The organism is Jiella sp. M17.18, from assembly GCF_041027365.1.
Classification (GTDB): domain Bacteria; phylum Pseudomonadota; class Alphaproteobacteria; order Rhizobiales; family Rhizobiaceae; genus VKMB-3413.
The window spans coordinates 112,257-167,557 of the sequence record NZ_JBFTEH010000011.1 but is presented as its reverse complement, the minus strand read 5'-3'; the positions used below and the strand labels follow the sequence as shown (position 1 = coordinate 167,557).

General features: G+C 68.0%; 56 protein-coding genes (1 of these 56 only partly in view). 38 read left to right on the top strand and 18 right to left on the bottom strand.

Going from position 1 to position 55,301, the window contains the following annotated elements:
• Positions 1-65 precede the first annotated feature (65 nt).
• The 5 genes from AB5S17_RS19060 to AB5S17_RS19040 are packed head-to-tail and all read left to right on the top strand — an operon-like array spanning position 66 to position 5,814.
• Positions 66-1,121: an ABC transporter substrate-binding protein gene (locus tag AB5S17_RS19060; RefSeq protein WP_369242338.1), complete on the top strand. Its 1,056-nt coding sequence runs from the start codon at positions 66-68 to the stop codon at positions 1,119-1,121.
• Between the two features lie 39 nt (positions 1,122-1,160).
• Positions 1,161-2,204, top strand: coding sequence for an ABC transporter substrate-binding protein (locus tag AB5S17_RS19055; RefSeq protein WP_369242336.1), 1,044 nt, complete (start codon positions 1,161-1,163; stop codon positions 2,202-2,204).
• 48 nt (positions 2,205-2,252) lie between these two features.
• Positions 2,253-4,007 carry an ABC transporter permease gene (locus AB5S17_RS19050; RefSeq protein WP_369242334.1) on the top strand — a complete coding sequence of 585 codons (1,755 nt, stop codon included), beginning with the start codon at positions 2,253-2,255 and terminating at the stop codon, positions 4,005-4,007.
• A 17-nt stretch (positions 4,008-4,024) separates the two neighbouring features.
• Positions 4,025-5,152 (top strand): ABC transporter ATP-binding protein, encoded by a 1,128-nt coding sequence (locus AB5S17_RS19045; protein ID WP_369242332.1) that lies wholly within the window; start codon positions 4,025-4,027, stop codon positions 5,150-5,152.
• Between the two features lie 5 nt (positions 5,153-5,157).
• A complete protein-coding gene (locus tag AB5S17_RS19040; RefSeq protein ID WP_369242330.1) occupies positions 5,158-5,814 on the top strand; it encodes a flavin reductase family protein in 657 nt (218 codons plus the stop codon).
• Between the two features lie 90 nt (positions 5,815-5,904).
• Here AB5S17_RS19040 and AB5S17_RS19035 read toward each other — a convergent pair whose 3' ends face one another.
• Positions 5,905-7,128 carry a CaiB/BaiF CoA transferase family protein gene (locus tag AB5S17_RS19035; RefSeq protein WP_369242328.1) on the bottom strand — a complete coding sequence of 408 codons (1,224 nt, stop codon included), beginning with the start codon at positions 7,126-7,128 and terminating at the stop codon, positions 5,905-5,907.
• A 155-nt stretch (positions 7,129-7,283) separates the two neighbouring features.
• Here AB5S17_RS19035 and AB5S17_RS19030 point away from each other — a divergent pair, with 155 nt between their 5' ends.
• The 9 genes from AB5S17_RS19030 to AB5S17_RS18990 all read left to right on the top strand — a co-directional run bounded on the left by AB5S17_RS19030 (position 7,284) and on the right by AB5S17_RS18990 (position 17,730).
• A complete protein-coding gene (locus AB5S17_RS19030; RefSeq protein WP_369242326.1) occupies positions 7,284-8,033 on the top strand; it encodes a GntR family transcriptional regulator in 750 nt (249 codons plus the stop codon).
• A gap of 79 nt (positions 8,034-8,112) precedes the next feature.
• Positions 8,113-10,170, top strand: a complete 2,058-nt coding sequence (locus tag AB5S17_RS19025) for a 3-hydroxyacyl-CoA dehydrogenase NAD-binding domain-containing protein (protein WP_369242324.1) — start codon at positions 8,113-8,115, stop codon at positions 10,168-10,170.
• 176 nt (positions 10,171-10,346) lie between these two features.
• On the top strand, positions 10,347-11,627 hold the full coding sequence (locus tag AB5S17_RS19020; RefSeq protein WP_369242322.1) for an aconitase family protein: 1,281 nt from the start codon (positions 10,347-10,349) through the stop codon (positions 11,625-11,627).
• Positions 11,624-12,172, top strand: a complete 549-nt coding sequence (locus AB5S17_RS19015) for a hypothetical protein (RefSeq protein WP_369242320.1) — start codon at positions 11,624-11,626, stop codon at positions 12,170-12,172. Before AB5S17_RS19020 ends, AB5S17_RS19015 begins: the two co-directional genes overlap by 4 nt.
• Positions 12,169-13,086, top strand: coding sequence for a 2-hydroxyacid dehydrogenase (locus AB5S17_RS19010; RefSeq protein WP_369242318.1), 918 nt, complete (start codon positions 12,169-12,171; stop codon positions 13,084-13,086). Before AB5S17_RS19015 ends, AB5S17_RS19010 begins: the two co-directional genes overlap by 4 nt.
• A gap of 39 nt (positions 13,087-13,125) precedes the next feature.
• Positions 13,126-13,995 (top strand): fumarate hydratase, encoded by an 870-nt coding sequence (locus AB5S17_RS19005; protein ID WP_369242316.1) that lies wholly within the window; start codon positions 13,126-13,128, stop codon positions 13,993-13,995.
• A 10-nt stretch (positions 13,996-14,005) separates the two neighbouring features.
• The gene (locus AB5S17_RS19000; protein WP_369242314.1) at positions 14,006-14,611 is read left to right on the top strand and encodes a fumarate hydratase C-terminal domain-containing protein; all 606 of its coding nucleotides are present in this window, start codon (positions 14,006-14,008) and stop codon (positions 14,609-14,611) included.
• 468 nt (positions 14,612-15,079) lie between these two features.
• The gene (locus tag AB5S17_RS18995) at positions 15,080-16,780 is read left to right on the top strand and encodes a PAS domain-containing protein (RefSeq protein ID WP_369242372.1); all 1,701 of its coding nucleotides are present in this window, start codon (positions 15,080-15,082) and stop codon (positions 16,778-16,780) included.
• A 134-nt stretch (positions 16,781-16,914) separates the two neighbouring features.
• Complete coding sequence (locus tag AB5S17_RS18990; protein ID WP_369242312.1) at positions 16,915-17,730, top strand: hypothetical protein; 816 nt, start codon at positions 16,915-16,917, stop codon at positions 17,728-17,730.
• On the opposite strand, the gene AB5S17_RS18985 is transcribed toward AB5S17_RS18990, so the two are convergent.
• The 7 genes from AB5S17_RS18985 to AB5S17_RS18955 form a co-directional block, all read right to left on the bottom strand.
• Positions 17,724-18,104, bottom strand: coding sequence for a hypothetical protein (locus tag AB5S17_RS18985; protein ID WP_369242370.1), 381 nt, complete (start codon positions 18,102-18,104; stop codon positions 17,724-17,726). The two genes, AB5S17_RS18990 and AB5S17_RS18985, sit on opposite strands and share 7 nt — an antisense overlap.
• Before the next feature lie 58 nt (positions 18,105-18,162).
• A complete protein-coding gene (locus tag AB5S17_RS18980; RefSeq protein WP_369242310.1) occupies positions 18,163-18,591 on the bottom strand; it encodes a hypothetical protein in 429 nt (142 codons plus the stop codon).
• 63 nt (positions 18,592-18,654) lie between these two features.
• Positions 18,655-19,314, bottom strand: a complete 660-nt coding sequence (locus AB5S17_RS18975; RefSeq protein WP_369242308.1) for a hypothetical protein — start codon at positions 19,312-19,314, stop codon at positions 18,655-18,657.
• Positions 19,315-19,660: 346 nt separating this feature from the next.
• The gene (locus AB5S17_RS18970) at positions 19,661-19,897 is read right to left on the bottom strand and encodes a WGR domain-containing protein (protein ID WP_369242306.1); all 237 of its coding nucleotides are present in this window, start codon (positions 19,895-19,897) and stop codon (positions 19,661-19,663) included.
• Positions 19,894-20,463, bottom strand: coding sequence for a recombinase family protein (locus AB5S17_RS18965; protein ID WP_369242304.1), 570 nt, complete (start codon positions 20,461-20,463; stop codon positions 19,894-19,896). The genes AB5S17_RS18970 and AB5S17_RS18965 overlap by 4 nt, the downstream gene beginning before the upstream one ends.
• Positions 20,464-20,635: 172 nt before the next feature.
• Positions 20,636-21,172: a hypothetical protein gene (locus AB5S17_RS18960; RefSeq protein WP_369242302.1), complete on the bottom strand. Its 537-nt coding sequence runs from the start codon at positions 21,170-21,172 to the stop codon at positions 20,636-20,638.
• Between the two features lie 441 nt (positions 21,173-21,613).
• Complete coding sequence (locus tag AB5S17_RS18955; protein ID WP_369242300.1) at positions 21,614-21,814, bottom strand: hypothetical protein; 201 nt, start codon at positions 21,812-21,814, stop codon at positions 21,614-21,616.
• Between the two features lie 502 nt (positions 21,815-22,316).
• On the opposite strand from AB5S17_RS18955, the gene AB5S17_RS18950 reads away from it, so the two are divergent.
• Positions 22,317-22,814 carry a hypothetical protein gene (locus AB5S17_RS18950; RefSeq protein WP_369242298.1) on the top strand — a complete coding sequence of 166 codons (498 nt, stop codon included), beginning with the start codon at positions 22,317-22,319 and terminating at the stop codon, positions 22,812-22,814.
• Between the two features lie 44 nt (positions 22,815-22,858).
• Positions 22,859-23,827, top strand: a complete 969-nt coding sequence (locus tag AB5S17_RS18945; RefSeq protein ID WP_369242296.1) for a hypothetical protein — start codon at positions 22,859-22,861, stop codon at positions 23,825-23,827.
• Between the two features lie 351 nt (positions 23,828-24,178).
• On the opposite strand, the gene AB5S17_RS18940 is transcribed toward AB5S17_RS18945, so the two are convergent.
• The 6 genes from AB5S17_RS18940 to AB5S17_RS18915 form a co-directional block, all read right to left on the bottom strand.
• Positions 24,179-24,604 carry a DUF6691 family protein gene (locus tag AB5S17_RS18940; RefSeq protein ID WP_369242294.1) on the bottom strand — a complete coding sequence of 142 codons (426 nt, stop codon included), beginning with the start codon at positions 24,602-24,604 and terminating at the stop codon, positions 24,179-24,181.
• 11 nt (positions 24,605-24,615) lie between these two features.
• Complete coding sequence (locus tag AB5S17_RS18935) at positions 24,616-25,050, bottom strand: YeeE/YedE family protein (protein WP_369242292.1); 435 nt, start codon at positions 25,048-25,050, stop codon at positions 24,616-24,618.
• Positions 25,051-25,083: 33 nt separating this feature from the next.
• Entirely contained in the window at positions 25,084-25,869 is a 786-nt protein-coding gene (locus AB5S17_RS18930) for a sulfite exporter TauE/SafE family protein (protein WP_369242290.1), read from the bottom strand.
• Positions 25,870-25,977: 108 nt separating this feature from the next.
• Positions 25,978-27,666, bottom strand: coding sequence for a TIGR01244 family sulfur transferase (locus AB5S17_RS18925; RefSeq protein WP_369242288.1), 1,689 nt, complete (start codon positions 27,664-27,666; stop codon positions 25,978-25,980).
• An 89-nt stretch (positions 27,667-27,755) separates the two neighbouring features.
• Positions 27,756-28,196 (bottom strand): ArsR/SmtB family transcription factor, encoded by a 441-nt coding sequence (locus tag AB5S17_RS18920; RefSeq protein ID WP_369242286.1) that lies wholly within the window; start codon positions 28,194-28,196, stop codon positions 27,756-27,758.
• The gene (locus AB5S17_RS18915) at positions 28,193-28,834 is read right to left on the bottom strand and encodes a peroxiredoxin (RefSeq protein WP_369242284.1); all 642 of its coding nucleotides are present in this window, start codon (positions 28,832-28,834) and stop codon (positions 28,193-28,195) included. Before AB5S17_RS18915 ends, AB5S17_RS18920 begins: the two co-directional genes overlap by 4 nt.
• A 311-nt stretch (positions 28,835-29,145) precedes the next feature.
• Between AB5S17_RS18915 and AB5S17_RS18910 the strand changes: the two genes are divergently transcribed.
• The 6 genes from AB5S17_RS18910 (at position 29,146) to AB5S17_RS18885 (ending at position 37,524) form a co-directional block, all read left to right on the top strand.
• Positions 29,146-29,784 (top strand): peroxiredoxin, encoded by a 639-nt coding sequence (locus AB5S17_RS18910; protein ID WP_369242282.1) that lies wholly within the window; start codon positions 29,146-29,148, stop codon positions 29,782-29,784.
• Between the two features lie 39 nt (positions 29,785-29,823).
• The gene (locus tag AB5S17_RS18905; RefSeq protein ID WP_369242280.1) at positions 29,824-30,708 is read left to right on the top strand and encodes an MBL fold metallo-hydrolase; all 885 of its coding nucleotides are present in this window, start codon (positions 29,824-29,826) and stop codon (positions 30,706-30,708) included.
• Positions 30,709-30,827: 119 nt separating this feature from the next.
• Complete coding sequence (locus AB5S17_RS18900; protein WP_369242278.1) at positions 30,828-31,754, top strand: universal stress protein; 927 nt, start codon at positions 30,828-30,830, stop codon at positions 31,752-31,754.
• 18 nt (positions 31,755-31,772) lie between these two features.
• Positions 31,773-32,681 (top strand): universal stress protein, encoded by a 909-nt coding sequence (locus tag AB5S17_RS18895; protein WP_369242276.1) that lies wholly within the window; start codon positions 31,773-31,775, stop codon positions 32,679-32,681.
• 8 nt (positions 32,682-32,689) lie between these two features.
• A complete protein-coding gene (locus AB5S17_RS18890; protein ID WP_369242274.1) occupies positions 32,690-35,482 on the top strand; it encodes a cation-translocating P-type ATPase in 2,793 nt (930 codons plus the stop codon).
• Between the two features lie 188 nt (positions 35,483-35,670).
• Complete coding sequence (locus AB5S17_RS18885) at positions 35,671-37,524, top strand: heavy metal translocating P-type ATPase (RefSeq protein WP_369242272.1); 1,854 nt, start codon at positions 35,671-35,673, stop codon at positions 37,522-37,524.
• Here the strand turns inward: AB5S17_RS18885 and AB5S17_RS18880 are convergent.
• A complete protein-coding gene (locus AB5S17_RS18880; protein ID WP_369242270.1) occupies positions 37,497-38,480 on the bottom strand; it encodes a zinc-dependent alcohol dehydrogenase family protein in 984 nt (327 codons plus the stop codon). The two genes, AB5S17_RS18885 and AB5S17_RS18880, sit on opposite strands and share 28 nt — an antisense overlap.
• Positions 38,481-38,914: 434 nt before the next feature.
• Here AB5S17_RS18880 and AB5S17_RS18875 point away from each other — a divergent pair, with 434 nt between their 5' ends.
• The 7 genes from AB5S17_RS18875 (at position 38,915) to AB5S17_RS18845 (ending at position 44,108) form a co-directional block, all read left to right on the top strand.
• Positions 38,915-39,460, top strand: coding sequence for an Hsp20/alpha crystallin family protein (locus tag AB5S17_RS18875; protein ID WP_369242268.1), 546 nt, complete (start codon positions 38,915-38,917; stop codon positions 39,458-39,460).
• Positions 39,461-39,574: 114 nt separating this feature from the next.
• A complete protein-coding gene (gene ftsH / locus AB5S17_RS18870; protein ID WP_369242266.1) occupies positions 39,575-41,482 on the top strand; it encodes an ATP-dependent zinc metalloprotease FtsH in 1,908 nt (635 codons plus the stop codon).
• Between the two features lie 102 nt (positions 41,483-41,584).
• Entirely contained in the window at positions 41,585-41,989 is a 405-nt protein-coding gene (locus AB5S17_RS18865) for a hypothetical protein (RefSeq protein WP_369242264.1), read from the top strand.
• 112 nt (positions 41,990-42,101) lie between these two features.
• Positions 42,102-42,749 (top strand): BON domain-containing protein, encoded by a 648-nt coding sequence (locus AB5S17_RS18860; RefSeq protein ID WP_369242262.1) that lies wholly within the window; start codon positions 42,102-42,104, stop codon positions 42,747-42,749.
• A 113-nt stretch (positions 42,750-42,862) separates the two neighbouring features.
• A complete protein-coding gene (locus AB5S17_RS18855) occupies positions 42,863-43,348 on the top strand; it encodes a hypothetical protein (protein ID WP_369242260.1) in 486 nt (161 codons plus the stop codon).
• Positions 43,345-43,752 carry a host attachment family protein gene (locus AB5S17_RS18850; protein WP_369242258.1) on the top strand — a complete coding sequence of 136 codons (408 nt, stop codon included), beginning with the start codon at positions 43,345-43,347 and terminating at the stop codon, positions 43,750-43,752. The genes AB5S17_RS18855 and AB5S17_RS18850 overlap by 4 nt, the downstream gene beginning before the upstream one ends.
• A gap of 44 nt (positions 43,753-43,796) precedes the next feature.
• The gene (locus AB5S17_RS18845) at positions 43,797-44,108 is read left to right on the top strand and encodes a cytochrome c (RefSeq protein WP_369242256.1); all 312 of its coding nucleotides are present in this window, start codon (positions 43,797-43,799) and stop codon (positions 44,106-44,108) included.
• Positions 44,109-44,236: 128 nt separating this feature from the next.
• On the opposite strand, the gene AB5S17_RS18840 is transcribed toward AB5S17_RS18845, so the two are convergent.
• From AB5S17_RS18840 to AB5S17_RS18830, 3 genes are read right to left on the bottom strand one after another with little or no spacing between them, the layout of a single operon-like run.
• The gene (locus tag AB5S17_RS18840) at positions 44,237-45,352 is read right to left on the bottom strand and encodes an ABC transporter permease (protein WP_369242254.1); all 1,116 of its coding nucleotides are present in this window, start codon (positions 45,350-45,352) and stop codon (positions 44,237-44,239) included.
• A 14-nt stretch (positions 45,353-45,366) separates the two neighbouring features.
• Positions 45,367-48,117 carry a ribosome-associated ATPase/putative transporter RbbA gene (gene rbbA, locus AB5S17_RS18835; RefSeq protein ID WP_369242252.1) on the bottom strand — a complete coding sequence of 917 codons (2,751 nt, stop codon included), beginning with the start codon at positions 48,115-48,117 and terminating at the stop codon, positions 45,367-45,369.
• A 16-nt stretch (positions 48,118-48,133) separates the two neighbouring features.
• The gene (locus AB5S17_RS18830) at positions 48,134-49,180 is read right to left on the bottom strand and encodes an HlyD family secretion protein (protein WP_369242250.1); all 1,047 of its coding nucleotides are present in this window, start codon (positions 49,178-49,180) and stop codon (positions 48,134-48,136) included.
• Positions 49,181-49,529: 349 nt separating this feature from the next.
• On the opposite strand from AB5S17_RS18830, the gene atpD reads away from it, so the two are divergent.
• The 9 genes in view from atpD to AB5S17_RS18785 are tightly spaced (at most 7 nt apart) and all read left to right on the top strand, a layout consistent with a single transcriptional unit that may run on beyond the window.
• Positions 49,530-50,951, top strand: a complete 1,422-nt coding sequence (gene atpD / locus AB5S17_RS18825; protein WP_369242248.1) for a F0F1 ATP synthase subunit beta — start codon at positions 49,530-49,532, stop codon at positions 50,949-50,951.
• Positions 50,948-51,370: a F0F1 ATP synthase subunit epsilon gene (locus AB5S17_RS18820; protein WP_369242246.1), complete on the top strand. Its 423-nt coding sequence runs from the start codon at positions 50,948-50,950 to the stop codon at positions 51,368-51,370. Before atpD ends, AB5S17_RS18820 begins: the two co-directional genes overlap by 4 nt.
• The gene (locus AB5S17_RS18815; protein WP_369242244.1) at positions 51,367-51,678 is read left to right on the top strand and encodes an AtpZ/AtpI family protein; all 312 of its coding nucleotides are present in this window, start codon (positions 51,367-51,369) and stop codon (positions 51,676-51,678) included. The genes AB5S17_RS18820 and AB5S17_RS18815 overlap by 4 nt, the downstream gene beginning before the upstream one ends.
• Positions 51,675-51,980, top strand: coding sequence for an ATP synthase subunit I (locus AB5S17_RS18810; RefSeq protein WP_369242242.1), 306 nt, complete (start codon positions 51,675-51,677; stop codon positions 51,978-51,980). The genes AB5S17_RS18815 and AB5S17_RS18810 overlap by 4 nt, the downstream gene beginning before the upstream one ends.
• Positions 51,977-52,675, top strand: coding sequence for a F0F1 ATP synthase subunit A (locus tag AB5S17_RS18805; protein WP_369242240.1), 699 nt, complete (start codon positions 51,977-51,979; stop codon positions 52,673-52,675). The genes AB5S17_RS18810 and AB5S17_RS18805 overlap by 4 nt, the downstream gene beginning before the upstream one ends.
• A complete protein-coding gene (locus AB5S17_RS18800) occupies positions 52,672-52,914 on the top strand; it encodes a F0F1 ATP synthase subunit C (RefSeq protein ID WP_369242238.1) in 243 nt (80 codons plus the stop codon). The genes AB5S17_RS18805 and AB5S17_RS18800 overlap by 4 nt, the downstream gene beginning before the upstream one ends.
• Before the next feature lie 7 nt (positions 52,915-52,921).
• Complete coding sequence (locus AB5S17_RS18795; protein WP_369242236.1) at positions 52,922-53,665, top strand: F0F1 ATP synthase subunit delta; 744 nt, start codon at positions 52,922-52,924, stop codon at positions 53,663-53,665.
• On the top strand, positions 53,649-55,187 hold the full coding sequence (locus tag AB5S17_RS18790; RefSeq protein ID WP_369242234.1) for a F0F1 ATP synthase subunit alpha: 1,539 nt from the start codon (positions 53,649-53,651) through the stop codon (positions 55,185-55,187). The genes AB5S17_RS18795 and AB5S17_RS18790 overlap by 17 nt, the downstream gene beginning before the upstream one ends.
• On the top strand, positions 55,184-55,301 hold the beginning of the coding sequence (locus AB5S17_RS18785; protein ID WP_369242232.1) for a F0F1 ATP synthase subunit gamma. It continues 737 nt past the right edge of the window; the window shows 118 of its 855 coding nt (coding positions 1-118); the start codon lies at positions 55,184-55,186; the stop codon falls past the right edge of the window. The genes AB5S17_RS18790 and AB5S17_RS18785 overlap by 4 nt, the downstream gene beginning before the upstream one ends.

Here is a 55,301-nt window from a genome sequence, read left to right as displayed (position 1 = left end):
AGACTATAAAACGTTCCTGATGGACCCCGGTGTTCCCGGTGCCATCACTGCTCGGGAGGCAAGGCATGGGGAACATAGGGCTGAAGCTTGGATCCACGGTCGTCGCGGCTGCCATCGGATTGACTGCGGCCTTGGCCGCGGCGCCGGCCGATGCGGCGTCGCAGGAGCTGGTTCAGGCGGCGGAGAAGGAGGGGACGGTCGTCTGGTACACCTCGATGATCGTCGACCAGGCGGTCCGTCCGCTGGTCGCGGCCTTCGAGAAGAAATATCCGAAGATCGACGTCCAGTTCTCGCGGGCATCGAGTTCCGACACGGCCTTGAAGATCGTCAACGAGTCGTCCGCCGGACACGTCATGGGCGACGTCTTCGACGGCAACGGCGCCTATATCGTGCTGCGCCCGGCGAACCTCGTGGAACCTTATGTCGCCGATTCCGCCGCCGAAATCCCTGCCGAATACAAGGGCCCTGACGGCTACTGGGCGGCGCCGAACGTCTATTACCTCTCGGCGGCGATCAACACCGACATGGTCTCCAAGGACGATGCGCCGAAGACGTATCAGGATCTGCTCGATCCGAAATGGAAGAACCAGATGGTCTGGTCGGTCGTGCCGCAGGAGTCGGGCGCGCCGGGCTTCATCGGCAACATCCTGATGACGATGGGCCAGGAGAAGGGGATGGACTATCTCCACAAGCTCGCCGCCCAGAAGATCACCAACATGGACACGAGCCAGCGCACCGTGCTCGACCGGGTCATCGTCGGCGACTTTCCGCTCGCCCTGATGACCTACACGCACCATTCGCCGATCAGCGCCGCCAAGGGCGCCCCGGTCGACTGGCTGCGCATGGAGCCGGTGATCGCCAGCCCCAATACGGTCGGCCTCGTGCGCGGCGCTCCGCATCCCAATGCCGGCAAGCTCCTGATCGACTTCATCCTGTCCAAGGAAGGGCAGACTGTGCTCGCCAAGGGCATGTACCTGCCGACCAATCCGAACGTCGCGGCGAAGGTCCCGGATCTGATGGCCAACGGACCGCGGCCCTTCAAGGTCACCATGATGACGCCGGAGGTCGTTTCGGAAGGGCTTCCGAAGTGGATCAAGATCTTCAATCAGCTTTTCCGCTGAAGAAGACGGACGCACGCCGTCGGGCGATGGGAGGAAAGCATGAACAGACGTGAAGTGACCTTCGGCCTCGGCGCACTCGCCGCATCCGGCCTGTTTCCCTGGACGCGGGCGCATGCCGCCGGTCCTGACCTCGTCGCGGCGGCGGAGGCGGAGGGCAAGGTCACCTGGTATACGACGATGATCGTCGACCAGTCCGTGCGCCCGCTGGCCGCCGCGTTCATGAAGAGATACCCCAAGATCGCCGTCGAGTTCACCCGTGCCGGCTCCGGCGACACGGCGCTCAAGATCATCAACGAAGGTCAGGCCGGCCGGATGATGGGCGACGTCTTCGACGGCACGGCGACCTTCTCCTCCGTCATGCCCGCCGGCTTCGTCGAACCCTACAAGCCGGACAGCGCTGCGGCCTATCCGGACAAGTTCAAGGCCGCAGACGGCAGCTGGCATGCGCTGAACTTCTATTACCTGACGGCGGCCTACAACACCGACCTCGTCTCGGCGGACGAGGCGCCGAAGACGTTCAACGACCTCCTCGATCCGAAATGGAAGAACCAGCTCGTCTGGTCGGTCGTGCCCGAGCCCGTCGCCGCACCGGGTTTCCTCGGCAACATGCTGATGGCCAAGGGCGAGGAGCAGGGGATGGCTTATCTCGACAAGCTCGCCGCCCAGAAGGTCACCAACATGAACTCCTCGCAGCGTACGGTCCTCGACCGGGTGATCGTCGGCGACTTCCCGATGGGCCTCATGGTGTTCAACCACCATGTCGCGATCTCCAAGGCCAAGGGGGCCCCCATCGAATGGCTCCATATGGAGCCGCTGGTGTCGAGCGCGAGCCTTCTCGGCCTGATCAAGGGCGCACCGCACCCCAATGCCGGCAAGCTGTTCATCGACTGGCTGCTGTCCGACGAGGGGCAGAGGGTGCTCGCCTCGACCAACTATCTTCCGAGCCGGCCTGGCGTCGACGCGGCCATCCCGACGCTGCTGCCGACCGGGCCGAAGCCCTTCGAGACGACGTTCATGTCTCCGACCATCGTCGCGGACAACCTCAAGACCTGGATCGGGCTGCTCGACAAGAAGTTCATGTGAGACGCGCCTGCGTCTCGCCGAAGCTTCGCGCTGCGGGAAAGAGAGAAGATGACGATCGAACAGGATTGGCCGCGCGTATCCCAGCAGAAGGCCGGTGCGCGCGCCTCGTGGCTGAGGCTGGATCAGACGCGTGTGCTCGTCATCGCTCTTGCGATCATCCTCGGCATCCTCGTCGCCCCGCCGGCGATCATCCTCCTGCTCCGCTCGCTGTCGATCACCAATCCGGACGCGACTGTCGGCGGCTGGACGCTGACGCACTACCTGCGCTTCTTCACCAATCCCGACCTCTACCGGACGCTCGTCAACTCGCTGACATTCGCGCTCTTCTCGACGGTGGTGGCGCTGCTGTTCGGGGGCACGCTGGCCTGGCTGGTCGAGCGCACCAACACGCGCTTCAAGGCGCTCGCCTATCTGACCACCGTCATCTCGATGGGCACGCCCTACATCCTCTATGTCAGCGCCTGGCTGTTCCTGCTCGGCCGCTCCGGCCCGTTCAACGACGCCTGGCGCACGATGACCGGAACGCGGCAGGTGCTGTTCAACCCGTACTCGCTCACCGGAATGATCCTGATCGAGGGCTTCCTGTGGTCGCCGCTGGTCTTTCTCCTCCTGTCCTCGACCTTCCGCTCCGCCAACGCCGATCTTGAGGAAGCGGCGCGGATGAGCGGGGCGGGCGTCCTGCGGACGGTCTGGTCGGTGTCGATCCGGATGGCGACCCCGGCGATCGCGGCGCTGGCGCTCTTCGTCTTCATCCGCGCCATCGAAGCGTTCGAAGTGCCCGCGCTCGTCGGCATGCCGGGCAATGTCGACGTGCTGACCACGGACGTCTACCGCTCGATCAAGGAGTCGATCCCGCCGGATCTCGGCTATGCCAGCGCCTATTCGGTCGTGCTGCTCGTCGCCGTCGCCATCCTCCTGCACTTCTACGGCAAGCTGTCGCGCAATGCCGGCCGCTATTCCACGGTCACCGGCAAGGGCTACCGGCCGCGCCAGTTCGATCTCGGCAAGTGGCGCCCCGTCGGCGACGCGCTGGTGATCTTCAATTTCCTGATCGTCCTCGTCCTGCCGCTGCTGGCGCTGCTGTGGCTGTCACTGCTGCCCTACATGCGGCCGATGCGGCCTTCGGGGGTCGCGCAGTTCAGCCTCGCCAACTTCGCGACCGTGCTCTCCTCCGAATACTACCGCACGCTCGCCATCAACACGCTGATCGTCGGCGTCGTGGCGGCGTCGGTCGGGATGATCCTCGCGCTGTTCACCGGCTGGCTGAGCGCAAGGCGAAAGGCCGGGGCGCAGTTCGTGGATCAGCTGGCGACGATGCCGCTGGTGTTTCCCGGCATCGTCATGGGCGTCGCCTTCCTGATGATCTTCCTGTCGGTGCCGCTGCCGATCTACGGCACCATCTGGGCGCTGGCGATCGCCTACACCGTCCGCTACCTGCCCTATGGACTGCGCTACACCTATGCGGGCGTGCTGCAGATTTCCAACGAGTTGGAGGAAGCGGCCGGGGCTTCGGGGGCGACGCCGCTGCAGAGCCTGCGGCGGGTGATTGCGCCGCTCCTGTCGCCTGCGCTCCTGTCCGGCTGGCTGTTCATCTTCCTCATCGCCACCAAGGAACTGGCGGTCGCCGTGCTTCTGTCCGGTCCGAGCAGCCCGGTCGTCGCGGTCGGCATGTACGACCTGTGGGTGAACGGCCAGGGCGGGGAACTGGCGGCCTTCGGCCTGATCTGGGCGGCCGTCATGACGCTGGTGGCCTCGGTCTTCTACCTCGCCGGCGGCCGGGCCGGCGGTGCCGGTGCGCATTGATCCGGGGAGGGATCGCCATGCTGAAACTCGAGAAACTGACCAAGGTCTATCCCGCCCGGCCCGGCGAGTTCGCCGGCGGCATCCGCGATGCCGACATCGACCTCTCGGCGGGAACGTTCTTCACCCTGCTCGGGCCGTCGGGATGCGGCAAGACGACGACGCTCCGATGCATCGCCGGTCTGGAGACGCCCGATTCCGGCCGCATCATCGTCGGCGGAACGCCGCTCTACGACCGGCAGGCCGGGATCGCCGTTCCGCTGCATCGGCGCAATATCGGCATGGTGTTCCAGTCCTATGCGATCTGGCCGCACATGAGCGTCTTCGAGAACGTCGCCTTTCCCATGCGTGTCTCGAAGGACCGGCGCTATAGCGGGGCGGAGATCAAGACGGCGGTGGGCGAGGCACTCGATATCGTCGGCCTCGGCGGCTATGCGCAGCGCTCGGCGACGCAGCTTTCCGGCGGCCAGCAGCAGCGTGTCGCGCTGGCCCGGGCGATCGTCCACCGGCCGAAGCTTCTGCTTCTCGACGAGCCGCTCTCCAATCTCGACGCCTCGCTGCGCGAGGAAATGCGCCTGGAACTCAAGCGCCTGCAGCGCGAACTCGGCATCACCGCGGTCTACGTCACGCACGACCAATCGGAGGCGCTGGCGATGTCGGACGTCATCGCGGTCATCGAAAAGGGCCGGATGGTTCAGGTCGGTTCGCCGCGCGATATCTATTTCAGCCCCGTCAACGAGTTCGTCGCGGGCTTCGTCGGCCACACGAACATCCTGCGCGGACGCGTGGGGGCGGACGGTGCCGGTGTCGGGCCCTGCCGTTCGGTCCGGCTCGAAGGCGGCGGGGAGATCCGCTGCCGGGCCCGTAACGGCGTCGGGCCCGACGTCGCCATCTCGATCCGGCCGGAGGACATCGTCCTAGACGCCGGTGCCGGTCCTGCGGCCGCCGCGGACGGTACCCAGAACGTCCTGCGCGGCGAGGTCACGGCGGCGAGCTTTCTCGGCAACGTCGTCCATTACGAGATCCGGCCGGAGAACTCCGCGCAGATCTTCCGGGTCGAGGCCGCTCCGGCGACGCCCTTCGATCTCGGCAGTGCGGTTACGATGCGGTTCCCGCCGGAAGCCGCCCTCGCGGTCGCCAGAGGTTGACGCGCATGTTCTACGATCCGCGGACCGACGCCCACGGCCTGCCGCACAATCCCTGGACGGCCCTCGTGACGCCGAGGCCGATCGGCTGGATCTCCAGCCGCGCGCCCGACGGCACGCCGAACCTTGCCCCCTACAGCTTCTTCAATGCCGTCGCCGGTACCCCGCCGATGGTGATGTTCTCTTCCACCCCGCGCAAGCATTCGCTGGAGAACATCGAGGCTGCAGGCGAATTCGCCGTCAATGTCGCAACCTTCGAGCTTCGCGAGGCGATGAACCTGTCTTCGGCAACGGTCGGCGCCGATATCGACGAGTTCCAGCTGACCGGCCTGACGCCCGCCCCCTGCCGGAATATCGCGGCGCCTTGCGTGGCCGAGAGCCCGATCTCGCTGGAATGCATCCTCTACCAGACGATCCCGCTGGTCCCGAAGAGCGGTCTCGCCTGCGCCACGACCGTGGTCATCGGCGAGGTCGTGGGCATCCACATCGCCGATAGCGTCCTGACCGAGGGGCGCGTCGACACGACCCGGGTCCGCCCGCTCGCGCGGCTCGGCTACATGGACTATTCCGTCACCGACAGGGTCTTCGAGATGCTGCGCCCCGATCCGGACCTGGCGCTGGCTGAGGCCCGCGAGAAGGGCTGGATCGACGCCGATCCTGCCTGACCCGTGCCGGCCGGGCCCCCGCTCCGTGCGAGGACGATCCGCGTTCATGCTCCGCGCCCCGTCCTCCTCCTGCGCGCCCGGGGAGGCGGTTCAGCGGGCAGCGCCTGCCGCCTTCAGCGCGGCGATTTCCTCGGACGAATAGCCGATCTCCGCGAGCACGGCATCGGTGTGGGCGGCAAAGACCGGGGGCGGCAGATCGGCGCCCGTCGACGTGGCGGAGAAGCGGACCGGGTTGCGGATCATCCTGATCGGGCCGGCCTTCGCATGCTCGGCTTCGACGATGAGGTCTCGCGCCTTCACCTGATCCATCTCGAAGACGTCGGCGAAGCTGTTGAGCGGACCGGACGGGATGCCGGCTTCTTCCAGGCGGGCAAACCAGGCGTCGGCGACGTCCGCCTTCAGGCGGTCGGCGAGCAGGGGGATCAGGACGTCGGCGTTCTCGACGCGCAGAAGGTTGGTCGCAAAGCGCGGATCGTCGGCAAGCTCGCCCAGGTCGAGCAGGACCGCCAAGCGGCGGAACTGGGCGTCGTTTCCGACCGCGATCATGATCGGCCGGTCGGCGCAGTCGAAACTCTGCCACGGGCAGGTGATCTGCGATGCGGTGCCGTTTCGCCGCGGCAGCGTGCCGGACGACAGCCAGTTCATAGCCATGTGCGAGGCCGCATGGATCTGCGTGTCGAGCAGCGCGATGTCGATCGCCTGGCCGAGGCCGGAGACCGCGTCGCGATGCGCGATCGCCGCGAGAATCGCCGAGACCGCGTATTGCCCGGCCGTGATGTCGGAGATGGAGTAGCCGACGAGGGCGGGGCCGGCGCCCGGATGCCCGTCCGGCTGGCCGGTGATCGAGAGGACGCCGCTCATCGCCTGGAAGATCGGGTCGTAGCCGGGCCGCGCCGCCATCGGTCCGGTCTGCCCGAAGCCGGTGATCGAGCAGTAGACGATGCGCGGGTTGCGCTTGGCGACCGCGACGGCGTCGAGACCGAACCGGGCGAGGTTGCCGACCTTGAAGTTCTCGATCAGGATATCGGCCCCGTCGACCAGCCGCAGCAGGGCTTCCTGGCCGGCCGCGGTCGACAGGTCGAGCGCGACGGAGCGCTTGCCCCGGTTCATCGCGAGGAAGGACGAGGTCTCGCCGGTCGGCCGGCCGTCCGCGCCGAGATGCGGCACGCCCATGCGGCGGACGTCGTCGCCGCCCTTGACGTGCTCGACCTTGATGACGTCGGCGCCGAAATCCGCAAGCATCTGGGCGGCCCACGGCCCCGCGAAGACGCGGCTGAGGTCGAGTACCCTGAGATGCGACAGCGGCCCCGCCATGTCTTCCTCCGAAAAACCTATATGATGCACTTATCACATATCGGTCTTGGCAATCCCGTGTCAAACGCCCATAGTCTGCGTTGCGTTGGCCCTTCCCGAGTTGTTGCGGTAAGGCCTTGGCGCCTGCAATTCGTCCACTCGCACAGGGCAGCCCGATGAGCGACACCGCCGAAGTCTCGACCGCCCAGGCGCTCCGCAAGAGCCCGGTCGCGCGCTACATCCAGCTGGCCAGCCTGTTTCGCCGCCGGATCGACAATGGCGAGTGGGAGGTCGGCACGCGCATGCCGACCGTCGAGGAGCTGGCGGCGCAGTGCGGCGTTTCCAACATGACCATCCGCCAGTCCCTCGACATCCTCGAAGGCGAGGGTCTGATCGAGCGCTACCGGGCCAAGGGAACGTTCGTCACCAGCCGCCCCAAGCGCGACCTGTGGTGTGAGGTCCATACCGACTGGTCCGGCCTCCTTATCGCGCGGGAGAATGCCGAGATCGAGATCCTGTCGGACAAGCGCGACATCGAGCTGCCCTTCGTGGAGGATCAGGTCGGCGAAGCGGCGCCGGCCTACCGGCATCTGCGTCGCCGGCATTCGCGCGACGGCTCCGCCTTCCTCCTGACCGACGTCTATCTCGACGAACGCCTGGCGGGGCAGGTGCCGGAAGAAGCCTATACGACCAAGACGGCGATGCGCCTCGTCGCCGACATCCCGGACGTGAAGATCGTCGACGCCCGGCAGGTGATGACGATCGGCATGGCCGATCTCGAAACCGCCACGCGCCTCAACATTCCGCTGGGCGAGCCCATCGCCAAGGTGAAGCGCCTTGCCGTCGACGAGGCGGGGACGCTGATCCTGGTGGCGAACGGCCTTTATCGCGGGGATCTCGTGAAGATCGCCGTCAAGCTCCGCTGACCGCTGCGCCCTCTTGACGAGGCTGGCGCTTCTCCTGCTTATGCCGTAAAGCTAGCTTAAAGCATATGCGGAGGATCGCGTGGATCAGTTCGGCGCCGGTACGGTTACAGTCAGACGGGACGGCGAGGTCGCGATCGTCGTCATCGACAATCCGCCGGTCAATGCGGGCAGCCACGCCGTGCGCCGCGGCCTGCTCGACGCCTTCGCGGCAGTCCGCGAGATGAGCGGTATCGAGGGTGTGGTGCTGGCCGGCGCGGGCGGGACGTTCGTCGCCGGATCCGACCTGAAGGAGTTCGGTGCGCCGCTGGGTGAGCCGCAGCTGCCGAGCGTGATCGCGGCGATCGAGGAGCTTCCGGTTCCCGTCGTCGCGGCACTCGACGGTGCGGCACTCGGCGGCGGGTTCGAGCTGTCGCTCGGATGCGACGGCAGGGTGGCCGCGCCGGGCACGATGGTGGGCCTGCCGGAAGTCTCGCTCGGCATCGTGCCGGGGGCCGGCGGCACGCAGCGCCTGCCGCGCCTCGCGGGCTTGCCGGAATCGCTGAAGCTCATCTGCTCCGCGCGGCGGCTGCCGGCCGAAGAGGCGCTGAAGCTCGGCCTGATCGACGAAATTGCGGGCGACGACCTGCGCGGGGCCGCGGGCAGACTCGCCCGGCGGCTCGGCGGCAAGCGCAGGGTGCGCGATCGGGCGGTGCCGCCGTCCGACCCGGACGCCGTCGCGGCGGCAAAGCGCGAGGCGCTGAAGACCGGCAAGCATCGTCCGGCCGCGCTCGAGGCGGCCCGGCTCGTGGAACTGTCGGCGACGACGTCGGTCGCGGGCGCCCTGATCGAGGAGCGCCGGGTCTTTCAGGATATCCGCCTGAGTGCCGAGGCCGTGGCGCTTCGCCATATCTTCTTCGCCGAGCGGGAGGCCGGCCGCGTGAGCGGGCTCGCGGCGAAGCCGCGGGACATCCGCCGCATCGCGGTGATCGGTGCCGGCACCATGGGGGTGGGGATCGCCTATGCGCTGCTGCGGGCGGGCTGCGACGTCGCCCTGGTCGAGTTGAACCCGGAAGCGCTGGCAAGGGGTCGCGAGCGTATCGCAGGGCTCGTCTCCGACGATGCGGCGAAGGGCCGGATCGGCGAGGCGGCCGTTGCCGGCATGATGGGGCGGCTCTCGGCCTCTTCGGATCTCGATGCCGCGTCCACGGCCGATCTGGTGATCGAGGCCGTGTTCGAGGACATGGGCGTGAAGGCGAAGCTCCTCTGCGATCTCGACCGGATCGTGCCGCCGCAGACCATCCTCGCCTCCAATACCTCCTATCTCGATCTCGACAGCCTGGCGGGCGCGAGCGGCCGGCCCGATCGGGTCGTCGGCCTGCACTTCTTCAGCCCGGCGCATGTGATGAAGCTGCTCGAGGTGGTGCGGGGCGCGGCGACCTCCGACGAGACACTCGCCACCGGGCTCGCCCTCGGCCGCAAGCTGAAGAAGACGGCGATCGTCGCCGGGGTCGGGGAGGGCTTCGTCGGCAACCGCCTTTATGCCGCCTATCGCGGCCAGGCGGAGATGCTGGTGGAGGACGGAGCGCTGCCCTGGCAGGTGGATGCGGCGCTCGAAGCCTTCGGCATGGCGATGGGCCCGTTCGCCGTTTCGGACCTCTCCGGTCTCGACATCGCCTGGGCGCGGCGCAAGCGGCTTGCCGCGACCCGCGATCCTGCCGAGCGCTATGTCCGACTGCCGGACATGCTTTGCGAGGCCGGGCGGCTGGGGCGCAAGACCGGTGCCGGCTGGTACCGCTACGATGGCGGCGAGCGCCGCCCCGATCCGGACGTCGAACGCCTCATCCTCGACGAGGCAGCGGCTGCCGGCCGGACGCGGCGACCGGTTCCGGACGCCGAGTGCCGCGACCGCCCGCTGGCCGCGCTTGTCAACGAGGCGGCGCTGGCCCTCGACGAGGGCATCGCCCAGCGCCCCGGCGACATCGACGTCGCCTTCGTCAACGGCTACGGCTTTCCCCGTTGGTTCGGCGGCCCGCTCTGGTGGGCGGCGCATGAAGGCCGGAGCGCGGTGCTCGCCGCGTTGCCGCAAGTCAAGGCTGCCGCCGGTGCCGGCTTCAGGCGGGGCAAGGTCGAGGCCTTGCTGACCGACATCGCCGGATGACCGGGCAGTGGCCGGGGACGCGATCGTCCAGTTATAAAAGTCAATGAATTGACATATTAGCTTTTTGGTCGCAAACTCCCGGCGGCAGCGATAGGCGGATGTTCTCCCGCAGTCGCCGCAGGCCGCGACGGACACTTCGCCGCCGTGCATCCCGCAACCGCAATGCAGGGCCCGCCATGGGACAGACCATCGTCCAGAAGATCGTCGCGCGTGCTGCCGGACTGCAGCGGGTGGAACCCGGCGAATATGTCAACGTCACCCCCGACTACACCTGCTGCCAGGACATTTCCTGGCCGGCCCGCAAGAAGATCATGCAGGACGCCGGCGTCGACCGGCTCGCCCGCCCGGACAAGCTCGTCATGGTCGTCGACCACACGACCTCGGCCGGCATGGGCACCGTCTACCACCGCAATCACGGCGAGATGCGGCGCTTTGCCGAGGCGACCGGTGCGAACTTCTACGGCCCGGGCTCCGGGCTGCGGCATCAGGTGCTGATCGAAGAGGGCTATGCGCGCCCCGGCCTCCTGGTCTTCACCGACGAGCCGAACATCGCGAGCATCGGCGTCGTCGGCGCGCTGAACCTTGCCATGTCGACCGAGGTCGTCGTCACGAGCGTTCTGAACGAGAACTGGATGGTGGTGCCGCGTCCGGTGAGGATTACGCTGACCGGGCAGCTTCGGCCGGGAGCCGATATCCGCGACCTTGCCCAGCTCATCATCCGCGACTTCGCCCGGACCGACCATCTGAGCCAGGCCTGCGTGCAGTATGACGGGCCGGGCGTCGCGTCGCTGTCGCTCGACGAGCGGCAGGCCTTGCTCGCCTGCACCTATCACGCCGGCGCCGACACCGCGCTGATGCCGGTGGACGCGCTCGCGCTGCGTTATGCCGAAGTGCGCGCCGGCGGCCGTTTCTTCGAGGTATTCGCGGACGATCCCGACGCCGTCTTCCACCACGAGGCGGTCTACGACCTGTCCGAGGTCGAGCCGATGGTCACGGAGCCGCCCGAACTCTTCGGCGCCGTCAGCGTCGGTGCCGTCTCCGGCCGCCGCATCGATCAGGCGGCCATCGCTTCCTGCGCCAGCGCCCGGATGGACGATCTGCGCGCCGCGGCCGCCGTTCTCAACGGCCGGCGAATCGCGCCGCACGTGACCATGTACATCACCCCGGCGAGCCGGGAGATCTATGCCGAGGCCGGCCGGGAAGGCCTTCTCTCCATCTTCGCCGAAGCGGGCGCCACGGTGCTCGCGCCGGGCTGCACCACCTGCTGGGGCTACGAGGGCTTCCTCAACGACGGCGAGGTTTCCATCACGACGCAGCAGATGAACTACAACGGCCGCAACGGCAGCCGGTCGGCGAGCGTCTACCTCGCTGGGCCGGCGGTGGTCGCCGCCTCCGCGGTCGCCGGTGCGATCGCCGATCCGCGCGATCTCCTTGCGAAGGGGGAGCGGGCGGCATGAGTGCGATCCGAGGACGTGTCTGGAAGTTCGGCGACAATGTCGGCGCGGATGACGGCATCATCCAGTTCTCGAAGGTGACCGATCTCGGCTCTTACGACGTGCCGGCGCTGAAGGCGATGCTGTTCGTCCTCCTCGATCCGGGTTTCCCGACCAAGGTGAGGGCCGGGGACATCGTCGTCGCGGGGAAGAATTTCGGCCACCACAGCCATCCGCATGCGGGCGTCGCCATGCGCGAATCGGGGATCAGGGCCTGCGTGTGCGAGTCCACCGACTCGGCCTTCGTACGCAAGATCCTCAACATCGGCCTTCCCGTCGTTCCGTGCCCCGGCGTCGGCCGTCTGGTGGAGACCGGCGACGAACTGGAGCTCGACCTTGCCGCCGGCACGGTCCGCAATCCGTCGACCGGCGAAAGCCTCGCCTTCAGGGCCTATTGCGAGAGCATGCTGGAGGTCTGGCGGCTCGGTGGCCTCGCCTCGGCGCTGCGCGAGCGCGTTGCGGCCGCCCGGCGTCCCGGAGGCATCCTGGCAGCGCAGGAGATGTCATGAGTTCCGGCCGGATCCTCCTTCTCGCCCCGATCCCGCCCGAGGTGCGCGATCGGCTGGCGGCGGAAAACGAGCTTGTGTCTTATGAGAAGGGCGCGTCGGCGCCGGGCTTCGAGATTGCCGTGACCACCAGCATGGCCGGGGCAAACGCGGCGCTGTTCAACCTCGTGCCGGACCTGAAGCTCCTCCTGTGCAACGGCACCGGGCTTGACGCCATCGATGTCGCCGAGGCCGGGCGGCGCGGCATCGTGGTGCGCAACACGCCCGACGAGGTGGTGTCCGACACGGCCGATTTCGCCATCGGGCTGCTTTATGCCGTCGGCCGGCGGATCGCCGAGGGCGACCGCTTCGTGCGCGCCGGGCGCTGGGGCGCCGAACGGCTGTCGCCGGCCCGCCGGGTCAGCGCCATGACCATCGGCATCGTCGGGCTCGGCAAGATCGGCCAGACGATCGCCGCGCGGGCGTCCGGCCTCGGCATGACCGTGCTCTACACCGGGCCGCGCCGGAAGGACGGCGTGCCCTTCGAATATGTCGGCGATGTCTTGGAACTCGCGGAGCGCGTCGATGCGCTGATCCTCAGCTGTCCGGGTGGCGCCGAGACGCGGCATCTCGTCGATCGGGCCGTTCTCTCGCGCCTCGGGCCTGACGGGATCGTGGTGAACGTGTCGCGCGGCAGCGTCGTCGACGAGGCGGCGCTGATCGCCGCGCTGGAGAGCAAGTCGATCCGCGGCGCGGGCCTCGACGTCTTCGACCGGGAGCCGGCGCTGGACGCGCGGTTTACGGGCCTCGAGAACGTCGTCCTGTCGCCTCACTACGCCGCGGTGACCCTGGAGACGAGAGCCGCCATCGGCGAGGCGCTGGCCGGCGCTGTGCGCGATTTCCGGGCGGGCCGCAAGGGCGCCGGCGCGGCGCAATGATGGCCCCGCGGCAGACGGGGCGAGGCACAGGGAGGCGACATGGCGATCAGCTACGAGGCTATCCGGGATCTGACGGCGAACCTCTACGAGTGGTCCCTGAAGAAGATTCCGGAGGACGCCAAGCGCGCCCTCGAAACGGCCATCGCCTCGGAGCGCAACGAGACCGCGCGCAAGGTGTTGGCGATGATGCGCCAGAGCGCCAGGCGCGCCGAGGAGAGCGACCGCTTCGTCTGTTCCGATTCCGGCGTTCCCGTCTACTTCATCAAGGTCGGGACCCGCGCGGAGTTCTCCGGCGACGTCAAGCGCGCGATCCGCGACGGCTTCGCGCGGCTCGTCGAGACGATCGAGCCGCCGCTTCTGAAGCACGTGACGGACCCTCTGACAAACGAGCGCGGCCACGCCGGCAAGGACATGCCGATCGTCAGCTGGGACATGCTCGACGGGGCCGACTACATCGACGTCACCTGTTCGCCGAAGGCGCTCGGCTCCGGGCGCTGGGCGGAGCTGCAGATCATGAGCTTCCCGACGATCCAGGAGATCGAGAAATACATCCTAGAGGTGGTCGTGCGCTCGGCGGCGCAGCAGTGCCCGCCGGTGACAATCGGCGTCGGCATTGGCGGCACGTTCGACCACTGCGCCAAGCTCGCCAAGACGGCGACGCTGCGGCCGCTTGGCTCGCTCAATCCGGAGCCCAAGCTGGCCGCCATGGAAGAGCGCCTGACGGCGGCGATCAACCAGCTCGGCTACGGCCCGATGGGCACGGGCGGCGACACCACCGCGCTTGCGGTCCACGTCGAATACTCGTCCGGCCACGGCTTCACGCCGGTTGCCGTCTGCTTCAACTGCTGGATCAGCCGGCGCACGCGCGCGCGGCTCTACAATGACGGTCACGTTGAGCGGGTGGAGTAGGGAGACGGCCATGGCGACGACACATCACCTCACGCTGCCGGTCGACGAGGCGAGGGTGCGTTCGCTCGCCCTCGGCGACCTCGTCTTCGTCGACGGCGACATCGTCATGACCGCCGGCCTGCCGACGCACAGGCGCATCCTCGAGGCGATGGACGGCGCACGCGAGCTGCCGTTCCCGCTGGACGGGGCGGCGCTTTTCCATCTCGGCAGCTACAGCGTCGATCGGCCGGAGGGGTTCGAGATCCTCTACATGAACCCGACGACCAGCACCCGCTTCAACCCGGTGATGCCGGCGATCATCCGGCATTTCGGCCTGAGGATCGTCTGCGGCAAGGGCGGGCTGGACGACGCATCGGCGGCCGCGATGGCCGAGGTCGGCTGCGTCTACCTGTCCATCCTCGGCGGCGGCGCGGCGCTCCATTCCGATGCGATCCGGCAGGTGATCGCTGTCGGCTGGACAGATCTCGTCTCCCACTACCGCCTTGTGAAGCTGCGGGTCGAGGGGCTCGGCCCGCTGACAGTCGAAATCGATTCCTCGGGCAATAACGGCTACGCGATCAGGCAGAACACCGCACAGGACCGGCTTGCCTTGCTTCTGAATGATGTGGATACTTGAACATAATCATCTTCACTAAGAGGCGGCTTTAGCACACTCTAAAGTTCCGCTGGGTTGCGCGGCAGTCGGCTTCGAATACGACGGAATTGCGTGAAAATTAGTTCTTAAACTGACTTCCGCCTCGCGCCCAACCTCGCCGTTCAGACCAGAAACTGGATTTTCCAAGAGCTGCCTTTCGCGTCTCCGCTGAACAAATTTCTTCACGGGGTGTGGAGAGGCAGCGTCCTGCTGTCTGATCTCAGTTTGACAAATACCGCCGCTGAACAGCGCTGGAGTGCTTTTCCCTGCCGCTCATAGGATTGCGGATCGGCGACAGCTCAACGGCTGGGACTGCCGTCGGACGGTCTGACCAGCAGGAGTGGGCGTTGCGAGTCAGTTGCGGCTTGTCACGCTCCGCCTTGCGACCACTCCGGCAACGGCCTCCTGAGCAATCTGTGGTTAGGCGCAACGTTATGACCCCGGTTTGGAATCCGCGCCGCTGCTTTTCCAGATACTTACCGGTGTGACCCCGCGCCGATCGGCGTCGGACCCCGGAGCCGATTCACAATCCTAGGCTATCCGGAGGACGCAGCCCCCTCGGCCGAGCAGATCCGCCAGAATTTCTACCCCGGCGAACGGGAGCGGCTGCAGGCTCTGTCGGTTGATCTGCCCCCAGACGAAGCTCGCTTCATCGAAGTCGAATTCCGGTACATCCGGCCGGACACCCGCCAGGTCCGTTGGCTGTGGCTGCGGGCGGAAATCCAGCAGTCGGGGGCGCAGCAGCGTTACCTCGGTGTTCTTTTTGATATTTCCGATCGTAAGTTCGCCGAGCAGGCTCGGCAGGAGAGCCAGACTCGTCTCAAAATGGCAATGGAAGCCGGCCGGATGGCGGTCTGGGATTACGACGTTGCAACGGAGACCGTGACGGGCTCGGCCGAGCTGAACCGACTGCTGGGAGTCAGCCTGGATCACAACCTTTCCATCGAAGAAATTCGAGCCAACTACTACGACGGTGACCTGGAGAGGGTCCGCCAGGAAGCGCAGGCCCGCTTGGCGCGAGGCGAGCGCTTTATCCAATCTGAATACCGCTACCAATGGCCTGACGGATCTATTCGCTGGCACCTTCTGCGCGCCGAAGTGCTGTTCTTCGAGGGAACCCCCGTCAAGCTCGTAGGCATCGTGATCGACGTCACCGATTGGCGACAGGCGGAAGAGGACCTGCGCCAGCGCGAAAAGGACCTCCAGGCGGCGCTGGCTGCCGGATCGCTCGCTCTTTACACCTTCAACAACGTCACCCGCGAACTAAAGGGGTCACCGCGGCTGAACGAGATCTTCGGCTACCCGCCGCAGCATCGGCTGACGCTTGAGGACATGGCGGCGCGACACCATCCGGAGGATCTGGATCGCATCGCCCAACAGTTCAGCACCGTGCTGGACCCCAACCTGCACAAGTTCGAGATGGAGTTCCGGCTGCTCATGCCGGACGGCGCGGTCCGCTGGATCAACGCCCGGGGGGATTATCTACGGGATGAACATGGTCGTGCCCTGCAGTCGCGCGGCATCATCATGGATGCGACCGATCGCAGGCAATGGGAGGAGCAGCAGCGCCTACTGGTCGGCGAGCTGAATCATCGGGTCAAGAACACCCTGGCTATCGTGCAAGCCGTGGCGCAGCAAACGCTGCGCTTCCATGATGATCCTGCCGAGGTTCAGGCCGTGCTGATTTCGCGCATCAGCGCCCTGGCCAAGGCTCATGAAGTCCTGACGCAGGAGCACTGGCGTGGCGGCGAACTATCAGAAGTCGTTGCTCGTGCTTTGCAGCCGTTCCAGAATGATGACGTCCAGCAGATTACAGTCGGCGGCCCCTCAATCCGTCTGCCGCCTCAGACGGTGCTCTCGCTTTCGCTGGCGCTGCACGAACTGGCAACGAACGCCGTAAAATACGGCGCATTATCTGTGCCAGACGGGCGAGTATCGGTCACTTGGGAGCTGTCTGATCCGAGAACGGCTCAAGTCGTTCTCGTGTGGCGGGAATCCTCGGGCCCGCCGGTCATTCCACCCACCCGCAAAGGGTTCGGGTCACGACTGCTGATGACCGGCCTCAGCGCCGAAGTCAGCGCAGAGGTAGAACTATCCTACCCGGATTCCGGTGTCGTCTGCCTGATCCGGTTTACCCTGTCCCCCCTTTGAAATCACACGTCATTGACGGATGTGAACAAATTTTAACAAGTATATTCATAAACTGTCCTTCAAATCACATTATAATTCTGAAAATTATGTAGAAGTCGCCGGAATTTTATTTGTATTCGTCCTAAAGGGATGTCATGAGAAATCAGCGCAAGAGTCCGATCCCCTTGAACGCTAAATATAGGCGCCTGATTGGCGTGTACCTTATCGCGCTTCTCCACAGCCAAGCGCCAGCTTTGGCGAATGATATCGAAACATCCCCGATAGCCCGCTCGTCTGAGCTGGCCACCGACTGCAATTTCGGAGCCGTGACAATTGCGCGACGCGGGTGCCCTGCTCCAGACGACGTCAATACGAAAGAAGATTATGCCGAGATCTGCGACCGGGAAAATCCCTATCTTGAGAGAAAAATTCGAAATGTCGGATGCCAGATGGCCCGACACGTCCAGGACCCCTTTGCTGAGAAACTGTTCTTTAGCACTGACGCCAGCGAAGCATCTCTCAGCTTTTTTCCTGACCGGACCCACCGAAACGACACGCGAAACACTCCTCGCGTTCCAGTTGAAATGGGCCAAATTGTCTGCCGAAATGATGGCGGTGCTGAAATAGTCTTACTACTCGATGATAAAAAAGTGAATCCGGCAAAAGGGCAGGCCGAAACATTTTCCTCGGCAGATCCCCATCATAGTCTCACTGCGCCCCTGTCATTTTCTAGACAGGAAATGGGGGGAAAGATGGCGACGATCATCGATGCCGGCGCCGACATTTTGCCGATAATCGATCCTTTGTCCGAAGGTGGAACCGTTTCATTCGTTATCACTTCTGATACGTCACATGAAAAGCCAATAGATTTAAGTTTCTCCCAGGCGTTTCTAAACGGCCGCAGCGGTAGACTTGCCGCGGCTCGTATGGCTGAAGCATGTCGGACGTATGTTTCTCAACCCGCTCACTGATTGAGGCTGGCGTCCGACTGGGTGCGATTCATCACCGGCTTCTGGCCAGGAACATGAGACATGGTCTTGGTGCGGCTCGAAAGATCGCCGCCCTTCACCTTCGTCTTGGTCTTCGACTTTGAAAACGTGCCCTTGTCATGGGCCATGGCCCGCGAGCGGGCGTTCAGCTTGTATGGGTTGGCGTTGACCTTAGTCTGGCTCTTGGTCTTACCGCCCCCGGACGCAGCACTGCCCCCAGATCCGATTGAGGCTGCATAGTCGCCGTTGTCGTCGGTCGTGGCGCCTGCGGTTCCCAGGGTGGAGGCAGACGTATCCCCCGCTGAAGCCGATCCTCCCGAACCTACCGTTGCCGCATCGTCGGCATAAGCTGACATCGGCAGGAGAAAGGCCGAGAGGAGCACGAGGACAGAGACGGATTTCATGGATTTCACCTTAGTGAGTAACGATCACGCAGTCGCCGTTTGACGAGGTCGCCGCGGCGACACCGTTGCCGCTTGTTGATGATGAAGAGGTCGAGGCAGACGAGCCGTTACCGTTGCCCTGGTTTGTCACGGTCACGCTTGAACCGTTGCCGCTGCCGGATGTCGTCACCTGCCCGCCACCCGCGGTGACAGACGTTTTGGGTTGCCCAGGCATCGTGGTCGATCCTGAGACGGATCCGTTTCCCGCGGTAACACTGCTGCCGAATGTGGAGCCTGACATTGCACTCCCACCTTTGTCATCACGGTCGCCTTGGTGGATCACGCGGCATCCATCCTGCATTTCGACGCCGTTCGATTCGTCAGCCAAAGCCTGCCCGGCAAAAGCAAAAGCGCCGCCGGCGATAACGCAGGCACTAGCCCACCGTGTCATCTGACCCATGAGAAAGCTCCCTGGTCATGAGGGACGGGCCGACCCGTTTGGGTCGACCCGGATTATGCTGGATCAGCACTTGTTCTTCTTGGCCTGACCCGGAGGGCAGCTCTTGTTGGACGTGTCATCCTGAGCCGCGCCTGCGGCCGAGCCGCCTGTGCCCACTGACGACGACGACATGCCGGCGCCAGCCGACGTACCGCCCGTGCCAAGCGTCGAGGCAGATCCGGAGCCGGAGCCCGATCCTGCGGCAGAGCCGCCCGTGCCGACCGAGGAAGAGCTCGAGCCATCACCGGCCGACGTGCCACCGGTGCCGAGAGTCGAAGCGGAGCCGGAACCGGAGTCACTGCCGGAACCTGCCGCCGAACCCCCGGTGCCAACCGACGAGGAGCTGGTGCCGTCACCAGCCGACGTGCCGCCAGTGCCAAGGGTGGACGCCGATCCGGAACCGTCACCCGACCCCGCGGCCGAGCCGCCGGTGCCGACCGACGACGATGACATGCCGTCACCAGCCGACGTACCGCCCGTGCCAAGCGTCGAAGCCGAACCGGAGCCCAAGTCGCTCCCCGATCCCGAAGCCGAACCGCCCGTGCCGATCGTGCTGGAAGATGTGCCGTTTTGGATCGTCGTCCCGCCAGTGCCCATCGTCGAGGTGGACGACTGAGCGTAGGCGCCAGCCGCGGTCCCTGCCAAAAGCAGCGTAGCGACGGCGGTGGTCTTCAGAATTTTCATCAGGTGCACTCCCTAGTGGATCTCTTGGCGTGTATCCAAGATGGACCCCAACAACTAGCGAGAAGCCGATGTGGTTGCCGCTTCACAAGATTTGACACCAAAATGCCCTATTCTTACTCGGCGCACATATGAAAAATGATCCAGCTTTGCATTGCAGCATTTGCTTCAGCTGCTGAACTGGTGGGGTTTGACTTAGTTTCAAACGTTACTTCTAGCGGAATACAATCAAGTGATGCCCCCAACCAGAATGCCACCTCTCGGCGACTTGTTGATTGTCGGTATGATGGCCGGAGCCATTGTGATCGTGGGGCTTATCGCCGTGGCCTATCTGCTGACGTAGCTACTGTCAGAGAGGTGGCTGTAGATGGCCCCGCCGCACCTTGGCCCGCCACTGGCGCTCGAGCGCCGCTTCGGCCGCCTCGGCGGTAGGGAAGGGGGTTTCCTGCACCGTCCCCGCCCGGCCAATCCTCCCCCACTCACGAAACAGGGTGTATTGTCCGAACAGGTCTGGCTGGATCTCCATGACGTAAAACCGGCGCATGTTCTTCGCCGGATCTTCCCGCCGCAGCTGCACCCGCATCATGGCTGAAGCCTCCGGATGGTCTGGTTGCTGACGTTGTAGGAGCGGGCGATCGAGGTGTGCGCCTCGCCATTGGCCTTGCGTTCGAGCGCTTCGCGCCGCTGCGCGGCGGTGAGCTTCGGCTTACGGCCCATCTTCACCCCGCGCGCCTTGGCGCGGGCGCGGCCTTCGGCCGTGCGGGTCTTGATGAGGTCGCGCTCGACGTCAGCCAACCCGCCAAGCACGGCGAGCATCAGCCGCCCGGTGCTGTCGTTGGTATTGGCCCACGGCTGAGCGAGGGAACGGAACCGCGCCCCGGCATCGACGATGCGCTTCACGATCGCGAACATGTCGAAGGTGGAGCGGGCGAGGCGGTCGATGCGCGTCACCACCAGCTCGTCGCCGGGCTCCAGCTTGGCGAGGAGCTTCATCAGCTCCTTACGGTCGCTCTGGGCGCCCAAGACCTTCTCGCGGAAGATGGTGGTGCATCCGGCGGCGTGCAGCTCCTCGAGCTGAGCCTCAAGCGTCTGCCCGACGGTGCTGACGCGGGCATAGCCGAAGGAGCGGGGAGGGGCGTTCGTTGTGTCCATGATTTATGTCCATTCTAACCCCTTGAGGCAGAACGGGCAAACGAAGTGGACAAAATTCGTGATTTTTGTGATTGTGCCGATGAGGTGATCACCTCGAGGGTCGCTTCCTCAAGGGGCATCGCTGTTCCAGTGATTGCCGGTCATTCACCTGTTCACGCGAGCTGCTGGCAATTTAAGGGGCAGTCCTTTCCATCGCTGCAACAATCGTTTCACGATGGGCGTCGAAGAGACGCGCAATGTCCTCGAAGTTCTCGAGCGTCCTCCTCGCCAGAGACGTGTCCTTGCCATCTCCCGCCAGCCGCTTGATCAGCTCCCTCTGAGCTTCGAGGCGGCGTGCCGCCTTTTGCCTATTGTCCTCCAACATTTGCAGCTGCTCCGTCAGCTGGCCGAACCTGTTCTCTTCCTCAACCAGCATCCGCCGGAGTTGGGAGCGCCGGTTCGGCGCGTCTTCGATTTCAAGTCGCCGCACGAATAGCTCGATGTTCTGCTGGATTATGAAGGGATGACTGTCGTCCACGACATGTCCCTCCTCGGCCCGCTGAGGGGCTGCGCACGAGAGATTTTCGAGCAGCAATCGCGCTCTCTCCAGCTCAGTCCGTGTCCGGGGCTGGAGGTTTTCATCGTCGAGCGCTGCCGCGACCAAACCGGCGAGCATGAGGATTTCAGTCGCCGTGAAGACAAGGGCGTCGACGGTCTCTTCGTCGTCCAATTCGCGCGACTTCGAACCGCCCGTCCGGCTCATGCGCAAGCTCCTAATCGTGCGACAGAATGTCACTTCCGGTAGAAAGAAACCAATAATTCTTTCTACCGGCATCCGCCGATTTCAGTACGCTCGACCTCCCCCAAGTCCTTGTGATTGCTACACCAAGAGGCCGCCCCACTCATCGAAGGGGGAATGGTGACACGTGCTTACAGGTTATAGATTGGTACGTCTCAGCCTGCACAATGCGTGAGATCTTAGCTGAGCATGAAGCGCCTGCAGCAAGATGGGGCGATCCCACTGCAGGCGCCTTCCCAGCCAACCCTCAGTCAGATCGGCAGCATCGGTCTACCACCCGGTGCATGTGCTACATTGATTGAGCTCAATGCACGCCATCTGGAACCGAGCTCATCGACATGCCTCTGCGGGCGAGACCCCGTAAGCGCGAAGTTAGGCGCGAAAGCTTTCGACCCTGTCGGCGAGATTATCGCGCGCCTTCGTAATTAACGCGCGCGCCTCGGCAGACATGCCAGCGTCTTCGATCGCTGTGTTCAGCATCCCAAGAATGCGCAATGCCAAGCTGAGCGGAACGGGAACATTCGGCTCGTGATCACCATCCGGCAGAGGTGGAACGCTTTGTCCTTCATCCATCGAGCCAGCCCCGTCTCGGTTGAGCCGACAGGCATCTATCCTCGCATCATCGACATAGTCACGGCCAGCCCCCTAGAGGGGGTGTTCAAAAATCTTCGGAAGCGTCCACCTTCCTCCAAAAGCTTGCTGGCGGAAGCGTTCTGTTTAGTGGTATCCGACCCTGCACGGTTCTCATGGCGCTCATCGCCGACAACTGAGCGCCCGTGCTGGCGCAGCGCCAAGGACAGGATAGTTAGCTGATGGTGTGGCGCCACAGGTAGGCTTGCGTAAGGACCCGTAGCCAACTTGTCGGGCTTCACCCGGCGCGCTAACTTCTCCGTCACACCCTGCTGTCACGGGATGGTTGGGATCAACACGCTGTTCGGCTGATAGAACAATCGATCATCGGGGAAATCGGTAGTATCCCTCTTTCGACCCTGGCCGGGTCGAAACACGCGATCTCGGGGTCAATAACCGGATCCATTAACCAAACCTCCGACAGACGACGCTGGGAGATTGCAGGTTGCGCGGGGATCCGGACAATCCATTGATGTCGCGATTCCAATTCATCGTCGGGACGGTGACCCTCCCGAATTTTCAGGACGTCGAGGATCTCGAAGAGGCGGGCCCGGACGAGCCGATCAAGCTCGCGCTCGCACCGTACCTTCCCGAGATCGGCCTGTCCTGGTCCGAAAAGGTTCTGCGAGGCGCCATCAACAGGGGCGACCTGCCGGCCGAGAAAATCGGCCGTGCGATCTTCGTCACTCGGCGCGGCATTCGAGAGTGGAGAGAACGTTGTCAGCTAAGAAGGGCGCACGCCTCTGGCTCCAGCCGGCCCGCACCGACGACAAAGGACACGAACGCGCAGCCGTCTGGGTCGTCCGAGACGGATCGCGCAAAATTAGCACAGGTTGCGGCGCGGATGACATTTCAGGCGCTGAGGAATTCCTTGAAGTCTACCTCGCGCAGCGCCACGCCGACGCCGAACCGGTCCTCGCGAAGAGCGCTGACAACTCCCTGATCGCGGACGTTCTTCGGCATTACGCGTCGGAACACCTGGAGAAGGTGAAGCGGCCGACTGAATTCATGGGCCGGATGGACCGCCTCTTGGAATGGTGGGGCCAGAAGAATCTCGGCGACATTAACCGCATCACGTGCAAGCGCTACGTCACCGAGCGAGGGTCGAAGTCGGCCGCGAGGCGCGAGCTTGAGGATCTTAGGGCGGCGGTGAATCTCTACATCGCGGACGGCCTCTGCCGGGATGCGGTGAAGATCACGCTGCCGGAGAAGCACGACGCGAGGGTGACGTATTTCACCCGCGAGCAGGTGGCGGCCCTGTTGTGGCACTGCTGGACGACCCGTGAGACGCAGACGATCCACCGCGGCCCGAGGAAGGGCGAGACAGTCGAGACCGGGCGCCGGCCGCTCCGGCATCTCTGCCGCTACATCCTGACCGCCGTCTACACGGGAACGAGGTCCGCGAGGATCTACGAAGCCGCCTTCGTCCAGGAGGACGGCCGGCCCTGGCTCGACCTCGACGGCGAGATCTACTACCGGCGCGGCGAAGACGAGCAGGTCGCCGCGAACAAGCGGGCCGGGTCGATCCGCCTCCCGCGCCGGCTCCTGGCGCACATGCGACGCTGGCGGCAGGGCGTCTGGAAGCGCGACGCGAAGTCGGGGCGGTGGTTCAGGGACGCGCCGTCGACTTACCTGGTCGAGTATCGCGGCGGCCCCGCGAACCCGAAGAAGGCCTTGGCGAGGGCGATGGACGACGTCTTCGGCGAGGATCACCAGTTCGTCGCCCACACCTTCCGTCACACCGCCGTCACCTGGCTCATGTGGTCCGGAGAAGATCTCAACGACATCGCCGCCTACGCGAGCATGACGCGGGAGGTTCTCGAGGATGTCTACGGGCACCATCACCCGAGCGCGCACCAAGCTATCGGCGACGCTTTCAGCCAGGGCCGCGCCGGCCGGCGGAAGGGAACGTCGGGAGAACGGAATCGCCCGCGGCGACAGGTGGCGACAGGTTGACCGTGAACAAAGGGCGATTTGCGGGCAGCTCCGCCGTCCTGTGGCCCCTGCAATTGCGGGGTTTCATCATGTGATGCTATTGTTCGGGACGAGGGGGTCGCAGGTTCAAATCCTGCCACTCCGACCAGCGCTTTGAGGGCACGCCGGGTGGCGGCGTGTAAAGCGGCAGGCACGGCCTCCGCCGGTGCCCCGATCTCCTCCACGATCGATGATCGCAGCGACATCTCGCTCCTGGCGATCAGGACTTCTTCGCCGAAATAGCGAAGTTGACGTTTGACCCCGCGGACGCTCTCGCGTCAGGACTTGCGGCGGCCCTCCTTCAAAATTCGTGAGTGCGTGTCCCCGCGCGGCTCAGGCCGTGACCGGCTTTCGCTCTTTCAAGACTGTGGCAAGAGCCATGCCGAGCAGCATCGCCGGCAGGAAGATCAGCGTGCCGGGGGCGGCCAGCGGCAGGGCGGTCCAGGCCGGGCCGGGGCAGAAGCCGCCGATGCCCCAGCCGATGCCGAAGATCGCCGCGCCGAGAAGGAGGTCGCGGTCGATGTCGGACCGCCGCGGCACCTGGAAGTCTGCCAGCAGCAGCGGCTTCTCGCGCCGCCAGACCAAGCGGTAGCCGAGGAAGGTGGTGATCGCCGCGCCGCCCATGACGAAGGCGAGGCTCGGGTCCCACGTTCCGAAGATGTCGAGGAAGTTCAGGACCTTGGCCGGGTCCGACATGCCGGCCACGACAAGACCGACACCGAACAGGAGGCCCGAGAGGAAACCGAGGATGATGCGCATGGGGAGCGGTCTCAGAAAAGGTGACGCAGGACGAGGACGGTGAGGATGGCCGTCGCCATGAAGGTGAGGACGGCAACGAGCGAGCGCTGCGACAGCCGAGCGAGGCCGCAGACGCCATGCCCCGACGTGCAGCCGGAGCCGGTGACGGTGCCGAAGCCGACGAGGAGGCCGGCGACGGCCATGGCGGCGAGATTGCCGGAAACCGTCTGATGCACCGGCGCGCCGGTGACGGCGAGGACGAGCAGCGGTGCCGCGATCAGCCCGGCGACGAAGGCGAGGCGCCAGGGCCAGTCGTCGCGGCGTGCCGGCACGGCACCGGTGGTGATGCCGGAAATGCCGGCGATGCGGCCGAACAGCGCCATGACGAGAACCGCCGAGAGGCCGATGAGGACGCCGCCCAGCGTCGAGGCGAGCGGCGTAAAGGGGGTGATGGTGTCGAGAGGCATGGAATTGTCCTGAGGCGGCGGCGGCCCGATCGGTCAGACGAAGGCGGCGGCGCTCTTGTAGAGCATGTAGATCGCGACGACGAAGATCAGTCCGGCGAACGCGGTGTTGAGGGCGCCTTTCTTGCCCGCGAGAAACTTCGCGAGGAAGGCGCCGAGCATCCCGCCGGCGATCCCGCCGGCGACGAAGATGAAGGCGAGCGGCCAGTCGACGAGGCCCGAGAAGGCATAGTTGAACGCCGTGGTCAGGCCGAAGGCGGCGACGGCGACGAGCGACGAGCCGATCGCGTTGAGGATCGGCATGCCGGTCGAGGCGACGAGGCCGGGCACGATGAGGAAGCCGCCGCCGATGCCGAAGAAGCCGGAGAAGGCGCCCGTCACGCCGCCGAAGCCGAGCACCTTCGGGGCGTTCTGGCGGTTGCACTCGGCGCCCGGATCGCCCTCCCGGCCGCGGCCGCGGAACATCAGGATGCCGACGACGATCATCAGAAGGGCGAACAGGAACAGGAGCTTCTGCCCGTCGATCGCCTTGCCCAGGGTCGAGCCGAGGAAGGCGCCGACGATGCCGGCGACGCTGTAGAGCGCGGCGCAGCGCCATTTGACATTGCCGAGCCGCGCGTGGCTGACGAGGTTGCTGCCGGCATTCGCCGCCACGGCGAAGGCGCTGGTGCCGATCGCCATGTGGGCGTTCGGCACGCCGACGAGGTAGACCATCAACGGTACGGCGAGGATCGAGCCGCCGCCGCCGAACAGGCCGAGCGTCAGCCCGACCAGCGAGCCCGACAGGGCGCCGAGGACGTATTGCAGCGGGTCGAGGATCATCGTCTTGTCCGCTCGGGGCTGCCCCCGAGTCTCCAGGGTTGAATGGGTGGCGGTTCGGCGGGCCGGCGGTGCCGCCGGCCGAAGGGCCTGATTGCAGGAGCCTCGCCGTCAGACGGCGTCGGCGCGCTCGTGCCCGGGCTTGGCCATCGGCTCGCGGCCCTTGAGCATCGCCTGCCAGTAGACCGGCGGCAGGATCTTCTCCTTCAGCAGCCAGGCTGTCCTGGACGGCTTCAGGTCGTCGATGAACCATTTCGGGAAGCTCGGCGCGCGCTTGCCGCCGTAGAGGAATTCCGCCAGCACCACCTTGCCGCGCTCGACCGTGAGCGGGCAGGAGCCATAGCCGTCGTAGATCGCCTTGTGCGGCTCGGCGATGCGGCCGAGGTCGCGCAAGAGGTTTTCCGCCACGACCGGCGCCTGCTTGCGTGCCGCGGCCGCCGTCTTCGCGTTCGGGGCGCTCATGACGTCGCCGAGGCTGTAGATGTCGGGATAGCGCACGTGGCGCAGCGTCGCCTGGTCGACATCCACCCATCCGGCCGCGTTCGCCAGCGGCGAAACGCGCACGAAGTCCGGCGCGGTCTGCGGCGGCACGACATGGATCATGTCGAACCGGCGCTCGACCATCGTCTTGTTGCCTTCGGCGTCGGTCTTCTCGAACCAGGCGGTCTTCGCCGGCCCGTCGATCTTCTTCAGATTGTGGCTGAAGCAGAGATCGATGCCGTAGCGCTTCACATACTCCATCAGCGGCGGAACGTATTCCTTGACGCCGAAGAGGACGCCGCCGGCGTTGAGGAACTCGACATGCGTGTCCTTCAAGGTGCCGCGGCGCTCCCACTCGTAGCAGGAGAGATACATCGCCTTCTGCGGCGCGCCGGCGCATTTGATCGGCATCGGCGGCTGGGTGAACAGCGCGGTTCCGCCCGCCAGCGACCGGACGAGCTCCCAGGTGTAGGGCGCGAGGTCGTAGCGGTAGTTCGAGGTGACGCCGTTGCGGCCGAGCGTCTGCTCCAGGCCCTCAATGCCGGCCCAGTCGAGCTTCAGGCCCGGCGCGACGATCAGCTTCCTGTACTTCAGGACGCGGCAGCCCTCGAGGATCACCGCGTTCGCGTCCGGCTCGAAGGCCGCGACCGCCGCGCGGATCCACTTCACGCCCTCGGGGATCAGCGCGGCCATGTCCTTGCGCGTCTCCTCCGGCTTGAACACGCCGCCGCCGACGAGCGTCCAGCCGGGCTGGTAGTAGTGGATGTCGGCCGGATCGACGATGGCGATGTCGAGGTCCCTGGCGCGGGCGACGAGGCTCGCCGCCGCGGCGATGCCGCCGGCGCCCGCCCCGACGATGACGATGTCGTGGCTCATCTCCGCCGTGTCGGTCGGCACCTGGCCGCCATTGGCGATGCGCCTGACGACGCCGGACATGTCGTAGCCGGCAGCCTTCGCCCGGGCGAGGATCTCCGGCAGCGGCATCCGGCCCGCCTGGCTGAGCGCCCAGAGCGTGGTCGAGCGGGTGCCCGAGCGGCAGAAGGCCAGCACCGGCTTCGGCAACTCGTCGAAGGTCGCCCCGAACCGTTCCGCGTCCGCGTCCGACACCTTGCCGGTCTCCACCGGCAGATAGCGGGCCTCCATCCCGGCGTCCTTCGCCGCCCGCGCGATTTCGGCGAAGCCCGGCTGGTCGGCGCCTTCGCCGTCCGGACGGTTGACGATGATCGCGCGGAAGCCGGCCGCCTTCAGCGCCGGGATTTCGTCCGGCCGGACCTGGCCCTGGACGGAGAGCTGATCGGTGAGTTTCTTGGCTTCGGACATGCGGGCCTCCCCATCGTTCCGATTTGTTCGCTTCGCCGTCTCGCCGCTGCCTTGCGTCGGCGGATCGGGCTGCCGTGTCTGTTTCGAGGTCAGCGCGGGGCGGGTCCGGCGCGCTCCGCCTGTTCGGGGTGCTCGGCGCCGCTGGGTTCGGCGGCGGCGCTCCCGACCTGCGCGAAGACCGCGGCCGACAGCGGCGGGGCCGGCCTGCGCCGGGTGCCGGCCGGCATAGCCGACGGCGTCTTGTTGCAGAGCAGGTTCAGGACCCGCTCCACGCGTTCGTCCGTCAGGCGATAGAACACCTGCTTCGCCTGCCGCCGCGGCGTGATGAGCCCGGCCTTTCTCAGCTCCGTCAGCTGCTGCGACAGCGAGGGCTGGGCGAGGCCGAGCTCGGCCTCCAGTTCCCCCACCGACCGCTCGCCGATGGCGAGATGGCAGACGATGGCGAGGCGCGCCGGGTGGCTCAGTCGCTTGAAGAGGTCTGCGGTCGCAAGAATCGGCGCGCTGTCGATGCGGGGCGGCGTCGTCATCATTCCGACGCCTCCAGTCCGCGGGTGCGGTAGAGCCAGTCGGAGACGCCGAGGCCGTCCTCGCGCACCATGTCGGCGAAGTCGATGATCTCGTCTCCCGGCTGCCAGCCCTCGGGCGTCGCGACGTCGTGGCTGTCGGAGAGCTGCAGCGCCCGCACGGTGCGCAGGATCTCGGCGACGCTGCGGCCCGTGGACAGGGGATAGAAGGCGCTCATCCGCACGATGCCCTGCGGGTCGATCACGAAGAGGCCGCGCACCGTCGCGCTGGATCCCGCCGCAGCGTCCAGCATGCCGAAGGCCTTCGCGATCGCCATCGACGGATCCTCGCAGACGGGGAAGGGGATCTTCACCGAAAAGCGCTCCTCGATCGCCCGCATCCAGGCGAAATGCGAGAACAGGCTGTCGACGGACAGGCCGAGGAGATCGCAGCCGATCGCCTCGAAGGCGCCTGCGGCCTTGGCGAAGGCGACGAATTCCGACGTGCAGACCGGGGTAAAGTCCGCCGGATGCGAAAAGAAGACCAGCCAGCGGCCGCGATAGTCCGACAGCCTCACCTCGCCGCTGGTGGAGCGGCAGGAGAAATCCGGTGCGGCGTCGCCGATGCGCGGCGGGTGCGGGGTCTGGGGAAGCAGGTCCGACATGCGATCTCCATCAATTCGATTTCAGAAATATGCATATAAATCCCCTTGTCAATATGCAAATATCATATCTATATCGGAGTCATCAGGGCGGCGGGTGTGGTAAGGCTAGCCAGCCGCCCGGTCGCCCGGCGCAGAACGCGTTCGGGGGGCTGACCCTGGAACAATATATGGAATCGCAAAATGATGTCCGGCTTGGGCATCTGCGCCTCCAGCGGCGGCTGCCGCGGATGGGTCGACCGCCGAGACCGGCCTCTCATTCCGCCGCTTCGGCGCATGCGCCGCACATCGCGCGAAAGGAAAGGACGAGACAGATGGCACTGAGGATTGGAGATACCGCACCGGATTTCGAGATCGAGACGACGCAAGGGACCATCCGCTTCCACGACTGGGCGAAGGGCTCCTGGGTCTTCTTCTTCTCGCATCCGGCCGACTTCACCCCGGTCTGCACCACGGAGATGGGCCGCACGGCGCAGCTCGCGCCGGAGTTCGAGAAGCGCGGCGTCAAGCCGCTGGGTCTTTCGACCGACAGCGTGAACGAGCACGTCGCCTGGATCTCGGACGTCGACGAGACGCAGCACACGAGGCTGAGCTTCCCGATCGTCGCCGACAAGGAGAGGAAGGTCGCAGAGCTCTACGGCATGATCCACCCTGGCGAGGACGATACCGCGGCCGTGCGGACCGTCTTCCTGATCGATCCCACGATGAAGATCCGCCTGACCATGGCCTATCCGATGACCGTCGGGCGGAATTTCTCCGAGATTCTCCGGGCGATCGACGCACTGCAGCTGACCGACCGCCTCACCGTCGCCTGCCCCGCCGACTGGCAGCCCGGCGACAAGGTCATCATCCGCAATTCCCTGTCCGACGAGGAGGCGAGGCGGGAATTCCCGCAGGGGTTCGAGACCGTGCGGCCGTATCTGCGCCTGACCGACATCGGCACCGACGCCTGATCGCGCGGCCGAACATCACCGCAAAGAGGAGACATCGCCATGACCTATCCCGTCCATCTCGAGGTGAAGCCTCAGGTGAAGGGCTTCTTCGATCCGGCCACCAACACGATCAGCTATGTCGTCAAGGATCCGGCCGCCAATGCCTGCGCTATCGTCGATTCCGTCATGGACATCGACTATGCCGCCGGCCGCATCAGCTACACCCATGCCGACGAGATCATCGCCTATGTCAGGGCCGAGGGCCTGAAGGTCGAATGGCTGATCGAGACGCACGTCCATGCCGACCACCTGTCGGCCGCGCCCTACATCCAGGAAAAGCTCGGCGGCAAGCTCGGCATCGGCCGCAACATCACCGTCGTGCAGGAGACCTTCGGCAAGATCTTCAACGAGGGCACCGAGTTCCAGCGCGACGGCTCGCAGTTCGACCGGCTGTTCGACGACGGGGACACCTATACGGTGGGCGAGATGCCGTGTGTCGCGATCCACACGCCGGGCCACACGCCGGCCTGCATGACACATGTGATGGGCGACGCCGCCTTCGTCGGCGACACCCTGTTCATGCCGGACGGCGGCTCGGCTCGCGCCGACTTTCCCGGGGGCGATGCCGGCACGCTCTACGACTCGATCCAGAAGGTGCTGGCGCTGCCGGACGAGACGCGGCTCTTCATGTGCCACGACTATGGCCCGAACGGCCGCGACATCCGCTTCGAGACGACGGTCGGCGAGGAGAAGGCGCACAACATCCATGTCGGCGGCGGCAAGACGCGGGACGAATTCGTCAAGCAGCGCACCGAGCGCGACGCGACGCTCGACATGCCGAAGCTGATCATCCCGTCGCTGCAGGTGAACATGAAGGCCGGAGCGCTGCCGGAGCCGGCCAGCAACGGCAAGCGCTACCTGAAGGTGCCGCTCGACGCGCTCTGACGCAGGCAACGGCGAAGCTGGGCCGCGGGCCGCCCGATCGGCGGCCGCCGCGGCCCTTGATCTGCATCAAGGTCACGGCCCGAGAGCGCGCGCACAGTCGCAGCGTCCGAGCCATGGCCATGGAGATCACGATGACCGGCCCGTCGCCCGCGGCCTTTGCCGAAACGCAGTCTCCGTCAGGCGGGCAAGCCGCCTTGCGGCCCGATCCGACCGCGCGCCTTGCCGACCTCGCCGTCCTCGTGGACGGCACGGCCGCGGACGAGGACGCCATCGCCTGTTGCGAGACCATCGCCGCCGTCTTCGGCGCGCATCTCGATGTGTTCCTGGTCAATCATATCGGCCTGCCGGTGCTGCCGGCCGGGCCGGGGGCCGGCTGGCTCGCGGCGCAGGTGGTCGAGCAATGCGAGCGCGTGGGCGATGCGGCGGCGCTGCAACTGCGCGAGCGGCTGGGCCGCCTCGGCGTCGCCTGGGAACTGCGGCGCCGCGACGGCGCCATGAGCGAGATCCTGCCGGAGGTCGTCCGGCTGTCCGGGACCTGCGACCTCGTCGGCATCTCGCAGCAGGCCCTGTCGTCCTCGGTCGGGATGGATCTCCTGGAAGCGGTCGTGTTCACCGCCGGTTCCGGGGCGCTCGTCGCGCCGCGCCGAGGCGCCGCAGCCGCCGTCATGCCGGAGACGATCCTGGTCGGCTGGCGCGACACTCCCGAATGCGCCCATGCCGTCGCCGCGGCGCTTCCCTTCCTGCAGCGCGCCGGCCAGGTCGTCCTCGCCAGCGTCGCGGAAGAGGGCTCCTCCGAGCAGCGCGGGCTCGAGCCGATGGCCGATATGGCCCGCCACCTCGCGCGGCACGGCGTCAGCGTCGAAACCCGGGAACTGGCGAACTGGCAGGATGCCGCCGAGGGGCTGATGCACGAGGCGGAGGTCCTCGGGGCGCAGATGATCGTCATCGGCGCCTACGGGCACTCGCGGATGCGCGAACTCCTGCTCGGCGGCGTGACCCGCGAGCTTCTGCGCAGCAGCCGCGTGCCGCTTCTCCTCGCACATTGATCGAGAAAGGATGAGGACATGGTGCAAGACACCCTGCAGACCGTCGCGGCTCCGCGTGGCGCGACCGCCGACCTCCGGGACACCTCGTCCGAGCCGGGGCGGGCGGCGCCAAGCTACCGGACCCTGCTCGTCGTCGCGGACGCCGCGGACGATGCCAGCGGCCGGCTTCGCCTGGCGGTTTCGCTGGCGGATCGCTTCCGCGCCGAGCTGATCGGCGTCGCCGCCTCGCAGGTCGAGTGGCCGGTCTTCGTCTCCGAGTACCCTCAGGCTGTCGATCAGATCCTGCGCCAGGAAGAAGAGCGTGCCGCCGAGGACCTCTCGAGCGCCCGGACGCTCTTCGAGCGGGAGGCCGGCGAGCGCAAGGGCGCCGCCTGGTTCCAGGCGGTCGCCGCGCCGCTGAGCTTCGTCCACAAGCATGGCTGCGAAGCCGATCTTCTGGTCTGCGGACGTCGCGGCCCCACCGATCCCAATCCGGGCGCCATGGGGGTCGGGCCGGGCGATCTGGTGATGGCCGTCGGCCGGCCGGTGCTGGTGGTCTCGCCCGGCATCGACCAGCTCGGCGGAAAGCGGATCGTGATCGGCTGGAAGGACACGCGGGAGGCGCGGCGGGCGCTCGCGGACGCGCTGCCGTTCCTGGCGCGCGCCGAGGAGGTCACCATCGCGCTCGTCGGCCGGGATGCTTCCAGGCATGACGGCGAGCTGCCGCAGGCCTTCCTGCGACGGCACGACATCTCGGCCGACATCGTGGTCGACAACCGGGTCGAGGATTTCATCGCCGCGCGGCTCGTCGAGATCGCGGTGGAAGGGGCTGCCGATCTCCTGATCGTCGGTGCCTACGGACATTCGCGGGCGCGCGAATGGGCCTTCGGCGGCGTGACCCGCGATCTTCTCGACGGCTCGCAGATCTGCACGCTGCTGTCGCGGTGAGAAAACCGGTGGCGGATGTCCGGCAGGATGCCGCCGTCCGCGATGCGGAGCCGGAGCTCCCGTCCCGGCGACGGGCGGCTTCCGCGGGCGAGGTCACGGCGGGCGGTCCGGCCCGGGACGGCGCGTGGCATGCGCTTTCCTGCGAGGCGGCCCTCGCGCGCCTCGGCACGTCGCTCGCCGGGCTCACCGCCGGCGAGGCCGAACGGCGTCTCGCCGTCCACGGGCGCAACGCCCTGCCGCAGCCGCCGGGCCGTTCGCTCCTGGCGATCGTCCTCGGCCAGCTGAAGAGCCCGCTGATCTACCTGCTCCTCGCCGCGGCGTCCGTCGCGCTGGTGCTCGCCGAATACGACGATGCCGGTTTCATCTTCCTCGTCCTGATCATCAACACCGCCGTCGGCGCGGCGCAGGAATGGCGCGCCGAGGCGAACACGGCGGCGCTGCGCCGGGCGATCGCGACGGTTGCGCGGGTGCTGCGGGACGGCGCCGTGCGCCGCCTCGACTCCACGCTGCTGGTGCCGGGCGATGTCGTCCTTCTGGAAGGCGGCGACCGCGTTCCGGCCGATTTGCGCATTCTCGACGCCGCCGAGGTCCAGGCCGACGAGTCGTCGCTGACCGGCGAGTCGCTGCCCGTCGACAAGGTGGCGGACGGCGCAATTGCCGCCGACACGCCGCTCGCCGAGCGGCTGACCATGCTGTTCGCCGGCTCGACCCTTCAGCGGGGTCGCGCCCGGGCGCTGGTCGTCGCCACCGGCGGCCGGACCGAGATCGGCGCGATCGCCGGCGCCCTGCAGTCGCCCGCCGCGGCGCCGCCGCTGACGCAGCGCCTCGACCGCTTCACCCGGATCCTCGGCTTCGTCTCGCTCGGCCTCGTCGCGGCGGTCATCGCGCTGCAGCTCGGCGCCGGCGCATCGCTGCGCGAGACCTTCTTCGTCGCCATCGCGCTGGCCGTGTCGGTGATCCCCGAAGGCCTGCCGGTCGCGGTCACCATCGCCCTGTCGATCGCCACCCGCCGCATGGCGCGCCGCAACGTCATCGTGCGGCACCTGCCGGCGGTCGAAGGCCTCGGTGCCTGCACGGTGGTCGCGACCGACAAGACCGGCACGCTGACGATGAACCAGCTGACGGCGAAGCGCCTGTGGCTGCCGGAGCATGGCTTCGTCGAGGTGGGAGGCGTCGGCTTCGACACCGTCGGCGCGATGGACCAGGCCGGCGAGGGGCTGAGCGAGGCGGCCGAGGGCGCGGCGCGTTCGCTCGCCCGTTCGGCGGCGCTGTGCAACGACGCCGACTTCGACCCGGCCGGCGGCGCCGAAGGCCGCAGCGGCGACACGGTGGATCTCGCCTTCCTCGTCCTCGCGATCAAGGCCGGGCTCGACACCGGCGCATTGCGCAAGACGGCGCGGCGGATCGCCGACCTGCCGTTCTCCGCCGAGCGCAAATATGCCGCCAGCCTGCACGAGCACGAGGACGGCCGCTGCGTGCATGTGAAAGGCGCGGCCGAAGTGATCCTGCCGCTCTGCGAGGGCATCGACCGCGACATGGTCCTGCGGCTCGCCGAGGAGGTCGCGAGCCGCGGCTACCGGGTTCTGGCCGTGGCGATGAAGCGGCTCGATCACGGGACCGCGGCGGCGGCGGATCATCGCCTCGAGGGCGACCTCGGCGGACTGACGCTGCTCGGCCTCGCCGGTTTCATCGACCCCTTGCGGCCCGAGGCGCGCGAGGCGGTCGCCGCGTGCCGGAGCGCCGGCGTCATGGTCAAGATGATCACCGGCGACCATGCGGCCACCGCGCTCGCCATCGCCCGCGACCTCGGCATCGCCGAACGTCCGCAGGAGGTGGTCACCGGCCGCGAGATCGCCGCGGCCGGTGCCGATCTCGATGCGCGGATCGCGGTAGCCAACGTCTTCGCCCGCGTCGAGCCGGCACACAAGGTCCGGATCGTCGAGGCGCTGCAGCGCGCCGGGCACCTCGTCGCCATGACCGGCGACGGCGTCAACGACGCGCCGGCGCTGCATCGCGCCGATCTCGGCGTGGCGATGGGCCGCGACGGAACCGACGCCGCGCGCGACGCCGCCGATCTGGTGCTCGCCGACGACAATTTCGCCTCGGTCGTCGCCGGCATCGACGAGGGGCGCGCGGCCTACGCCAACATCCGCAAGGTGATCTACCTCTCGATCAGCACCGGCGCGGCGGAAGCCGTCATCTTCCTGCTCGCGCTCGCCACCGGCCTGCCGCTGCCGCTGACGGCGATCCAGCTCCTCTGGCTGAACCTCGTGACCAACGGCGCCCAGGATGTCGCGCTCGCCGCGGAAGGCTCGGAGCCCGGCCTGCTCCACCGGCCCCCGCGCTCGCCCAAAGAGCCGCTGTTCGACGCGCTGATGATCCGCGAGACGCTGCTGTCGGGAGCGGTCATCGGCCTCGTTTCCACCGCCGCCTTCGCCTGGATGATCGGCCAGGGCTGGAGCCAGTTCGACGCGCGCAACACGCTGCTCTTCCTGATGGTCGCCTTCGAGAACGTCCAGGTGTTCAACTGCCGGTCGGAGACGCGCTCCGCCTTCCGCGTTCCCCTGTCGGCCAACTGGCCGCTGATCGGCGCGATCGTCGGCGCGCAGGCGATCCATGTCGGCGCCGCCTTCACCCCCGGAATCCGCGACCTCCTCGGGCTCGCGCCGCTGCCGCTGTCGCAATGGCTGATGCTCGTGCCGGTCGCCCTGTCGGTGCTTCTGGTGATGGAGGCCGACAAGCTGCTGCGGTCGCTCGGCCGTCGGGAAAGGCGATCCTCTCCGGCAGCGTCCACCGCTTGACCGGGATCAAGGCGGGCAGCCGGCGCCGGACGCAGGATGAACGCCGGCCGAGCGGCTCCGCATCTTCGCACGGGGGCGACGCGGCAGGCACGCGCGGTCGCGTGAAGACCTCGATCCTTTCGGGAAAGGCTGGTTCCGGCGTGGGTGCGATCGCGGCAGTCGAGACGGCCGGGCGAGGCGGACGGCTTTTGCGGTCGCTCGCGGGCTCCCTGCCGATGGGTGCCGCAGGGGCAGGGCTCCTCGTCGGCGGCGCGCTGTTCTTCGTCGGCTATCGCGACCTCGCGGCCATCGCCTGGTCGACCGGCGTTGCTGCCGTGCTGGCGGTGCTTTCGGTCGAGATCGTCACCAGCCTGCGGCGCGGCGAGTTCGGGCTCGATCTCGTGGCGGCCCTCGCCATGGCTTCGGCGCTGGCGATCGGCGAGACGCTGGCCGCGGCGGTGGTCGCGCTGATGTATGCCGGCGGGCAGGCGCTGGAGTTCTTCGCCCAGGGCCGCGCGAGCCGCGACATGAACGCCCTTCTCGACCGCGCCCCGCGCACCGCCTTGCGCTATGGCGGGAGCGGGCTCGAGACCGTCGCCGTCGGCGAGATCGCGGTCGGCGACCGGCTGCTGGTCCGGCTCGGCGACGTCCTGCCGGTCGACGGCTGCATCAGCGGGACTGCGCTCGTCGACGAAGCGGCGCTGACCGGAGAGTCGGTGCCGATCACCCGGCGCGACGGAGAGGCGGCGATGAGCGGGTCCACCAATGTCGGCGGCGCCTTCGATCTCCTCGCCACCGAGACCGCCGCCCGCAGCACCTATGCCGGGATCATTCGGCTGGTCGAGGAGGCGACGAGGGCGCAGGCGCCGATGACGCGCCTCGCCGACCGCTTCGCGCTCGGCTTCATGCTGGCGACGCTGGTGCTCGCCGGGCTCGCTTGGTGGCTTTCGGGAGATCCGGTTCGCGCGGTCGCGGTGCTGGTCGTGGCGACGCCCTGTCCGCTGATCCTCGCCGTCCCCGTTGCGATCGTCGCCGGCATTTCGCGGGCGGCACGGGTCGGGGTCCTGGTCAAGGGCGGCGCGGCGCTGGAGACGCTCGGCCGGGTCGCCACGCTGGTCATCGACAAGACCGGGACGCTGACCGAGGGGAGCGCCGCCGTCTCCGAGATCGTCCCGGCTGCCGGCTTCGACGCCGACGAGGTGCTGCGGCTCGCCGCGAGCCTCGACCAGGTGTCGCAGCACGCCGTGGCCAAGGCCGTCGTCGCCGCCGCCACGGCGCGGGGGCTACGGCTCGATCTTCCCGCCGAGGCCCGCGAACAGGCGGGCGAGGGCGTCGACGGCCGCGTCGCCGGCCGCCGCGTGCGGGTGGGCGGCAAGGCCTATGTCGCGTCGGCACTGCCCGCCGGCGAAGGCGGCGATCTGCGGGCGGCGGTGCGGCCCGGCGCTCTCGTCGTGGCCGTGGCGGTCGACGATCGTTTCGCCGGCCTGATCCTGATGCGCGATGGCCTGCGTCCCGGCGTCGACGCGATGCTGGCGCGCCTGCGCGGGCAGGGGATCAGCCGCATCGTCCTGGCGACGGGCGATCGCGACGACGTCGCGCGGGCGGTGACCGCCTCGCTCCGGCTCGACGCCGTCGCCGCGGGCCTCGCACCGGGAGACAAGCTCGCTTTGGTGCAGCGTGAGAAGGCGGCGGGCGTGGTGATGATGGTCGGCGACGGGGTTAACGACGCCCCGGCGCTGGTCGAGGCGGATCTCGGCGTGGCGATGGGCGCTCGGGGCGCGGCCGCCTCGGCGGAAGCGGCCGACGTCATCCTCCTGCGCGACAGTCTCGACGGGCTCGGCGAGGCCGTCGCGATCGCCCGCCGGTCGCGGCGGATCGCGCTGCAGAGCGTCGGCGCCGGGATCGGCCTGTCCGCCCTCGGGATGGTCGCCGCCGCAGCCGGGTTTCTGCCGCCGGTCGAGGGTGCCCTGGTGCAGGAGGCGATCGACGTCGCGGTCATTCTCAACGCGCTGCGCGCGCTCGGGTCGGGAGCGCGTCAGGGGACCAGCACCGCGGCGCCCTGAAACCGGCCGGCGCGAAGGTCCGACAGGGCCTCGTTCGCCCCCTCGAGCGGATATTCGCGCGTTGTCGTCCTCACGCCGGCCTCCGGCGCAAGGGCCAGGAATTCCACCGCGTCCTGCCGCGTCAGATTGGCGACGGAGATGATCGAGCGCTCCTCCCAGATCAGCCGGTACGGGAATTGCGGGATGTCGCTCATGTGGATGCCGCCGCACACGACCCGGCCGCCCTTTCGCACCGCCTTCAGCGCCGCCGGAACGAGCGGTCCGGCGGGGGCGAAGAGGATCGCCGCGTCCAGCGGCTCCGGCGGGGCATCGTCGGAACTGCCGGCCCATGTGCAGCCGAGGGACAGCGCATGGGCCTGCGCGGCTTTGTCTCCCGCCCGCGTGAAGGCGAAGACGCTGCGGCCCTGCCAGCGACAGACCTGGGCGATGATGTGCGCGGCGGCGCCGAAGCCGTAGAGGCCGATGCGACGTGCATCGCCCGCCTTCCTGAGCGAGCGCCAGCCGATCAGCCCGGCGCACATCAGCGGCGCCGCGGCGACGGGATCGGCATATCCGTCCAAGGGGAAGGCGAAGGCGGCGTCGGCGACGACATGGGTCGCAAAGCCGCCGTCGCGGGTATAGCCGGTGAAGAGCGGCCGGTCGCAGAGGTTCTCGCGCCCTTCGAGGCAGTACGGGCACGCGCCGCAGGTGTGGCCGAGCCAGGGGACGCCGACGCGCGTTCCCACCGCCATGCCCGCGACGCCGGGGCCGATCGCATCAACGATCCCGACGATCTCGTGGCCCGGCACGATCGGCAGCTTCGGGTCGGGAAGCTCGCCGTCGACGACATGGAGATCGGTCCGGCAGACGGCGCAGGCCTCGACCCTGACGCGGATCTCGCCGGTGCCGGGCAGGGGATCGGGGCGCGTTTCGAGCCGTAGCGGCTTGCCGATCGCGCGCAGGACCATCGCTCGCATGATCAATATCCCCGGAGTGCCGGGGCCGCATGCGCCCCGATGACAATGATGATGATGATGCCGTCTCGCGCCGGCGACGCGGCGATCATCCCGCTTCCGGCTCCCGGACGGTTTGACCTGCCGCAAGGCGCTCCCCTTCGGCTGCGAAAGCTTTCCCTTCGGAATCGCCGCCGCGGTCCGGTATCCGCACGTCCGCAACGGCACTTCTTTCGCATCACAGGCGAGGGTTGATCCGGATCAAGGCGGCGCCGGCGCCGCTGCGGCCTCATCATGGGGTCCGGCCGCTCCGGGCCGGTTGCGGCCTTCGCGCCGCGTCGCCCGTGCCGCAAGCGGCACCCAACGGCGGGAACCCGGCGGAGGATCTGTCCGTCAGACGCCCCACGACCTGACATCGCACGACCGGGTCAGGCCATTTTCGATCAGGAGAAGACATCATGGCCGATACTGCAACCAAGCTTCCGGTGAAGACTGAAACTCCCGCCGCTCCCGCGGAGACCGGTGCCGCCCGTCTGTGGTCGCCCTTCGAGACGCTGCGCGGTGAAATGGACCGCCTCTTCGACATGTTCGGCGGCCGCCGCGGCACGTCCCTGTCGCGTCCGGGCTTCGAGCTCGACTTCGCCTTTCCGCGCGACATGCTGTTCGGCGCAGGGGCGCCGGCGGTGGACGTCGCCGAGAAGGACGGCGAGTACGAGATCACGGCCGAGCTGCCGGGCCTCGACGAGAAGAACGTCGAGGTGAAGGTCGCGAACGGTGCGCTCACCATCAAGGGCGAGAAGAAGGAAGAGAAGGAGGAGCGGCAGAAGGACTATCATCTGTCGGAGCGCCGCTACGGCTCCTTCGTGCGTTCCTTCGCCCTGCCGAAGGGCGTCGACCAGGACAAGATCGAGGCGCGCTTCGCCAAGGGCGTCCTGACCGTCACGCTTCCGAAGACCGCCGAGGCCAAGGCCGAGGAGAAGACGATCGCGGTGAAGGCGGCGTGAGCGCCTGATCGCCGCCAGGGCCGCCGAGCCCCCGGGGAAGGGCGCCGTCGCCGCGCGGGACGGCGTCCTTTGCTTTTCCCCTGCAATCCGATCGATGTCCGAGACAGGTGACCCATGGCCGAAAAGCCGTCCAAGCACACCACGCACGACTTCACCATGTGGTACGTCTTCGCGGCCTTCATGGTCCTCCTGGCGCTGCAGTGGGGCTGGCAGAGCTACGGCACGGTCGAGACGATCCCCTACAGCCAGTTCGACCGGCTGGTGGCTGAGGACAAGGTCGCCGAGGCGCGCGTCGGCAGCGACCAGATCTCCGGCAAGCTGAAGGCGCCGCTGCCGAGCGGCAATTCCGATTTCGTCACGATGCGGGTCGATCCGGCGATCGCCGACCGGCTCGCCGCCCATGGCGTCAAGGTCGAGGGGACCGGATCCGGCGGGGTCCTCGCGACGATTATCTCCTGGGTGCTGCCGCTGTTCTTCTTCTACATGATCTGGTCCTTCGCCTTTCGGCGGATGGCCGGCGGGCAGGGCTTCGGCGGCGGGCTGATGTCGATCGGCAAGTCGCGCGCCAAGGTCTATGTCGAGAAGGACATCAAGGTGACCTTCGCGGATGTCGCCGGCGTCGAGGAGGCCAAGGCGGAGCTGTCCGAAGTCGTGGCCTTCCTGAAGGACCCCGGCACCTACGGCCGGCTCGGGGCGCGCGTGCCGAAGGGCATCCTGCTCGTCGGACCGCCCGGCACCGGCAAGACGCTGCTCGCGCGCGCGGTCGCCGGCGAGGCGGGCGTGCCGTTCTTCTCGATCTCCGGGTCCGAATTCGTCGAGATGTTCGTCGGCGTCGGGGCCGCACGGGTGCGCGACCTCTTCGGCGAGGCGCGCAAGGCGGCGCCGGCGATCATCTTCATCGACGAACTCGACGCGCTGGGGCGGAGCCGCGCCGCCGGCGGCCAGATCGGCGGCTTCGACGAGAAGGAGCAGACGCTGAACCAACTCCTGGCCGAGCTCGACGGCTTCGATCCATCCTCCGGCGTGATCCTGCTCGCCGCCACCAACCGGCCGGAGATCCTCGATCCCGCGCTTCTGCGCGCCGGCCGCTTCGACCGCCAGGTGCTGGTCGACAGGCCCGACCAGGCGGGGCGCCTCGCGATCCTGAAGGTGCACGCCAAGAAGATCGCGCTTGCGCGCGATGTCGATCTCGCGGCCGTCGCCGGCCTCACGACCGGCTTCACCGGCGCCGATCTCGCCAACCTCGTCAACGAGGCCGCGATCGCCGCGACCCGGCGCCACGGGGAGGATGTGACCCTTGCCGACTTCACCGCCGCGATCGAGCGGATCGTCGCCGGCATCGAGAAGAAGAGCCGGATTCTGGGACCCGCCGAGCGCCGCCGCGTCGCCTATCACGAGATGGGCCATGCACTCGTCGCTGCCAGCCTGCCCGGCGTCGACCCGGTGCAGAAGGTGTCGATCATCCCGCGGGGCGTCGGCGCTCTCGGCTACACGATGCAGCGCCCGACCGAGGACCGCTTTCTCCTGGCGAAGAGCGAGTTGAAGAACCGCATCGCGGTGCTGATGGGGGGCCGGGCGGCGGAGCGGCTGGTCTTCGACGGCGACGTGTCCACCGGTGCCGCGGACGACCTGCAGCGGGCGACCGACATCGCGACCGAAATGGTCACCAAATACGGCATGGGCGACGCGCTCGGCCAGCGCACCTACACCCGCACCGTCCAGACCTTCCTGGCGAGTCCCGCCGACAAGTCCTTCGACGCCTCCGACGCGACGGGGCGGGAGATCGACCTGTCCGTGCGTCAGGCGATCGAGGACGCCGCAGAGGCGGCGGAGGCGATCCTGAAGGCGAGGCATGCGGACCTCGAGGCAGGCGCAAAGCTGCTGCTCGAACACGAGACGCTGACGGCCGAGGAGTTCGCGCCGCTGCGGGGAAACCGTGCGGACGGAGCGGACGCCGCGGCCGGCGCCGCATCGCTCGCCGCCTTCGAACCCCTGGGGCCCGGCGCCGCCGTCGGCCGCTGACGCCGCATCCTGCCGCGGCGAGGCGGCGGGATTGATCGCGGTCAAGGCGGGGCGGCCGGTTCCGGGCTTTCATTGCGGAAAGACAATCCTGGGAGACCTCGCGTGAGCACCACCGCCAGAGAACCGAAGCACGATGGGCCAACGGCCAGTTTCCGGCACGTCCGGCTGGAACTTGCCCGCGAGAAGGGCCATCCGGAGGGCGACCGCCATCAGGGCTACGACCTCGTCGTCCCGCTCGACGCCTCCGGCCATCTCGATCCCGTCGAATGGAAGGCGCATCAGGCGGCCTGCCGGGTGCGCCGCTTCCACGAGCACGAGGCGGACCAGATCGGACGGCTCCGCCGCAAGCCGGGCGGCACCTGGTACTTCGACTATGTCGAGGGCCGCGACGACGACGAGATCGGCTTCCGCTTCGGCGCCGAGCGCTTCGTGCCGGGCGAATATGTCTCGATCAGCCATCGCGGCGTCATGCACACCTACCAGATCAAGCGGGTGCAGGAACTGTGAGCCGGCGATCTCGCAGCGATTGATCGAGGTCAAGGGAAACCGCCTCGTGCGGGCGGATCATCCCTACGTCAGCGGACCCGAAGGTCCGCATCCGTCATGAAGGATGACAGCCATGGACAGCATCACTTTGCGGCAGGACATATTGGACGAGCTGGAATTCGAGCCGAGCATCGAGGCCGCCCATATCGGCGTTTCGGTCGAGAACGGCATCGCGACCCTGACGGGGCACGTGCCGACCTATACGCAGAAGCGCAAGATCGAGGAGGTCGTGCGCCGGGTGAAGGGCGTGCGCGGCATCGCGGAGGAGATCGAGGTGCGTCCCGTCGGCTCGCGCCGCACGGCGGACGACGAGATCGCGCGGCGCGCCCTCAACGTCATCAAGTGGAACACCATGATCCCGGACGACAAGGTCCAGGTGAAGGTGGAGAGCGGCTGGGTGACGCTGACCGGCCAGGTCGAGTGGCAGTACCAGCGCACGGCCGCGGCCGAGGCGGTCCGGGATCTCGAAGGCGTCATCGGCATCACCAATCTGATCGGCGTGACGCCGCATGCGACCTGCGCGGACGTGAAGAAGCGCATCGAGGACGCGTTGAAGCGGAACGCCGAGATCGAGGCGAACGCGATCACCGTCAGCGTCGAGGACGGCACGGTGAAGCTCGAAGGCCATGTCCATGACTGGGCCGAGCGCAATGCCGCCGAGCGCGCGGCCTGGTCGGCGCCCGGGGTGAAGGACGTGACCGACCACATCCGCATCTTCTGAGCCCGGATGAACGGGGCCGGCACTGCCGGCCTCACCCGTTCGACCGGGCGCTCGCGCGGCAGGATCAGCCGACGCCCGGAGAAGCGGGCGTCCGCGGGGAAAGCGAGGCCATCATGCAAACGGCAGGCATGCAGGATCTCACCGGCGACGGAATGACGCCGCCGGAGATGATCTTCCTTCAGTACCAGGCCCTCCATGTCCCGCTGCGGGCCATGACGATCGGCTGGCAGACCGCCGCGACCTTTGCGACGGGCATGCTCGGCTTCACCGCGGAGCGGCTGATCGAGAACCAGAAGACCCTCCAGGGGCTGCTCGCCTCATGGGACTGGAACGCCGCCGAAGCCGCGCAGCAGGCCTGGCTGGAGACGGCGGTCCGGCAGTATCAGGAGGTCGGGCAGGCCGCGTCGCGCCTCAACGCCGACGCCGCGAACCGCCTGGTGGCGGGAGCGAGCGACGTCTGGACGCTGCCGGCGGCGGACGAGGTCCCTGTCGCCGCGGCGCTCGCCGCGGCCGGGAGCGAGGCGCTGCCCGAAGCGCATTCCTCGCCTTCCCAATCTTCCCTCAGCCCTTCGCCCGACAAAACGGAGCAGCCGGAATGATCCTCCCCAACGGCACCATCGTCGCGGTCGCGGACGGCGAAGCGCTGAAGCTCTTCCGCAACAGGGCCGCCGAACCGCATGTCGACCTCGTCGCCTATGGCGATGATCCCCATATCGTCGCGACGAATGCAGGGTCCGGGGCACGGCACCGGCACAGCTCGGCCAATCCGGATTCCGACCGGGAAGAGGAAGACGGTTTCGCCGCTGCGGCTGCCCGCCACCTCAACCGCCTGGCGATCCAGGGGGCGTTCGAGCATCTGTTCCTCGTCGCCGATCCGCGAACCCTCGGCGAGCTCCGCCGACACGTCCACCCGCAGCTTGCCTCCCGGCTCATCGGCGAACTCCCCAAGGACCTCGTCGCGCATCCGGTCGGGGACATCGCCGAAGCGATCCGCCGCGCCTGAACAAGCGGCAGCGCTGCCTCGCGGCGCTCTATCGGGAGAACGTCATGCGACGCTTCAGCCTCGCAGTGCTCGTCGGCCTCCTCGCAATCGGGGCCGCGCAGGCGCAGCCGAAAGGCGATCCGGCCGAAGGTCGGCGGATCGCCGAGCGCTGGTGCGCCGGCTGCCACGTCGTCTCGCCGAACCAGACCTCGGCGAGCGCCGACGTCCTTACCTTCAAGGCGATCGCGAAGAAGGCGGGCGACCATCCCGAGAGCCTCGAGGCGTTCCTCGCCGATCCTCATCCGGTCATGGTCGATATCAGCCTGACGCAGCGCGAGATCCGCGACCTCGTCGCCTACATCGCCAGCCTGCGGTAACCGCTTCCTCCGGGAACCCGTGACCGCAGGCCGGATTTCCCGGTGCCTCCGCCGGCGGCCGCCGCGCAGCGCCGGCTCGCCTCTTGGCATCGCCCGAGGCGGCAGCCCGTCCCCCTTCGATCGCGCGGTCACGCCCGCAGCAGAACCCCGCGGAAGCGGATCAGCGACAGGACATAGTAGACCACGCCCTGCGCCATGAAGGCGACGAGCTGCGGCCAGACCGTGCCGAGCCCGGCGCCGCGGTAGAGCACCGCCTGGGAGAAGGCGACGAAGTGCGGCGAGGGGCCGACGACCTGCATCGTCAGCCGCAACCAGTCCGGCATGCTTTCGAGCGGCGTCATGCCGCCGGACAGAAGGTTCAGCACCACCATCACCGGGATCACCAGGAGGCCGAACTGGCCCATCGACGTGGAGAAGGTGGCGAGCAGGATGCCGAGCGAGGCGACGGTGACCGTGTAGAGCCCGGTGCCGAGGAAGAACAGCGGGATCGAGCCGGTGATCGGCACGCCGAGCGCCCAGCGCACCATCAGGATCAGGGACGCCGCGGCCGCGACGACGATCACCAGCCCGTTGGCGAGGATCTTCGACAGGACGATCTGGGCCGGCGTCACCGGCATCACCAGGAGATGCTCCACCGTGCCGTGCTCGCGCTCCCGGATCAGTGCGGCGCCGGCAAGGATCAGCGTCAGCATGGTGATGTTGTTCATGATCGCCATGACGGCGCCGAACCAGACCGTCTGGAGGTTCGGATTGAACCAGGCCCGCACCACGAGGTCGACCGGATTGGCCGCTGTCTCCGCGCCGCCGGACCGGAACGAGGCGATCTCGTTCGCGATGATCCCCTGCAGGTCGGTCGCGCCGTTTCCGGCCTGCGCCATCGCCGTCGCATCGACCTCGAGCAGCAGTTCCGGCGCACGTCCGGCGGTCAGGTCCGCCTGGAAGTTCGGCGGGATGTTCAGGACGAAGATGTAGCGGCCGGCATCGAGCGCGGCGTCGACGGCGTCGGCCGCGATCCGCACCGGCTGTTGAAACTCCGGCGGCCGGATGGCGTCGGTGAGCCGGCGGGACAGCGCCGATTGGTCCTCGTCGACGACGGCGACCGCCACGTGCCGGACTTCCGTCGAGGCATCGTTCGAGATCATGTAGATCGCGACGGTAAAGGCGTAGACGAGGAGGACCAGCATCACCGGGTCGGCGCGGATGCTGCGGAGCTCCTTGCCGATCAGCCGGAGGATGTTGGCCATGGCACGAAACATCGTCAGCGTTCCTGCTTCTTCAGCGCGAATTGCGACAGGACGAGGAAGGCCGCAGCAAAGCCGGCGAGCGCCAGGAGATTGGGCCACAGATCCGTCCAGCCGAGGCCCTTGGTGAAGCAGCCGGTGGTGATCGGCTGGTACCAGGCCGACGGGAAGGCGAGGCCGAGAGTGCGCCCGAACCCCTCCAGCGAGGAGACCGGCACGATCAGGCCGGAAAAGTTGACGGCGGGGATGATCGACAGGATGGCGGTGGCGAAGATCGCCGCGACCTGGGTCCGGGTGAAGCAGGAGAGGAACTGGCCGAAGCCCGTCGTCGCGGTGACGTAGAGCGCGGTCGCGGCGACGAGGAGCGAGAACGATCCCTCGAAGGGCACCTGGAACAGGGTGAGGGCAAGCAGGATCAACGTCGCGGCGCTGACCAGGCTGATCGCGACATAGGGAAGCTGCTTGCCGACGAGGAACTCGAGCTTGGAGATCGGCGTCGCCCGCAGATTGGCGATCGAGCCGGTCTCCTTCTCGCGGACCACCCCGACCGCCGCCATGATCGCCGGGATCAGCACCAGCATCAGCATCATGATGTTCGGCACCATGGCGTTCACGCTCCTGAAGGCCTGGTTGAAGCGCAGGCGCGGCAGCAGGGAATAGGCGCTCGCGAGGCTGCGGCCGTGCTCGGCGGCGAGCGAGCCGGCATAGGCGGCGGCAAGGCCGGCGACGTAGCCGCGCGCGGTCTCGGCCCGGAACGGCATCGCACCGTCCAGGGTGACGGAGAGCTCCGGCGTGCGGCCCGACACCAGGTCGCGTCCGTAGCCGTCGGGGATCTCGACGACGAGGCTGAGTTCGCCCGACTTCAGGCGCCGCTCCATCTCGGCGGCGGAGCCGATCTCGGGCCGTTCCCCGAAGTAGCGCGAGCTCGAGAACTGCTCGACCAGGTCGCGGCTTTCCGGCGTGTGGTCCTGGTCGAAGACGGCGAAGCTGAGATTCTCGACGTCGAAGGAGATGCCGTAGCCGAAGGTGATCGTCAGGATGATCGGACCCGCCAGGGCGAAGAACAGGCGGATGCGGTCGCGCGTCAGCTCCATCGTTTCGCGCAGTGTGTAGGCCCAGAGCCGCCGCGGGGAGAAGCGCCGCGGCCTTGCCACGGGGCGATGCGCCTCCGCCGCCGCCGGCGGATCGGCCGCCTTTGGCGGTGCGGGCTCGGCCGCCGCCGGCGCAGTGGGTGTGCCCGCAGCTTCCTCGAGATAGCCGATGAAGGCGTCCTCCAGCGACGCCGCCCGACGGGCCTGGACGAGGTCCGCCGGGGCACCGACCGCCAGCACCCGGCCGGCATGCATCAGGGAGATCCGGTCGCAGCGCTCCGCCTCGTTCATGAAGTGGGTGGAGATGAAGATCGTCACCCCGTCCTCGCGCGACAGCTGAATCAGGCTGCGCCAGAAGGTGTCGCGCGCGATCGGGTCTACGCCCGAGGTCGGCTCGTCGAGAATCAGCACCGCCGGGCGGTGGATCACCGCGACGGCGAGCTGCAGCCGCTGGCGCATGCCGAGCGGCAGCGCCTCCGGCTTGCGGTCCGCCACCTCGGACAGGCCGTAGCGCGACAGCATCTCCGCGATCCGGCCAGCGACCTTGGCGGCCGGAACGTGGAACAGCCGCGCATGCAGGTCGAGATTCTGCCGGACGGTCAGTTCCTCGTAGAGCGAGAAGCTCTGCGACATGTAGCCGACATTGCGGCGGGTCTCCATGTCGCGGGCGTCCATCGGCCGGCCGAAGAGGCGGGCGGAGCCGTCGGTCGGCTGCAGCAGCCCCGTCAGCATCTTCATCGTCGTCGTCTTGCCGCAGCCGTTCGAGCCGATGAAGCCGAAGATCTCGCCGCGATCGATCCGGAAGCTGACGTGGTCGACAGCGGTGAAGTCGCCGAAGCGGCAGGTGAGATCGTCGGCCTCGATCGCCGGCGGGCCGTCGCCGTCCGCCGGCCGCGGCGGCACGACGACCGGCACGTGGCCGGCCCGTACCTCGTCCGGCAGCAGCGCGATGAAGGCGGCTTCGAGGCTCGGCTCGCCGGCCTGGCTGCGGATCGCCTCCGGCGAGCCGGTCGCGATCACCCGTCCGGCATGCATCGCCGCCAGCCAGTCGAAGCGTTCGGCCTCTTCCATGTAGGCGGTGGCGACGAGGACGCTCATCGTCGGGCGGCGCGCCCTGATCGTGTCGATGAGGTCCCAGAACTGGCGGCGCGACAGCGGGTCGACGCCGGTCGTCGGCTCGTCGAGGATCAGGAGGTCCGGGTCGTGGATCAGCGCGCAGCACAGCGCCAGCTTCTGCTTCATGCCGCCGGAGAGCTTGCCGGCCGGCCGCTCGGGAAAGGGGGCGAGGCCGGTGGCGGTTAGGAGCTCGCCGATCCGCCGGCGGCGCTCGGCCTCCGCATGGCCGAACAGTCGGCCGAAGAAATCGAGGTTCTCTCGAACGCTGAGGGTCGGGTAGAGATTGCGCCCGAGCCCCTGCGGCATGTAGGCGATGCGCGGCGCCGACAGGCGGCGGTGTCCCGCATCCGCCATGTCGCCGCCGAGCACGCGCACCCGGCCGGTCTGGATCTTCCGCACCCCGGCCGCGAGCGCCAGCAGCGTCGACTTGCCGACGCCATCCGGTCCGATCAGCCCGGCCATGCCGCCGGCCGGTACGGCCAGGTCGAGACCGTCCAGCGCGAGGCCGGCGCCATAGCGATGCGTCACGCCGGCGAGGTCGACGATCGGGCCCTCGCTCACGGCAGCACCTGCGGGCTCATTGCGGCAGCTTGACCTGGAGCGAGGCAGGCCAGGGGACGGAGGTGTCGGTCCGCACGTAGCCGACGCCGCGCACGCCGCCCTTCACCTGGGCCTCGAAGCGTTCGAGCAGGTCCCGCGGGATCTGGATCTTCACCCGGAATACCAGCTTCTCGCGCTCCTCCGCCGTCTCGACCGCCTTCGGCGTGAACTGCGCATCGGCCGAGACGAAAGTCACTTTCGCCGGGATGACGTATTGCGGCGCCGGGTCGAGGATGATGCGCGCCTCGTCGCCGACCGCCACCTTGCCGGCCTGGGAGGCCGGCAGATACAGCGACATCGACACGTCCGTCAGGTCGAGCAGGGTGACGATCTTCGCCCCCGCCGCGACGACCTCGCCGGTGCGGGCGAGCTTGTACTGGACGCGGCCGCGGCGCGGGGCGATGATCACCATGTCGTCGACCACCGCCTTCAGCCGCGAGACCTCGGCCTTGGCGGCCTCGATGCTGGACTGCGCCTGCGCCTTCTCCGCCTGGGCCGCGCGTTGCGCCGCCTTCGCGGTGCGCAGGGCGCCCTGCTTCTCGTCGAGGGTCTGCGCGCTCACATGGCCGGCATGGAAGAGCTCGACGATGCGGTTGTAGCTGGATTCCGCGACCGCGGCCTCGCTGTCGCGCTGGGCGATCAGCGCCTCGGCCTCGGCGAGGGCGCTTTCGGCCCGCAACTCGTCCGCTTCGGCCCCCAGCAGCTGGGCCCGGTTCTCCCGGTCGTCCAGCCGGGCGACGACCGCGCCGGCGTCGACCATGTCGCCTTCGTCCACCAGGACTTCGGCGAGCCGGCCGGCATATTTGGCGGAGACGTCGATCTCCTGCGCCTCGATCCGGCCGTTGGAACTCGCGATCGTGTCCGGCTGCTCCTTGCCGCGGAGCCGGTCGAGAAGCGTCTCGAGTCGCGACTCCGCAGCGGCCGGGCGGACGAGAAAGGGCGCAACGCCGGCCGCCCGGGCCGCGGGAACGAGCACCGCAACGGCGGCAAGGACGCGCACCGTCGCGCAGAATCGCTGTCTCATGGGTGCCCGTGCCTCTCGAACCGTCTCCGGAAATTCGCCAGTCGCCTGGCGTCTCCCGGCCTGGCGGGAAGCCGGCGCTGCCAGCGTTCCGGCCAGCTATGGCCGCATCGTCCGGCCGGCGCCTTGATGCCGGTCAAGGCGACCGGCGAAGTGCCCGCGATGGCTGCGACCCTGCTTGGCGGACCGGTGCGACCTTCGCGTCGATCGGCCGGCTCGTCCGCGCCTCGCAAGGCGGCGATTGATCCGCGTCAAGGCCGCACGGCGCCGAAGCCCTAAGCCTGCCCTTCTGAAAAGCGCTGCCTTCCAGCCGGAAGGCTGCGCGCGAACGATCCGGCGGGGCAGGCTGAGAATGTCCGACGAAGGTGCGACAGGGACGGTGATCGCGGTGCGCGGTGCGGTGATCGACGTCCGCTTTCCGTCGGGCCGCCTGCCGCCCGTCGACAGCGCCCTGGTCATCGAGGCGGAAGACGCCGAGCCGCTGATCCTCGAGGTCCACAGCCATCTCGATACGCATACCGTGCGGGCGATCGCCCTCCAGGCGACCGGCGGGCTGCGGCGGAACACCCCCGTCACCGCGACCGGAGCCCCCGTCGCGGTTCCGGTCGGCGAGGCGGTGCTCGGACGCCTGCTCGACGTGACCGGTGCGGTGCGCGACCGGGGACCGGCACTCCCGCAGGACGTTCAGCGGCGCGCCATCCACAATCCGCCGCCGCCCCTGATGGAGGCGGGCGCTGCCGGCGGCGGCCTGTTCGAGACCGGCATCAAGGTCGTCGACTTCTTCGCGCCGCTGTCCCAGGGCGGCAAGGCGGCGATGTTCGGCGGCGCCGGCGTCGGCAAGACCGTGCTGGTGATGGAACTGATCCACGCGATGGTCGAGAAGTACCAGGGCATCTCGGTCTTTGCCGGCATCGGCGAGCGTTCCCGCGAGGGGCACGAGCTTTTGACGGAGATGCGGCGCACGGGCGTATTGCCGCGCACTGTCCTCGTCTACGGCCAGATGAACGAGCCGCCGGGCGCGCGCTGGCGCGTGCCGATGACGGCGCTGACGGTCGCCGAGCATTTCCGCGACGACAAGCACCAGAACGTCCTCCTGCTGATGGACAACGTCTTCCGCTTCCTGCAGGCCGGCAGCGAGGTCTCGGGCCTGCTCGGGCGGCTGCCGTCGCGCGTCGGATACCAGCCGACGCTGGCGAGCGAGGTCGCCGCGCTGCAGGAGCGGATCGCCTCCGCGTCCGGTGCCGCGGTGACCGCGATCCAGGCCGTCTACGTGCCCGCCGACGACTTCACCGATCCGGCGGTCACGGCGATCTCCAGCCACATGGACAGCACCATCGTCCTGTCGCGCCAGCTCGCGGCGGAGGGCTTCTATCCCGCCGTCGATCCGCTCGCCTCGTCCTCGGTGCTGCTCGATCCGGGCGTCGTCGGCGACGAGCACTACGCGCTGGTCGAACGCGCCCGGCAGGCGCTCGCCCGCTTCAAGGAGCTGCAGGACATCATCGCGCTGCTCGGGACCGAGGAACTCGGCCCCGACGACCGGCTGACGGTGCGCCGCGCCCGCCGGCTGCAGCGCTTCCTCTCGCAGCCCTTCACCGTCACCGAGGCCTTCACCGGCATGGCCGGGCAGAGCGTCTCGCGCGCCGACACGCTCGCGGGCGTAAGAGCGATCCTCGACGGCGCCGCCGACGAGTGGGCCGAGGATTCGCTCTACATGGTCGGCACGCTCGACGACGCGGGCCGGAAGGAAGCGGTGGCGAAGGAGCGGGCCGCGTGAGACTGCGCATCGTCAGCCCGCTGGTCGTCGCCGTCGACGCGGACGGCGTGACCGCGATCCGCGCCGAGGACGACAGCGGCGGCTTCGGCATCCTGCCCGGCCATGCCGACTTCGTCACGACGCTCGCGGTCTCGGTGGTGAGCTGGGCCGGAGCGGACGGGAAGCGCCGGCACTGCGCCGTGCGCGGCGGCGTCCTCACCGTGCGCGGCGGCCAGGCGGTCACGGTCGCGACGCGCGAGGCGATCGTCAGCGACGATCTCGCGACGCTGCACGACACGGTGCTGAAGACGTTCGAGACCGATCGTGAGACGCAGCGCGCCGAGAATGTCGAATCGACGCGGCTGCAACTGGCGGCGATCCGCCAGATCATGCGGCACCTGCGGCCGGGCGGCGCCGGCATGCCGGGAGCGTCCGCGTGACGGCCCCCGAGGGCGGCAGCCCGGACGCCGGCGCACCGCAGGAGCCGGACCGCCTGGCGGACGAGGTTCGCCGCCGGGGCGAACGGCACGCGCGCTGGTCGAAGGAAGGCGAGCCGGCCGTCGCGCGCCGGCTGGCGCAGATCGGTGTCCTCGGCTGGATCATCGTCGTGCCGACGCTGCTCGGCCTGTTCGTCGGGCGGTGGCTCGACGCGGTCTTCGCCACCGGCCTCACCATCACCGGCGCGCTCTTGATGATCGGCCTCGGCCTCGGCTGCTGGTCGGCCTGGAAATGGATGAACCAGCCATGACGCCTCTTCCTGTTCTTCAGTCCCTCCACGGCCCGCTGGTGGCGGAGATCGCCGCCTTCCTGGTTGCCGGCTTCGCGCTCGGCTTCGCCCATTTCGGCGCGCTGTGGCATCACGCGCGCCAGCTCGTCGAGGGGAGCCTCTGGTGGCGAACCGCCGCGCTTGCGCTGGCGCGCTTCTCGCTGCTGATCGGGGTCCTGACGCTGGCGAGCCTTCAGGGGCCGGGGCCGCTGCTCGCGATGACGCTGGGGCTCCTCGCCGGCCGCGCGGTGGTGATGCGCCGGTTCGGGAGGATCGCAGAGTGAATTCGCCGCTCGCCACCGAGGCGCTGTTCCATCTCGGCCCCGTACCGATCAGCCAGCCCGTCGTCGCGACCTGGGTGCTGATGGCGCTCCTGGCGATCGGATCGTGGGCCGCGACCCGGCGCCTGCGCCTGAAGCCGCCGCGGCTGCAGGCGGCGCTGGAGCTCGTCGTCGAGACCGTCGACGGCCAGATCCGCGAGACGATGCAGGCCGCGCCGTCGCCCTATCGGGCCTTCGTCGGCACGCTCTTCGTCTTCATCCTCTTCGCCAACTGGTCGTCGCTGGTGCCGGGCGTCGAGCCGCCGACGGCGCATGTGGAGACGGACGCGGCGCTGGCGCTGCTCGTCTTCCTCGCCGTCGTCTGGTTCGGCGTCAGGGCGAACGGCGTCTCCGGCTATCTCAGGAGCTTCGCGGCGCCGAGCGTCCTGATGATCCCGCTGAACTTCGTCGAGAGCATCACGCGGACCTTCTCGCTGCTCGTCCGCCTGTTCGGGAACGTCATGAGCGGCGTCTTCGTCATCGGCATCGTCCTCTCGCTCGCCGGCCTGCTCGTGCCGATCCCGCTGATGGCGCTCGATCTCCTGACCGGCGCCGTCCAGGCATACATCTTCGCCGTCCTCGCGACGGTGTTCATCGCCGGCACCGTCAGCGAGGGGCGGCCGGCCTCCCGCGATACTTCGGAAAGGTCTCCGTCATGAACTGGCTCGCCTTCATCAGCATCCTCGGCGCGGCGATCGCCGTCTCCTTCGGCGCGATCGGACCGGCGCTCGGCGAGGGGCGGGCGGTGGCCGCCGCGATGGACGCCATCGCCCGCCAGCCGGAGGCCTCCGGCACGATCTCGCGCACGCTGTTCGTCGGCCTCGCGATGATCGAGACCATGGCGATCTACTGCCTGGTCGTCGCGCTGCTCCTGCTGTTCGCCAACCCCTTCGTCTGATCCGTCCATGAGCATCGACTGGTGGACGCTCGCCATCCAGGCGATCAACGTCCTGATCCTGATCTGGCTGCTCGCCCGCTTCTTTTGGCGGCCGCTGGCGGACATGATCGCGGCCCGGCAGAAGGCCGCGGAGGCGACGCTGGACGAGGCGGAAGCCAGGCGGGCGGAGGCCGAGACGCAGCTGGCGGAGATCGGCCGGACGCGGGCGGGCTTTGCGCAGGAGCGCGCGGCCGTCCTCGCCGAGGCGAAGAGCGCCGCCGAGGCGCTGAAGGCGGACATCCTCGCCAAGGCAGCGGACGAGGCGGAGGCGCAAAGGGCGGCGGCGCGGGCGGAGCTGGCGCGGGAGGCCGCGGAAGCGCGCGCTGCCTGGACGGATGCGGCATCCCGGCTGGCGGTCGACATCGCCCGCAAGCTGCTCGGCCGCCTCGACGAACGCGCGCTGCGCGAGGCCTTTCTCGGCGCGCTCGCGCGGGAGATCGCACGACTGCCGGATGCCGAGCGGCAGAGCCTGACGGCGAACGGCGCGGCCTTCACCGCGGTGAGCGCGGCGCCGCTCGACGCCGAGGAAGAGGAGCGCTGCCGGGCAACCCTTGCCGAAGCGATCGGCCGGGCGCCGGCGCTCGCCTTCGAAGCCGATCCGGACCTCGTCGCGGGCCTGGAGCTGAAGGGCCCGCACCTCGTCGTCCACAACAGCTGGCGGGCCGATCTCGACCGGATCCGCGCGGAGCTTTCCCATGACGGACGATCCTGAAGCCTTCGCCGCGGGCTGGGCCGAAGCGGCGCGCTCGCGCGTCGCGGCCGCGAAGGTCGGGCCGCAAACCCGCCAGATCGGCCGGGTCGAGGAGGTCGCAGACGGCATCGCGATGATTTCCGGCCTGCCGGAGGCAAGGCTCGACGAGCTCCTCGCCTTCGCGGACGGCCGGTTCGGTTTCGCGCAGGTGCTGGAGGAGGACCGTGTCGGCTGCGTGCTGCTCGACGATCTTTCCGGCATCGAGGCGGGCGACGTCGTCTCCGGCACCGGCGACGTCGTGCGCGTGCCGGTCGGGGAGGGGCTTCTCGGCCGGGTCGTCGATCCGCTTGGCCGGCCGCTGGACGGCAAGGGCCCGATCGCGGCCGAGACGCGCATGCCGATCGAGCGGCCGGCCCCGGCGATCGTCGAGCGCGACGCGGTGACCCGGCCGGTCCAGACCGGCATCCTCGTCCTCGACACGCTGTTCGCCCTGGGGCGCGGCCAGCGCGAGCTGATCATCGGCGACCGCGCCACCGGCAAGACCACCGTCGCCATCGACGCGATCATCAGCCAGACGGCGAGCGACATCATCTCGGTCTATGTCGCGATCGGGCAGAAGAGCGCCAGCACCCGCCGGGCGATCGAGGCGATCCGGGCGCACGGCGTCCCGGAGCGGACGATCGTGGTGGTCGCCAGTCCCGCGGACGCGCCCGGCCTGCAGTGGATCGCGCCCTTCGCCGGCTTCACCATGGCGGAGTATTTCCGCGACCGCGGCCAGCATGCCCTCGTGGTCCTCGACGACCTGTCCAAGCACGCGGCGACGCACCGCGAGATCGCGCTCCTGACGCGCCAGTCCCCCGGCCGCGAAGCCTATCCCGGCGACGTCTTCTATCTCCATGCGCGGCTCCTGGAGCGCGCGGCAATGCTGTCGGCCGAGATGGGCGGCGGATCGCTGACCGCCTTGCCGATCGCCGAGACCGATGCGGGCAACCTCTCCGCCTACATCCCGACCAACCTGATCTCGATCACCGACGGCCAGATCGTCCTCGATTCCCGGCTGTTCAACGAGGGCCAGAAGCCGGCGGTCGACGTTGGAACCTCGGTCAGCCGGGTGGGCGGCAAGACGCAGGCGCATGCCTTGCGGGAGGCGGCCGAGACGATGCGGCTCGACTACGCGCAATTCCTGGAGCTGGAAATGTTCACCCGCTTCGGAGGGCTCAGCGACCAGCGCGTGAAGGCGCGGCTGACGCGCGGCGAGCGGATCCGCGCGATCCTGTCGCAGCGGCCCTACCACCCGTTCCGGCTGGTCGAGGAGGTGGCGCTGGTCACCGCCGTCCAGGCCGGCCTCGCCGACGCGCTTCCGGCCGAAAAGATCGGCGATCTGCGGCAGGCGATCGCCGGAGGCATCGACCGCGCCGCGCCCGAAGCGGTGCGCCAGATCGAGGCGGAGGGGACGCTGGACGAGGCCGGGCACAAGGCGCTGCGGGACGCACTCGCCGTGATGATCGGGCGGTCTGCGCCGCCACCGGAAGCCGATCGATGAGCGACAAGCTCTCCGACGTCTCGGCCAGGATCGACGGCATCCGGCAGCTCGGCACCGTGGTCAACGCCATGCGGGGCATTGCCGGCGCGCGCATCCAGAAGGCGCGCGAGGAAC

Excerpts from the sequence above, each read along its gene's own strand:
- AB5S17_RS19060 (WP_369242338.1), top strand. The coding sequence starts at position 66 with ATGGGGAACATAGGGCTGAAGCTTGGATCCACGGTCGTCGCGGCTGCC.
- AB5S17_RS19055 (WP_369242336.1), top strand. The coding sequence starts at position 1,161 with ATGAACAGACGTGAAGTGACCTTCGGCCTCGGCGCACTCGCCGCATCC.
- AB5S17_RS19050 (WP_369242334.1), top strand. The coding sequence starts at position 2,253 with ATGACGATCGAACAGGATTGGCCGCGCGTATCCCAGCAGAAGGCCGGT.
- AB5S17_RS19045 (WP_369242332.1), top strand. The coding sequence starts at position 4,025 with ATGCTGAAACTCGAGAAACTGACCAAGGTCTATCCCGCCCGGCCCGGC.
- AB5S17_RS19040 (WP_369242330.1), top strand. The coding sequence starts at position 5,158 with ATGTTCTACGATCCGCGGACCGACGCCCACGGCCTGCCGCACAATCCC.
- AB5S17_RS19035 (WP_369242328.1), bottom strand. The coding sequence starts at position 7,128 with ATGGCGGGGCCGCTGTCGCATCTCAGGGTACTCGACCTCAGCCGCGTC.
- AB5S17_RS19030 (WP_369242326.1), top strand. The coding sequence starts at position 7,284 with ATGAGCGACACCGCCGAAGTCTCGACCGCCCAGGCGCTCCGCAAGAGC.
- AB5S17_RS19020 (WP_369242322.1), top strand. The coding sequence starts at position 10,347 with ATGGGACAGACCATCGTCCAGAAGATCGTCGCGCGTGCTGCCGGACTG.
- AB5S17_RS19015 (WP_369242320.1), top strand. The coding sequence starts at position 11,624 with ATGAGTGCGATCCGAGGACGTGTCTGGAAGTTCGGCGACAATGTCGGC.
- AB5S17_RS19010 (WP_369242318.1), top strand. The coding sequence starts at position 12,169 with ATGAGTTCCGGCCGGATCCTCCTTCTCGCCCCGATCCCGCCCGAGGTG.
- AB5S17_RS19005 (WP_369242316.1), top strand. The coding sequence starts at position 13,126 with ATGGCGATCAGCTACGAGGCTATCCGGGATCTGACGGCGAACCTCTAC.
- AB5S17_RS19000 (WP_369242314.1), top strand. The coding sequence starts at position 14,006 with ATGGCGACGACACATCACCTCACGCTGCCGGTCGACGAGGCGAGGGTG.
- AB5S17_RS18990 (WP_369242312.1), top strand. The coding sequence starts at position 16,915 with ATGAGAAATCAGCGCAAGAGTCCGATCCCCTTGAACGCTAAATATAGG.
- AB5S17_RS18985 (WP_369242370.1), bottom strand. The coding sequence starts at position 18,104 with ATGTCAGCTTATGCCGACGATGCGGCAACGGTAGGTTCGGGAGGATCG.
- AB5S17_RS18980 (WP_369242310.1), bottom strand. The coding sequence starts at position 18,591 with ATGGGTCAGATGACACGGTGGGCTAGTGCCTGCGTTATCGCCGGCGGC.
- AB5S17_RS18975 (WP_369242308.1), bottom strand. The coding sequence starts at position 19,314 with ATGAAAATTCTGAAGACCACCGCCGTCGCTACGCTGCTTTTGGCAGGG.
- AB5S17_RS18970 (WP_369242306.1), bottom strand. The coding sequence starts at position 19,897 with ATGATGCGGGTGCAGCTGCGGCGGGAAGATCCGGCGAAGAACATGCGC.
- AB5S17_RS18965 (WP_369242304.1), bottom strand. The coding sequence starts at position 20,463 with ATGGACACAACGAACGCCCCTCCCCGCTCCTTCGGCTATGCCCGCGTC.
- AB5S17_RS18955 (WP_369242300.1), bottom strand. The coding sequence starts at position 21,814 with ATGGATGAAGGACAAAGCGTTCCACCTCTGCCGGATGGTGATCACGAG.
- AB5S17_RS18940 (WP_369242294.1), bottom strand. The coding sequence starts at position 24,604 with ATGCGCATCATCCTCGGTTTCCTCTCGGGCCTCCTGTTCGGTGTCGGT.
- AB5S17_RS18935 (WP_369242292.1), bottom strand. The coding sequence starts at position 25,050 with ATGCCTCTCGACACCATCACCCCCTTTACGCCGCTCGCCTCGACGCTG.
- AB5S17_RS18930 (WP_369242290.1), bottom strand. The coding sequence starts at position 25,869 with ATGATCCTCGACCCGCTGCAATACGTCCTCGGCGCCCTGTCGGGCTCG.
- AB5S17_RS18925 (WP_369242288.1), bottom strand. The coding sequence starts at position 27,666 with ATGTCCGAAGCCAAGAAACTCACCGATCAGCTCTCCGTCCAGGGCCAG.
- AB5S17_RS18920 (WP_369242286.1), bottom strand. The coding sequence starts at position 28,196 with ATGATGACGACGCCGCCCCGCATCGACAGCGCGCCGATTCTTGCGACC.
- AB5S17_RS18915 (WP_369242284.1), bottom strand. The coding sequence starts at position 28,834 with ATGTCGGACCTGCTTCCCCAGACCCCGCACCCGCCGCGCATCGGCGAC.
- AB5S17_RS18910 (WP_369242282.1), top strand. The coding sequence starts at position 29,146 with ATGGCACTGAGGATTGGAGATACCGCACCGGATTTCGAGATCGAGACG.
- AB5S17_RS18905 (WP_369242280.1), top strand. The coding sequence starts at position 29,824 with ATGACCTATCCCGTCCATCTCGAGGTGAAGCCTCAGGTGAAGGGCTTC.
- AB5S17_RS18900 (WP_369242278.1), top strand. The coding sequence starts at position 30,828 with ATGGAGATCACGATGACCGGCCCGTCGCCCGCGGCCTTTGCCGAAACG.
- AB5S17_RS18895 (WP_369242276.1), top strand. The coding sequence starts at position 31,773 with ATGGTGCAAGACACCCTGCAGACCGTCGCGGCTCCGCGTGGCGCGACC.
- AB5S17_RS18880 (WP_369242270.1), bottom strand. The coding sequence starts at position 38,480 with ATGCGAGCGATGGTCCTGCGCGCGATCGGCAAGCCGCTACGGCTCGAA.
- AB5S17_RS18875 (WP_369242268.1), top strand. The coding sequence starts at position 38,915 with ATGGCCGATACTGCAACCAAGCTTCCGGTGAAGACTGAAACTCCCGCC.
- ftsH (WP_369242266.1), top strand. The coding sequence starts at position 39,575 with ATGGCCGAAAAGCCGTCCAAGCACACCACGCACGACTTCACCATGTGG.
- AB5S17_RS18860 (WP_369242262.1), top strand. The coding sequence starts at position 42,102 with ATGGACAGCATCACTTTGCGGCAGGACATATTGGACGAGCTGGAATTC.
- AB5S17_RS18855 (WP_369242260.1), top strand. The coding sequence starts at position 42,863 with ATGCAAACGGCAGGCATGCAGGATCTCACCGGCGACGGAATGACGCCG.
- AB5S17_RS18850 (WP_369242258.1), top strand. The coding sequence starts at position 43,345 with ATGATCCTCCCCAACGGCACCATCGTCGCGGTCGCGGACGGCGAAGCG.
- AB5S17_RS18845 (WP_369242256.1), top strand. The coding sequence starts at position 43,797 with ATGCGACGCTTCAGCCTCGCAGTGCTCGTCGGCCTCCTCGCAATCGGG.
- AB5S17_RS18840 (WP_369242254.1), bottom strand. The coding sequence starts at position 45,352 with ATGGCCAACATCCTCCGGCTGATCGGCAAGGAGCTCCGCAGCATCCGC.
- AB5S17_RS18830 (WP_369242250.1), bottom strand. The coding sequence starts at position 49,180 with ATGAGACAGCGATTCTGCGCGACGGTGCGCGTCCTTGCCGCCGTTGCG.
- atpD (WP_369242248.1), top strand. The coding sequence starts at position 49,530 with ATGTCCGACGAAGGTGCGACAGGGACGGTGATCGCGGTGCGCGGTGCG.
- AB5S17_RS18810 (WP_369242242.1), top strand. The coding sequence starts at position 51,675 with ATGACGCCTCTTCCTGTTCTTCAGTCCCTCCACGGCCCGCTGGTGGCG.
- AB5S17_RS18800 (WP_369242238.1), top strand. The coding sequence starts at position 52,672 with ATGAACTGGCTCGCCTTCATCAGCATCCTCGGCGCGGCGATCGCCGTC.
- AB5S17_RS18795 (WP_369242236.1), top strand. The coding sequence starts at position 52,922 with ATGAGCATCGACTGGTGGACGCTCGCCATCCAGGCGATCAACGTCCTG.
- AB5S17_RS18790 (WP_369242234.1), top strand. The coding sequence starts at position 53,649 with ATGACGGACGATCCTGAAGCCTTCGCCGCGGGCTGGGCCGAAGCGGCG.